At 68.5% G+C, this 56302-nt stretch carries 59 protein-coding genes and 2 tRNA genes (1 of these 61 cut by a window edge); 39 read left to right on the plus strand and 22 right to left on the minus strand.

Annotation, left to right across the window (positions count from 1 at the left end; genetic code table 11):
• Positions 1–412 precede the first annotated feature (412 nt).
• Positions 413–2458 carry a diguanylate cyclase domain-containing protein gene (locus ACFWV3_RS38855; RefSeq protein ID WP_382418936.1) on the plus strand — a complete coding sequence of 682 codons (2046 nt, stop codon included), beginning with the start codon at positions 413–415 and terminating at the stop codon, positions 2456–2458.
• On the opposite strand, the gene ACFWV3_RS38860 is transcribed toward ACFWV3_RS38855, so the two are convergent.
• From ACFWV3_RS38860 to ACFWV3_RS38870, 3 genes are all read right to left on the minus strand, one after another.
• The gene (locus tag ACFWV3_RS38860; protein ID WP_382418937.1) at positions 2433–2930 is read right to left on the minus strand and encodes a DUF2165 domain-containing protein; all 498 of its coding nucleotides are present in this window, start codon (positions 2928–2930) and stop codon (positions 2433–2435) included. The two genes, ACFWV3_RS38855 and ACFWV3_RS38860, sit on opposite strands and share 26 nt — an antisense overlap.
• A 57-nt stretch (positions 2931–2987) precedes the next feature.
• Entirely contained in the window at positions 2988–6800 is a 3813-nt protein-coding gene (locus ACFWV3_RS38865; RefSeq protein WP_382418938.1) for a WD40 repeat domain-containing protein, read from the minus strand.
• Positions 6801–7051: 251 nt separating this feature from the next.
• Positions 7052–8074, minus strand: coding sequence for an LCP family protein (locus ACFWV3_RS38870; RefSeq protein ID WP_382418939.1), 1023 nt, complete (start codon positions 8072–8074; stop codon positions 7052–7054).
• Between the two features lie 12 nt (positions 8075–8086).
• Here ACFWV3_RS38870 and ACFWV3_RS38875 point away from each other — a divergent pair, with 12 nt between their 5' ends.
• The 3 genes from ACFWV3_RS38875 to ACFWV3_RS38885 all read left to right on the plus strand — a co-directional run bounded on the left by ACFWV3_RS38875 (position 8087) and on the right by ACFWV3_RS38885 (position 10219).
• Positions 8087–8563 (plus strand): hypothetical protein, encoded by a 477-nt coding sequence (locus ACFWV3_RS38875; protein ID WP_382418940.1) that lies wholly within the window; start codon positions 8087–8089, stop codon positions 8561–8563.
• A 279-nt stretch (positions 8564–8842) separates the two neighbouring features.
• Positions 8843–9550, plus strand: coding sequence for a hypothetical protein (locus tag ACFWV3_RS38880; protein ID WP_382418941.1), 708 nt, complete (start codon positions 8843–8845; stop codon positions 9548–9550).
• Between the two features lie 159 nt (positions 9551–9709).
• Positions 9710–10219 (plus strand): hypothetical protein, encoded by a 510-nt coding sequence (locus ACFWV3_RS38885; protein ID WP_382418942.1) that lies wholly within the window; start codon positions 9710–9712, stop codon positions 10217–10219.
• Between the two features lie 520 nt (positions 10220–10739).
• On the opposite strand, the gene ACFWV3_RS38890 is transcribed toward ACFWV3_RS38885, so the two are convergent.
• The 3 genes from ACFWV3_RS38890 to ACFWV3_RS38900 form a co-directional block, all read right to left on the minus strand.
• The gene (locus ACFWV3_RS38890) at positions 10740–11594 is read right to left on the minus strand and encodes a hypothetical protein (RefSeq protein WP_382418943.1); all 855 of its coding nucleotides are present in this window, start codon (positions 11592–11594) and stop codon (positions 10740–10742) included.
• The gene (locus tag ACFWV3_RS38895) at positions 11587–12396 is read right to left on the minus strand and encodes a hypothetical protein (RefSeq protein ID WP_382418944.1); all 810 of its coding nucleotides are present in this window, start codon (positions 12394–12396) and stop codon (positions 11587–11589) included. Before ACFWV3_RS38895 ends, ACFWV3_RS38890 begins: the two co-directional genes overlap by 8 nt.
• 349 nt (positions 12397–12745) lie before the next feature.
• A tRNA-Arg gene (locus ACFWV3_RS38900) sits at positions 12746–12821 on the minus strand.
• A gap of 253 nt (positions 12822–13074) precedes the next feature.
• On the opposite strand from ACFWV3_RS38900, the gene ACFWV3_RS38905 reads away from it, so the two are divergent.
• Both ACFWV3_RS38905 and ACFWV3_RS38910 read left to right on the plus strand, forming a co-directional pair.
• Positions 13075–13857 carry a hypothetical protein gene (locus ACFWV3_RS38905; protein ID WP_382418945.1) on the plus strand — a complete coding sequence of 261 codons (783 nt, stop codon included), beginning with the start codon at positions 13075–13077 and terminating at the stop codon, positions 13855–13857.
• 10 nt (positions 13858–13867) lie between these two features.
• A complete protein-coding gene (locus ACFWV3_RS38910) occupies positions 13868–14605 on the plus strand; it encodes an FkbM family methyltransferase (RefSeq protein WP_382418946.1) in 738 nt (245 codons plus the stop codon).
• Between the two features lie 54 nt (positions 14606–14659).
• Here the strand turns inward: ACFWV3_RS38910 and ACFWV3_RS38915 are convergent, their stop codons facing one another.
• The gene (locus ACFWV3_RS38915) at positions 14660–17860 is read right to left on the minus strand and encodes a penicillin acylase family protein (RefSeq protein WP_382418947.1); all 3201 of its coding nucleotides are present in this window, start codon (positions 17858–17860) and stop codon (positions 14660–14662) included.
• A 439-nt stretch (positions 17861–18299) separates the two neighbouring features.
• Here ACFWV3_RS38915 and ACFWV3_RS38920 point away from each other — a divergent pair, with 439 nt between their 5' ends.
• On the plus strand, positions 18300–18947 hold the full coding sequence (locus ACFWV3_RS38920; protein ID WP_030467690.1) for a response regulator transcription factor: 648 nt from the start codon (positions 18300–18302) through the stop codon (positions 18945–18947).
• A 6-nt stretch (positions 18948–18953) separates the two neighbouring features.
• On the opposite strand, the gene ACFWV3_RS38925 is transcribed toward ACFWV3_RS38920, so the two are convergent.
• The 3 genes from ACFWV3_RS38925 to bluB form a co-directional block, all read right to left on the minus strand.
• Positions 18954–20453 carry a diguanylate cyclase gene (locus tag ACFWV3_RS38925; protein WP_382418948.1) on the minus strand — a complete coding sequence of 500 codons (1500 nt, stop codon included), beginning with the start codon at positions 20451–20453 and terminating at the stop codon, positions 18954–18956.
• A gap of 87 nt (positions 20454–20540) precedes the next feature.
• Complete coding sequence (locus ACFWV3_RS38930; protein WP_382418949.1) at positions 20541–21275, minus strand: glycosyltransferase; 735 nt, start codon at positions 21273–21275, stop codon at positions 20541–20543.
• 27 nt (positions 21276–21302) lie between these two features.
• Positions 21303–21929, minus strand: a complete 627-nt coding sequence (bluB, locus tag ACFWV3_RS38935) for a 5,6-dimethylbenzimidazole synthase (RefSeq protein WP_382418950.1) — start codon at positions 21927–21929, stop codon at positions 21303–21305.
• 93 nt (positions 21930–22022) lie between these two features.
• Here bluB and ACFWV3_RS38940 point away from each other — a divergent pair, with 93 nt between their 5' ends.
• Positions 22023–22370: a hypothetical protein gene (locus ACFWV3_RS38940; RefSeq protein WP_382418951.1), complete on the plus strand. Its 348-nt coding sequence runs from the start codon at positions 22023–22025 to the stop codon at positions 22368–22370.
• Here the strand turns inward: ACFWV3_RS38940 and rpsR are convergent.
• The 4 genes from rpsR to rpmB are packed head-to-tail and all read right to left on the minus strand — an operon-like array spanning position 22318 to position 23153.
• Positions 22318–22548 carry a 30S ribosomal protein S18 gene (gene rpsR, locus ACFWV3_RS38945; RefSeq protein WP_382418952.1) on the minus strand — a complete coding sequence of 77 codons (231 nt, stop codon included), beginning with the start codon at positions 22546–22548 and terminating at the stop codon, positions 22318–22320. The two genes, ACFWV3_RS38940 and rpsR, sit on opposite strands and share 53 nt — an antisense overlap.
• Entirely contained in the window at positions 22548–22754 is a 207-nt protein-coding gene (locus ACFWV3_RS38950) for a hypothetical protein (RefSeq protein ID WP_382418953.1), read from the minus strand. Before ACFWV3_RS38950 ends, rpsR begins: the two co-directional genes overlap by 1 nt.
• A 1-nt stretch (position 22755) precedes the next feature.
• Entirely contained in the window at positions 22756–22923 is a 168-nt protein-coding gene (gene rpmG / locus ACFWV3_RS38955; RefSeq protein WP_382418954.1) for a 50S ribosomal protein L33, read from the minus strand.
• A complete protein-coding gene (gene rpmB, locus ACFWV3_RS38960) occupies positions 22923–23153 on the minus strand; it encodes a 50S ribosomal protein L28 (RefSeq protein WP_382418955.1) in 231 nt (76 codons plus the stop codon). The genes rpmG and rpmB overlap by 1 nt, the downstream gene beginning before the upstream one ends.
• A gap of 49 nt (positions 23154–23202) precedes the next feature.
• On the opposite strand from rpmB, the gene ACFWV3_RS38965 reads away from it, so the two are divergent.
• From ACFWV3_RS38965 to rpmF, 3 genes are read left to right on the plus strand one after another with little or no spacing between them, the layout of a single operon-like run.
• A complete protein-coding gene (locus ACFWV3_RS38965) occupies positions 23203–24087 on the plus strand; it encodes a GTP-binding protein (protein ID WP_382418956.1) in 885 nt (294 codons plus the stop codon).
• On the plus strand, positions 24084–24335 hold the full coding sequence (locus tag ACFWV3_RS38970; RefSeq protein WP_382418957.1) for a type B 50S ribosomal protein L31: 252 nt from the start codon (positions 24084–24086) through the stop codon (positions 24333–24335). The genes ACFWV3_RS38965 and ACFWV3_RS38970 overlap by 4 nt, the downstream gene beginning before the upstream one ends.
• On the plus strand, positions 24335–24496 hold the full coding sequence (gene rpmF / locus ACFWV3_RS38975; RefSeq protein ID WP_382418958.1) for a 50S ribosomal protein L32: 162 nt from the start codon (positions 24335–24337) through the stop codon (positions 24494–24496). The genes ACFWV3_RS38970 and rpmF overlap by 1 nt, the downstream gene beginning before the upstream one ends.
• On the opposite strand, the gene ACFWV3_RS38980 is transcribed toward rpmF, so the two are convergent.
• The gene (locus tag ACFWV3_RS38980) at positions 24493–25140 is read right to left on the minus strand and encodes a histidine phosphatase family protein (protein WP_382418959.1); all 648 of its coding nucleotides are present in this window, start codon (positions 25138–25140) and stop codon (positions 24493–24495) included. The two genes, rpmF and ACFWV3_RS38980, sit on opposite strands and share 4 nt — an antisense overlap.
• Before the next feature lie 74 nt (positions 25141–25214).
• Here ACFWV3_RS38980 and ACFWV3_RS38985 point away from each other — a divergent pair, with 74 nt between their 5' ends.
• From ACFWV3_RS38985 to lepB, 8 genes are all read left to right on the plus strand, one after another.
• Positions 25215–25550: an EthD family reductase gene (locus tag ACFWV3_RS38985; protein ID WP_382418960.1), complete on the plus strand. Its 336-nt coding sequence runs from the start codon at positions 25215–25217 to the stop codon at positions 25548–25550.
• On the plus strand, positions 25547–26362 hold the full coding sequence (locus tag ACFWV3_RS38990) for a 3-hydroxyacyl-CoA dehydrogenase family protein (RefSeq protein WP_382418961.1): 816 nt from the start codon (positions 25547–25549) through the stop codon (positions 26360–26362). Before ACFWV3_RS38985 ends, ACFWV3_RS38990 begins: the two co-directional genes overlap by 4 nt.
• 10 nt (positions 26363–26372) lie before the next feature.
• Entirely contained in the window at positions 26373–27530 is a 1158-nt protein-coding gene (gene eis / locus ACFWV3_RS38995; protein ID WP_382418962.1) for an enhanced intracellular survival protein Eis, read from the plus strand.
• 48 nt (positions 27531–27578) lie between these two features.
• Positions 27579–28562, plus strand: a complete 984-nt coding sequence (locus tag ACFWV3_RS39000; protein WP_382418963.1) for a nucleotidyltransferase domain-containing protein — start codon at positions 27579–27581, stop codon at positions 28560–28562.
• A gap of 19 nt (positions 28563–28581) precedes the next feature.
• Positions 28582–29193 (plus strand): trimeric intracellular cation channel family protein, encoded by a 612-nt coding sequence (locus tag ACFWV3_RS39005; protein WP_382418964.1) that lies wholly within the window; start codon positions 28582–28584, stop codon positions 29191–29193.
• 80 nt (positions 29194–29273) lie between these two features.
• The gene (locus tag ACFWV3_RS39010; protein WP_382418965.1) at positions 29274–29969 is read left to right on the plus strand and encodes a response regulator transcription factor; all 696 of its coding nucleotides are present in this window, start codon (positions 29274–29276) and stop codon (positions 29967–29969) included.
• Positions 29966–31354 (plus strand): sensor histidine kinase, encoded by a 1389-nt coding sequence (locus ACFWV3_RS39015; protein ID WP_382418966.1) that lies wholly within the window; start codon positions 29966–29968, stop codon positions 31352–31354. Before ACFWV3_RS39010 ends, ACFWV3_RS39015 begins: the two co-directional genes overlap by 4 nt.
• 10 nt (positions 31355–31364) lie before the next feature.
• Positions 31365–32210, plus strand: a complete 846-nt coding sequence (lepB, locus tag ACFWV3_RS39020) for a signal peptidase I (RefSeq protein ID WP_382418967.1) — start codon at positions 31365–31367, stop codon at positions 32208–32210.
• Between the two features lie 405 nt (positions 32211–32615).
• Here lepB and ACFWV3_RS39025 read toward each other — a convergent pair whose 3' ends face one another.
• From ACFWV3_RS39025 to ACFWV3_RS39035, 3 genes are read right to left on the minus strand one after another with little or no spacing between them, the layout of a single operon-like run.
• A complete protein-coding gene (locus ACFWV3_RS39025) occupies positions 32616–33518 on the minus strand; it encodes a carbohydrate ABC transporter permease (protein ID WP_382418968.1) in 903 nt (300 codons plus the stop codon).
• The gene (locus ACFWV3_RS39030) at positions 33515–34468 is read right to left on the minus strand and encodes a carbohydrate ABC transporter permease (RefSeq protein WP_382418969.1); all 954 of its coding nucleotides are present in this window, start codon (positions 34466–34468) and stop codon (positions 33515–33517) included. The genes ACFWV3_RS39025 and ACFWV3_RS39030 overlap by 4 nt, the downstream gene beginning before the upstream one ends.
• On the minus strand, positions 34465–35778 hold the full coding sequence (locus ACFWV3_RS39035; protein ID WP_382418970.1) for an ABC transporter substrate-binding protein: 1314 nt from the start codon (positions 35776–35778) through the stop codon (positions 34465–34467). Before ACFWV3_RS39035 ends, ACFWV3_RS39030 begins: the two co-directional genes overlap by 4 nt.
• 238 nt (positions 35779–36016) lie before the next feature.
• On the opposite strand from ACFWV3_RS39035, the gene ACFWV3_RS39040 reads away from it, so the two are divergent.
• From ACFWV3_RS39040 to ACFWV3_RS39075, 8 genes are all read left to right on the plus strand, one after another.
• Positions 36017–37999, plus strand: a complete 1983-nt coding sequence (locus tag ACFWV3_RS39040; protein WP_382418971.1) for a beta-galactosidase — start codon at positions 36017–36019, stop codon at positions 37997–37999.
• 1 nt (position 38000) lies between these two features.
• Positions 38001–38798 (plus strand): DeoR/GlpR family DNA-binding transcription regulator, encoded by a 798-nt coding sequence (locus ACFWV3_RS39045; RefSeq protein WP_330854225.1) that lies wholly within the window; start codon positions 38001–38003, stop codon positions 38796–38798.
• Positions 38795–39883, plus strand: a complete 1089-nt coding sequence (gene galT, locus ACFWV3_RS39050) for a galactose-1-phosphate uridylyltransferase (RefSeq protein ID WP_382418972.1) — start codon at positions 38795–38797, stop codon at positions 39881–39883. The genes ACFWV3_RS39045 and galT overlap by 4 nt, the downstream gene beginning before the upstream one ends.
• 51 nt (positions 39884–39934) lie before the next feature.
• Complete coding sequence (locus tag ACFWV3_RS39055; RefSeq protein ID WP_382418973.1) at positions 39935–41458, plus strand: trypsin-like peptidase domain-containing protein; 1524 nt, start codon at positions 39935–39937, stop codon at positions 41456–41458.
• Positions 41459–41610: 152 nt separating this feature from the next.
• The gene (locus ACFWV3_RS39060) at positions 41611–42297 is read left to right on the plus strand and encodes a response regulator transcription factor (RefSeq protein ID WP_382418974.1); all 687 of its coding nucleotides are present in this window, start codon (positions 41611–41613) and stop codon (positions 42295–42297) included.
• Positions 42298–42320: 23 nt separating this feature from the next.
• A complete protein-coding gene (locus tag ACFWV3_RS39065) occupies positions 42321–43181 on the plus strand; it encodes a HAMP domain-containing sensor histidine kinase (RefSeq protein ID WP_382419015.1) in 861 nt (286 codons plus the stop codon).
• Positions 43182–43185: 4 nt separating this feature from the next.
• Positions 43186–43686, plus strand: a complete 501-nt coding sequence (locus ACFWV3_RS39070) for a molybdenum cofactor biosynthesis protein B (RefSeq protein ID WP_089909148.1) — start codon at positions 43186–43188, stop codon at positions 43684–43686.
• A complete protein-coding gene (locus ACFWV3_RS39075; protein WP_382419016.1) occupies positions 43673–43876 on the plus strand; it encodes a hypothetical protein in 204 nt (67 codons plus the stop codon). The genes ACFWV3_RS39070 and ACFWV3_RS39075 overlap by 14 nt, the downstream gene beginning before the upstream one ends.
• 733 nt (positions 43877–44609) lie before the next feature.
• On the opposite strand, the gene mscL is transcribed toward ACFWV3_RS39075, so the two are convergent.
• The 4 genes from mscL to ACFWV3_RS39095 form a co-directional block, all read right to left on the minus strand.
• Positions 44610–45053, minus strand: coding sequence for a large-conductance mechanosensitive channel protein MscL (gene mscL / locus ACFWV3_RS39080; protein ID WP_382418975.1), 444 nt, complete (start codon positions 45051–45053; stop codon positions 44610–44612).
• Complete coding sequence (locus ACFWV3_RS39085; protein ID WP_382418976.1) at positions 45053–45607, minus strand: SAF domain-containing protein; 555 nt, start codon at positions 45605–45607, stop codon at positions 45053–45055. Before ACFWV3_RS39085 ends, mscL begins: the two co-directional genes overlap by 1 nt.
• Before the next feature lie 71 nt (positions 45608–45678).
• Positions 45679–46005, minus strand: a complete 327-nt coding sequence (locus ACFWV3_RS39090; protein WP_382418977.1) for an FmdB family zinc ribbon protein — start codon at positions 46003–46005, stop codon at positions 45679–45681.
• A gap of 94 nt (positions 46006–46099) precedes the next feature.
• Complete coding sequence (locus tag ACFWV3_RS39095; protein ID WP_382418978.1) at positions 46100–46666, minus strand: 5-formyltetrahydrofolate cyclo-ligase; 567 nt, start codon at positions 46664–46666, stop codon at positions 46100–46102.
• A gap of 38 nt (positions 46667–46704) precedes the next feature.
• Between ACFWV3_RS39095 and ACFWV3_RS39100 the strand changes: the two genes are divergently transcribed.
• From ACFWV3_RS39100 to ACFWV3_RS39155, 12 genes are all read left to right on the plus strand, one after another.
• Positions 46705–47589: a UTP--glucose-1-phosphate uridylyltransferase gene (locus ACFWV3_RS39100; protein WP_382418979.1), complete on the plus strand. Its 885-nt coding sequence runs from the start codon at positions 46705–46707 to the stop codon at positions 47587–47589.
• 32 nt (positions 47590–47621) lie between these two features.
• A complete protein-coding gene (gene glp / locus ACFWV3_RS39105) occupies positions 47622–48845 on the plus strand; it encodes a gephyrin-like molybdotransferase Glp (RefSeq protein ID WP_382418980.1) in 1224 nt (407 codons plus the stop codon).
• A gap of 13 nt (positions 48846–48858) precedes the next feature.
• Positions 48859–49512 (plus strand): GNAT family N-acetyltransferase, encoded by a 654-nt coding sequence (locus ACFWV3_RS39110; protein ID WP_382418981.1) that lies wholly within the window; start codon positions 48859–48861, stop codon positions 49510–49512.
• 156 nt (positions 49513–49668) lie between these two features.
• Positions 49669–50385: a gephyrin-like molybdotransferase receptor GlpR gene (glpR, locus tag ACFWV3_RS39115; RefSeq protein ID WP_382418982.1), complete on the plus strand. Its 717-nt coding sequence runs from the start codon at positions 49669–49671 to the stop codon at positions 50383–50385.
• 59 nt (positions 50386–50444) lie between these two features.
• Positions 50445–50517: transfer RNA gene (locus tag ACFWV3_RS39120), tRNA-Ala, on the plus strand.
• A gap of 429 nt (positions 50518–50946) precedes the next feature.
• Positions 50947–51537 (plus strand): excalibur calcium-binding domain-containing protein, encoded by a 591-nt coding sequence (locus tag ACFWV3_RS39125; RefSeq protein WP_382418983.1) that lies wholly within the window; start codon positions 50947–50949, stop codon positions 51535–51537.
• A 101-nt stretch (positions 51538–51638) separates the two neighbouring features.
• Positions 51639–52016 (plus strand): cupin domain-containing protein, encoded by a 378-nt coding sequence (locus tag ACFWV3_RS39130; RefSeq protein WP_382418984.1) that lies wholly within the window; start codon positions 51639–51641, stop codon positions 52014–52016.
• A gap of 103 nt (positions 52017–52119) precedes the next feature.
• The gene (locus ACFWV3_RS39135; RefSeq protein WP_382418985.1) at positions 52120–52647 is read left to right on the plus strand and encodes a hypothetical protein; all 528 of its coding nucleotides are present in this window, start codon (positions 52120–52122) and stop codon (positions 52645–52647) included.
• A gap of 27 nt (positions 52648–52674) precedes the next feature.
• Positions 52675–53502, plus strand: a complete 828-nt coding sequence (locus tag ACFWV3_RS39140; RefSeq protein WP_382418986.1) for a hypothetical protein — start codon at positions 52675–52677, stop codon at positions 53500–53502.
• A gap of 47 nt (positions 53503–53549) precedes the next feature.
• Complete coding sequence (locus ACFWV3_RS39145; RefSeq protein WP_382418987.1) at positions 53550–53813, plus strand: hypothetical protein; 264 nt, start codon at positions 53550–53552, stop codon at positions 53811–53813.
• Complete coding sequence (locus tag ACFWV3_RS39150) at positions 53810–54400, plus strand: putative T7SS-secreted protein (protein WP_382418988.1); 591 nt, start codon at positions 53810–53812, stop codon at positions 54398–54400. The genes ACFWV3_RS39145 and ACFWV3_RS39150 overlap by 4 nt, the downstream gene beginning before the upstream one ends.
• 126 nt (positions 54401–54526) lie before the next feature.
• Positions 54527–56302: the 5' portion of a protein kinase gene (locus ACFWV3_RS39155; RefSeq protein ID WP_382418989.1), read on the plus strand. The gene runs 192 nt beyond the window's last position; 1776 of the gene's 1968 nt are visible here — the first part of the coding sequence; the start codon lies at positions 54527–54529; its stop codon lies off the right edge, out of view.

Here is a 56302-nt window from a genome sequence, read left to right on the forward strand (position 1 = left end):
GGTGTCAAGCGGGCGAAAAGCGTGCCCGCTTGACACCCCTCCTAGCGTGCAGCGAGAGCTGTGGTGCGACTCGTGACGGGACCCCACCGCCGGCGCTCTTGGCTCAAAGCGGCTCGCCTTCGGCTTCGCTACTGCTCGCCTTCGGCCTCGCGAGGCTCGGCTTCGCCATCGCGGTGTCCTCCTCCCCGCCGTCGTTGCCCCGCCTGTGATCCATTTCTCCTGTCCCCCGAAAGAGGGTCGGTGCGTTGCACCTTTTCCAGGGAAAATTGCTCCGATCGAGCGAGTAAAGGTTGTGACCCCCAGAGATTCCTGTACGCCCGATGGGGGGAACGTCCCCGTGCATTGGGACGGTGTGGTTTGCTGGCTGTAGGCTTCCGCACCGTTGTTCGCCGAGCAGGTCAGGTGGATCGATTTGCCGAGCCAGGACGACGTCCCACCGTCACGCCCCAGGGGTCGTGACGAGCTGGCGCGCGACTGGGCGGCCAAGGTCGGGCGTACTTCCTACATTCCGTTGTCGGCTGCCAAGCTCACTGAAGAGCTGCACGAGCTGCTGAACGTCGTGGCCGAGGCGGTGGCGGAGGATCCCGCTGTTGCGGCGGTGGTGGGCACGCGGTTGGTGGAGATCCACTGCGTTGGCGCCGAGAGCTTGAACGAGTCCGTCGAGGTGCTGGCCGAGTTCATCGTGCAGGAGGGGGCCGACGCGCGCACGGCTGCTGTTGTGGTCGGGGCCGTGTCGGCTGCTTATACGGCTGCTATTCAGGCGTTTGTGTTGGAGCAGCAGGAAAGCGTCAGTCAGGCGTTGCTGCGGGCCAACCGGGCTGTGCAGCTCGATCTGCAGGCGAGCGAGGAGCGGTTCGAGGACATCTTCACGCACTCGTCGACTGGAATCGCGATGGTGAGTCTCGACGGGGAGCTGGAGCGGGCCAACGAGGCGTTGTGCACGATCCTGCGGCGTGAGGACGTCGACGGGATGACGCTCACGGACCTGATCGCGCCTGCTGACCTGCCGTTGGTCAACGACGCGCTGGCCGGCTTGCGGTACGGGCGGATGCGGCGGGTCGAGGAGCGGCCTCGGTTGATCGACCGCGACGGAGAGCACTTCCGGGTGTTGCTCGCGGCCACCATGCAAAAGGACACCGAGGACAACCCTCGGCATTACGTGTTGATGATCGACGACGACAGCCAGCTCACGTTGCTCGGCGGGCGGTTGCAGTACCAGTCGTTGCACGACGCGTTGACCGGGCTGCCGAACCGGCAGTACCTCACGACTCGGCTGGAGTCGTTGCTGCACAGCGACATCGAGCACGGGGTGACGCTGTACCACCTCGACCTCGACGCGTTCGCCGTCATCACGGACGGGCTCGGGCGCGAGATCGGTGACAAGGTGCTCAGGCTCGTCTCCGAGCGGTTGAGTGCCGTGTTCTCCAACGAGAAGGCGATGGTCGCGCGGCTCGAAGGCGACGAGTTCGCCGTGCTCGTGGAGAACGGGCCCGAGACGCCGGACGTGGACACGACGATCCGGATGATCGAGCACGAGCTGTCCGAGCCCGTCTACTTCGGTGAGCACGGGGTGGCGGTGTCGGCGACGATCGGCGTGTTGCCGCGGCTGCACTGCGGTGACCGGCCGGCCGAGGTGTTGCGGGCGTCGGACATGACGTTGCGGCGGGCCAAGCGCAGTGGGCGGCGGCAGTGGGGGCTGCACGACGCCATGCAGGACAAGAAGGAGCAGGACCAGTTCGCGCTCGCCGCCGTCATGCCCGGTGCCTGGGAGAGCGGCGAGATCGAGGTCGTGTTCAACCCCGTCATGCGGCTCGACGGGTCGGCGCGGGTGTGCGTCGAGGCCGAGCTGAACTGGCGGCACCGGGACGCCGGGCTGATCGAGCACGAGAAGTGCGTGTCGATGGCCGAGCACACCGGGTTGATGCTGCCGCTCGGCGAGTGGATGCTGCGGCGGGCCGCGGAGACCGCGTGCGCGTTCGAGGAGATGCTCGCGGTGTGCCTGACCGAGAGCATGGCGAAGAGCCCGGACCTGGTGCGCGACGTGCGGAGGGTGTTGGCGGACACCGGGTTGTGCGCTTCGAGGCTGCTGCTCGGGTTCCCGGTGCACGTGCTCGCGGACGAGGAGAGCGAAGCCGCCGACAACCTGGACGTGTTGTCGGACATGGGGATTCACATCGGCGCCCGTGACTTCTCCGGCTCCACCGCGGAGATCGAGCTCGTCCGCTCGCTCGGTGTGGCGGCCGTGCGGGTGAAGGGGCGTTCGCAGAAGCCGGACGAGCTGGTCTCGCACGTGCTCAGCGACCTCGTCGGGTTCGTGCACGAGGCCGGTGGTCTCGTGGTGGTCGATCCGGTCGAGGACGCTGAGCAACGTGACTGGTGGACGGAGCTCGGCGCCGACGCTGGGGTCGGGCCGGCGTTCTGCGTGGAGCCGACTACGGAGTGGCCCGCCGCGGGCTGAGGTGCACGAGGACCAGCGCGAAGCCCGCGATGGTCACCATGCGCAGCGCGGCCGTGATGCCGTTCCAGTCCTTCGACTGCCACATCGCGAACCACTCGCCGCCGATCGTGATGAACCCGCCGAGGAACAGCGCCACCACCATCAGCAGACCGGCGGACGCGAGCCTGCGCGCGCTGTCCTCCCGGTCGCGGACGTAGGCGACGGTGCCGGCGGTCAGCAACGCCGCCGAGATCGCCTCCCACACGATGATCGCGACGTAGACCGCCGTCACGATCGCGGGACTGGTGATCGCCCGCCATTTGAGACCCTCGCCGAACGTCGTGTCCATGGCGAGGACGTGCTGCACGAACGCCTCGTTGGTGCCGTAGTCCGTGACGTTGCCGAGCACCACGAGGAGCATGTTGAGAGCGATGAACCCGACGGTCACCGCGACGATCGCGCGCAAGCTGCCGACCCGAGCAAGAAGACGCATGGCGCGGACAGTAACCGATGCGCTGCTGCCGGTGAGGCCTGATCGCACGCCCGCCGGCTAGCCGCAGGGGTCCTCGAACTCCAGCTGCGGCAGGCGTTCCTGCCACATCGCCGGGGTGAGCGCGCCCCGCGTGGTCGTGCAGATCCGGGTGATCTCGTGCTCGACGTCGAGGTCCCACAGCCGCACGACGCCGTCCGCGCTGCCGGTGGCGAGCAGCCTGCCCTGCGGCGCGAACTGGACGAGCGGCTCGGCCGCCCAGTCGCCGGTGATCTGCTGGCCGAGGTAGGACGGCTCGGCGGGGTTCGTGATGTCCCACAACCGGAACGTCCGGTCCGCGCTGCTGCTGGCGAGCAGCTTGCCGTCCGCGCTGATCGACACCGAGCTGATGGTGCCGGTGTGGCCGTGGAGCTCGGCGATCCGCTTCGGGTGCTCGCGGTCGCGCACGTCGTAGAGGCTGATCACCTTGCTCTGCCCGGAGACGACCAGGGTGCCGCCGTCGGCCGTGAAGAGCGCCTGCAGCACGACCTGGGAGTCCTCGATCGGCCGGCCCAGCTGCCGGGCCCGTTCCGGATCGCTCACGTCCCAGAGCCGCACCGTCCTGTCGCTGCTCGCCGTGGCGAGGGTGCGGCCGTCCGGGCTGAACGCGGCCTCGTTGACGTACCCGTCGTGGCCGGTCAGCGGCTCGCCCAGCGGCACGGGCCTGGCCGGGTCGCGCACGTCCCACAGCCGCACGGACTCGTCGGTGTGGTTGGTCAGCATCACCGCGCCGTCCGGGCGGAACGCCAGCTGCGCCGAGAACCGGTTCTCCAGCACGAGCGGGTCGCCGAGCTCCTTGACGTGCAGGGGATCGGCGACGTCCCACAGGCGCACCGTCCGGTCGCCGGCCGCGGTGACGAGCACCTTGCCGTCCGGCCGGAACACCGGGTGGTTCACGCTGCGCTCGTGGGCCGTCAGCGGCGGCCCGAGCTGCTTGGGGTGGTGCGAGTCGGAGACGTCCCACAGCCGCACGGTCTTGTCACCGGAGCCGGTCGCGGCGACCCGTCCGTCCGCGCGGAACACCGGTGCGGCCACCTGGGAGGTGTGGCCGACCAACATCGACTGCGGCAGTGACCACAGTTGCACGGCGTTCTCCTGCGCCCCGGTCGCGAGCGCCTCGCCGTCCGGGCTGAAGCCGATCGCGAACAGGTTGCCGCCGGGCGCGGAGAGCGGCTTGCCGAGCGTGGTGGGCGTGGCGGGGTCGGCCAGGTTCCACAGCCGGACGGTGGCGTCGGACGAGCCGCTGGCGAGCACGTGGCCGTCCGGGCTGAACTTCACCGACCACACCGAACCGGTGTGGCCCACCAGCGGCTGGCCCACCGGTTCCTGCGTCCTCGGGTCCCACAGCCGCACGGTCTTGTCGTCGCCGCCGCTCGCGAGCAGCGTGCCGTCGCCGCTGAACGCCACCGTGTGGATGCCGAGGGCGTGGCCGGTCATCGGCTTGCCGATCCTGGTCCTCGTCGCGACGTTCCAGAGCCGCACGGTCTCGTCGTCGCCGGCGGTGGCGAGCGTCCTGCCGTCCGGGCTGAACGCCAGCGAGCGGACGGCGGCGGTGTGGTCGCGCAGCGGGTCGCCCACCGGCTTGGTGTTCGCCGGGTCGCGGACGTCCCACAGGCGCGCCGACCCGTCCTCGTTCGCTGCCGCGAGCAACGTGCCGTCGGGGCTGAACTCCAGCAGGTAGGTGGGGCCGTTGCCGGTCTGGATGGTCTTGAGGGCCTTCGGTTCCTCGGGCTTCGTGACGTCCCAGAGCCGGATCGTCGCGTCCTGGCCGGTGGTCGCGAGCACCTTGCCGTTGGGGGAGAAGACGGCCGAGCTGAGCCAGTCGGCGTGCCCGGTGATGACCGCGAGCTGCCTGGGGTTGCTCCGGTCGCGGACGTCCCACAGCCGGGCCGTGCGGTCGTAGCTCGCGGTGGCGAGGAGCTTGCCGTCCGGGCTGAACGTCGTGAGGTAGACCGCGCCGGTGTGCCCGGCGAGCGGCACGGCGAGCGGGACCTGCTGGGTGGCGAGCAGCTTGGCGTTGACGGCCTGGTCGTCCGGGCGCATCCGGTGCGCGACCAGCCAGAGCCGTGCCGACAGCGACGGGTCGGACGCCGAGACCCGATCGGCCTCCGCCACGACCTGGCGGAACTGCGCATCGTTGCGCTGCTGCACGGCCAGGACCGCGGCACCGGCAGCGATCAGCGCGAAGACCGACACGAGCGCGACGGCCGACCTGCGCAGCCAGACGCTCTTGCGGTGCTGGCGTTCGGACGTCCGCACGAACTCCTTCGCGACCGTGGTGACGTCCTGCTGCTGCCGCACGCCCTCGAGCCGTGCGCCGCGGTAGAGCAACGACGAGTCGCGGCCCTGCGTGGACCACGTCGCCGCGTCCTCCTCCAGGCGTTGCCGTGTGAGGTTGCCGGCGCGGTCCTCGTCGATCCAGCCGCGCAGCCGTGGCCACGCCTGCAGCAACGCCTCGTGGGTGATCTCCACGGTCGCGGCGTCGAGCGTGATGAGGCGGGCGCGGGTGAGGACCTCGAGCGCGCGTTCGGTGGCGGCGAGATTGGTGCTGGCCTCCAGCAACCGGTGGCGGGTCGACCGGCGGCGGGTGTCCTGGGTGTCGTCGCCGACCCTGACCAGCTGCAGGAGCAGCTGCCGGGCGGCGGCCTTCGCCGGTTCGTCGAGGTCGAACCAGGCGCGTTCGGCCGTGGCGGCGACGGCGCCCTGGATGCCGCCCGCCGCGCGGTAGCCGGCGATCGTGAGACGGCCGGCCTGACGACGTTGCCATGTGACCAGCAGGGCGTGGCTGAGCAGCGGCAACGCGCCGGCGTCGTAGGCGTCCTTGCCCCGCCGGTCGTGCGCGCCGAGGTCGCGCAGCACGAGGTCGACGAGACCGGGTTCGAGCTGCAGGCCGGCGGCCTTGGCCGGGTTCGTGACGGCGTCGCGCACCTCGGCGGCCGACATCGCGCCGAGCACCATCTGCCGGTTCTGCAACGCCTCGGCGAGCTCGGGGAAGTCCAGGCAGCGTGCGTAGAAATCGGCCCGCACGCCGAGCACGACCGCGGTCTTCTCCGCCGCCGCGTGCAGGGCGTGCACGAAGATCCGCAGCCGGTTCTCGTCGCCGCCGAGCGTGAACGCCTCCTCGAACTGGTCGACGACCACCACCCGGTCGGCCACGGCGACCTGCACCTCGTGCGCGAACTCGGTGAACACCTCGCAGCCGGCCGCCGCCTCGAGCGTGGGAATCAGTTCAGGGACCTGGAGCGCGAGCTCTTTCAACGGATCGGTGCCGGGAGAAATGATGATGGCGTCTTTGCCGATCCGCGGCAGCACGCCTGCTTTCACCAAACTCGACTTGCCGGCACCGGAAGCGCCGACGAGCATCGTCATCCCGTTTTCGGTCACCCGGTCCAGAAGCGCGTTCGTCGCCCTTTCCCGCCCGAAGAACCAGTTCGCGTCCTGCGGCCCGAAAGCACTCAGCCCCATGTACGGGCAAACGGCACTGTCTTCCTGCGGAGGCGTTTCCGAATCCGTGACGGGACTGGCGAGCGCTTCTTCCCAGAGCGAGCGCCACGAGTCCAGTTCGTAAAGTCCGTCGATCGCCGGCTGGGGCTTCCGCTTGCGCGCCTCGCCGACGAGGATCTCCAGGACGGCGCTCAGCCCGCTGAACCGAGCGGGCACATTGCGCCCGCGCCGCCAGTCGCTGACGCGCTGGGCCGGCACCCGGACCGGCCGCCCGCGCTCGTCCGTCCGGCGGGCACGGCTCACCGACTCCGTGACCCGTTTCAGGGGCGGGTCGCCTGCCTCCGCGTAGAGCAGCGCGAAGCGCTCCGCGAAGACGCCACGGGGTCCCAAGCCGCCTCCACCTCGTCCGGACCGGAAAACGTGGACCGCCCGCCTGAGCTGCGACGCACACACCCGACAGACCGTCAGCACCCCACCCTAACGAGGTGGTCTGACAACCTCGACTCCACGTCCATCACGAGAACGGGAGACCGTCGCAGTGAGAGTGGCCAACTGGGGAATCGTGTCCACGGCTGAGGAGCGCTGGGGGTCTCCTCAGCCGTGGCCTCGGCCGTCCGAGTGGCAGGGAGCGGCCTGCTAGGTCAGGCGGCTTTCCACATCGCGTCGGCGTCAGGTTGTTTGGGCTGGACCCGGTTCGGATCGGGGACGTACGTCTCGGTCGGCAGCGTCACGTAGGTGATGGCCTCCGGTTTCAACGCGGTGAGCTTTCCCGCGAGATCCGCCAGTTTCGGAATGGACCCGATCTCGGTGTCCGTGACGACGGACCTGGTGAGGATGTTGGCGAGTTCCAGCGTTTTCTGCGGACTGGCGAGCCAATTCTCGCCGGCGAGTTTTTCGCTCAACGTCCGCATGAAGAGCTGCTGGTTCTTGATGCGGTTGAGGTCGCTGCCGTCCCCGATGCTGTACCGGGTCCTGACAAATGCGAGGGCCTGGGTCCCGTCGAGCTTGGTGGGCCCGGCCGGCACGTGCAGCCCGCTCTTCTCGTCGTCGATCGGCTCGGGCACGTTGATGTCGATACCGCCGAGCCGGTCGATGACATCGCGGAACCCGTTGAAGTCGATCTGCACGAAGTGGTCGATCCGAACCCTGCTCATCTGCTCGACCGTCGCCACCGAACACGCAGCACCACCCGTGCTGAACGCGCTGTTGAACATGGCGACGGCAGCAGGCGGGTTCTCCCCGCACTGAGGCCGCGGCACCATCGTGTCGCGCGGGATGCTGACCACCCGCGCCTGATCGCCCTTGGCGTTCAGTTGGACGACCATGGCGGTGTCCGACCGCCCGTCGTCCTTGCCGAGCAAGAGGATGTTGAGCGGCCGGCCAGGCGTCGACGGCGGCCTGGGGTGGGTGATCTCCCTGGAGAGATCGACGGTCTCGAGATTGCTCTCGAGCCGCCAGTACGAACCCCCGACCACGACGCCCGCGGCGATGACGACAGCGGCCCCCGAGACCGTGAGCCATCGTTTCAAGTGGACGTTCATACCTTTCAACGGTCCCGGTCGTTTGTCCGGATCGCGTAGGCGCTTTGTCAGGGTTGTGTCACAGCCCGCTCTGACAGCCTCTGGCGCACGGACCCGGGCCCGGCAATCCTTGGTTCCGAGCAACCGGGAGGCGCCGTGTTCCGAGCATCGTTCCGCCGCAACCTGGAGTCCCGCGAAGCCGAGATCGCCCGCCAGGTCTTCGGCGACGCCCTGGACGTCAGCGCCCTGCACCTGGCCGAGGGAGGCCTGCTGGGCAGCTTCGGCGTGGCCCGCACCCTGCCCCGCCTGGTCACCTTCCCGCGCGGCGTCCTGACCACGCCGCAGCACCAGGCCCGGTACGAGCGCTGGCTGGTGCACGAGCTGACCCACGCCTACCAGTACCAGCACGGTCGGAGTGTGTGGAGCTTGCTGCCGACCGCTATCGCCGGGTTCTTCCGGAAGGGGCTCTACGACTACGGCGGAGTCGAGGGGTTGCGCGGGAAGTCGTTCTCGGACTTCAACTCTGAGCAGCAGGCGAACATCGTCGCGGATTACTACTACTTGTCGACCTATGAGCCTGGGCGTGATCTGTCGGCTTATGAGCCGTACATCAGCCACGTGCGATCTGGGTGACCCCTGGAAAAGATCAAGCTCCGACCGCGTTGCCGCTGGTCAGAGCTTGATTTCACCCGGCGAAAGGTGGTGCCCCAGGCAGGATTCGAACCTGCGACACACGGTTTAGGAAGGCACGTGGGCTGCTCGGCTGCTCATGCCTGTTGACCTGTGGGTTCGCCCGCATCTGTTGGGGCGCTTGGCATAACCAGTCCGTGAGCAGTCCGTGGTCCGCGTTAGGGACCTCAACCAGGGAGTGTCGTCCCACGCGCTCAGGTTGCACGGGTGCAAAATCATGACATGCCGTCGACAGAGCAGATTCTGGCCTATGCGCGTAACCATGCTGCTGAGCTTCGAGCTGACATGAGGTGGGAGCAGAGCGGGTTTGGTAACGGCGGCTGGTGGACGGCAACCGATAAGGAGCTCAAGTCCCGCATCGCAGCAAGAGCTGCTGCGGCTATCGAGTTCTTGCGGCAGTACGCCGGCGAGGACAGTCACTGGACGGCTCAAGCGAGTGCCATCTACCTGAACAAGGGTGACGGTCAGTCCGCTGAGACAGGAGCACGCGCCGTTGGTGACATGCTGGAGGAGTGGGCTCGCCAGGTCGAAGCCGGAATCCTGGAGATTGCTGGTGCGAGGGCCTGGCAAGAAGTTGCGGTAGTCAGCACCGACGTGATGGGGCAGGTGCAGGCCTTGGTGTCTGACCGGAACTCGCATCCCGCCGCCCCCATCGTCTTGTGTGGCGCCGCGCTTGAGATTGCGCTTCGTGCGGTTGTGGATGCTCGCCAGCTTCAGCTTGATGAGCGGCCGTCACTTGGTGCCTATACGCGGTTGTTGAGGCGAGAACGCCTGATTACGGCTCAGGACGTTAAGGATCTTGAGCAGTGCGCCGGACTTCGCAACTCCGCTGCACATGGTGACTTCGACAGCTTGAGTCGCGAGCGCGCGGGGTTGATGGAACAGCAGACTAATCTGCTTTTGCGGCGTCTGGCTGATCTGCATCCGTAGCGCGGTGGGCGTCACTGCGTCACTGATCGGTGGTAAGGCGGCGAAGCCGTCGCGGCAGTCGAGCGCCGGTGCCAGCACCGTTGAGGCGCTGGCCACTGCTGGAGCTTCGTTCGTGAAGGACGGGGCTGGGCGGCCCGAGGTGACCGAGTTGCGCGGGTTTTGATTCGGGACCTGTTGCCGCCGGCCACTCGTGAATATGAGCTGAGTGAGGAGGAGAAGGAGGAGGTTGCGGCCTGGCTCGTTCGGCACTCGCGGCCGCTCTATGACGTGACGGATGCTTCGGCGGTTCGTGGGCTGCTGGACGCGCTGGCGACGAAGCTCGACGGGAAGTCCGCGGCTGCTTCTGTGTATCAGCGGAAGCGGGCGGTGCTGTTCAACATGCTGTCGTACGTGGTTGAGAAGGAGCTGATTCCGGACAACCCGTTGACGCAGATCAAGCGCAAGGTGGCGAAGGTTGTTGAGCAGGTTGGTCCTCGGGTGGTCGCCAGCCCTCAGCAGGTTGAGCAACTGCTGACTGCGGTGACTATGTCGGACGTCGGAATGCTGATCGAGGTGCGCATCTGGCGGCGTTCTTCGCCGTGGGCTACTCCGCAGCGGCGCGGCCTGCTGAAGGTCTGGCGTTGCGAGAGGACGACTGCACGCTTCCTGAGGAGGGTTGGGGTGTGCTGATGCTCGGCGAGTCGCGGCCGTCTGCTGGGAAGAGGCGGACGGATTCAGGGGAGGTGCATGACCAGCGCGGCCTGAAGCATCGTGGATGCAAGGAGGTGCGGCCGGTACCGATTCCGCCTGTTTTGGTTCGCATCCTCCGCGAGCACATTGAGCGGTTCGGCGTTGCGAGAGATGGCCGGCTGTTCCGCTCAACGCGAGGTGGCGTGGTCTCGTCGTCTACCTACTATCGTGTTTGGGAAGAGGCACGTGCCTGCGCCTTCACTCCAGCGCAAGTAGTGTCACCTCTTGCTGGCAGGCCCTAAGATCTTCGGCACGAAGTAGTTTCCTTGTGGCTAAACGGTGGCGTTCCAGCTTCAGAAGTTGCAGCTCGTGGAGGATATTCGGTAGAGGTCCCGCTGAAAGTATATGCGAAATGTATAGATGGCCAGCGGCAGCATGTGAATGAAGCTATCGGCAGGCTCTTTGGGTCGTAATGTCAAACCTACGTTCGCTTAGGGTGAAGTGAAGTAACCGATCTGCTCTAGGGTGAGTTGGTCGCGCTGTCTCGTTCCTTCCAGATTTTGTTCAGCCTCACTTGGTTTTCTTTGTAAACTTTAGAGGGAACGGGGGCGACCTTGGAGGTAGCAACCGTGTACTCGGAAAGGATGGCCATGATCTGGCCGTTCCTGTTTAGCAGGGAGGTTTCGTCAAGGTTTTTGAATGAATCTAGCTGGCGATCCAGTCTTTCGATCGCGTTGGCTGCAGACTGCCACGCGATTACATCAATAAGAAAGGTGTACGCCAAAAGAAAGGTAACCACGACGACGAAGACGCGCATCACATTTACTGTCGCATCTTGAGGTGCTAGATAGAATGCCAGTAGAAAGACAACGATAGACGCGGTGGCTGTGATCCACAATATTCGTTTTCCGAGTCTGGACGCTTCGGAATACAAGCTCCTGTTCCAGAAAGAATTCTCCCGGAGATGGTCGCAGAGTCGAATAATGCCTACGGGTGCCTTACTTGCGAAGTAGTCCGACTTTATTCTAGCCTTTGCATGCTCTCTGACCTCGTCGCTGACTTTCCCCAACAATTCAGCTAGGTCAAACGCCTGGTCAAACTGCCCCAGTGCGTCCGACAGAAGTGCGCGTCGGCGAATTTCATCGCCTACGGCTTGCTTCTGCTGTGCAGTCTGTCGCGTGTACCAGATGGCGCCCTGGATTATTAGCGCGGCTACGGCGCCAAGGTAGGCAATTTTTGGGAAGAACATAACTAGTACGCCTACCGCTAGTGCTGCGCCTGGCAGATAGCGCCCGAAGCGATAGAGCCTGTAGGCGTCGCCTAGTTGCGAGTGGGCGATCGCGTGAAGTTCGGCAGGGCCGGTTGGTTCAGACACCGAAGATCTCCCTAAAAGAACTCTGGGTCTCTGAGGCGTCTTCAGACTTTAGTGTCAATGCACGTCCTTCTGCGGTGATAGCGAGAGTTCGATCTATCGACTCACTCCTGCATCTTCTGCCGATAGCCTCTATGCTTTCGCTAGAATCAATAGCCCAGTCGAGAATAAAGTCAAACACCTCTGACACGGCAGCCATGTACTCAGGTATGGCTCGATGTCTTAGTAGAATTATGCAGACGATCTCTTCGATGTCCGAAGAGATTAGGCCAACATTCTTGTTTTGGTTCCAATATTTTAGAAGTCGGATAATTGTCCGGACTTCTGGGCCGAGCTGGACTGTTAGGGTGTTGACAATGTGGTCCAGCTTGGATGGCTCAAATTCTTGCCAGTGATTTCCATATTCTGGGATAAGGTAATGGCCAGCCGGTTTGATACTTAGGGCGGGAAGGATGTCCACGGAGGGGTTCTTTGGATACCTCACCGTGACTGCGATATTGCCGCGTTCGACTTGCCTTCCGCGTGCTTCGACCGTATCTGCGATCTTGGAGAGAACAGATGCAGGGGGTGGCGTGGAGTCGCTACTTCTCGTTGTTGTGACGGCCAATAGATCGACATCAGAGAGCTCACGTAGTGCGGTCTTGCGAGTGAAGGATCCAATTATGGAGCATTCAGTTATGAAGTTGGCCCCGGCGAGGATTTTCATCACTTCGTTTGCTCGCAGCTCGAAGCGTGCGCGGTCTTCTTCGGTCAATTGGATTTGTTCGTCCAGCTGGCTGAACATGGCGTCCAGAAAACTGGGCATGCTGCTCCTGTTCGATGCTGGTAAATATGAAGACGCAATGGCAGCGAAACTCTATCTGATGCGTTGCTTCTGAGCGCGACGCCGCGCGGTGGCCCTGTTGCCTGTAGCGAGCACAGGGTCGACGTGGGAAGAACGGCGAGCCAGCGAAGAGGTGCGTGCTGCTTGGTGGAACGTGGCGCACCGCAGTCACGGCAAGGCGCAGGTGACGCAGCAGCGGACAGTTCGAGGCCGTGGTCAGTCCGTAGATGGCGGCAAACAGGGGCAGATTCCCGCTGACGGTGACTGATCAAAAAGATCAAGCTCCGACCGCGTTGCCGCTGGTCAGAGCTTGATTTCACCCGGCGAAAGGTGGTGCCCCAGGCAGGATTCGAACCTGCGACACACGGTTTAGGAAACCGATGCTCTATCCCCTGAGCTACTAGGGCTGGCGACAGCAGTCTAGCGGGGTGCCGCCACCGAGTTGACCAGCGCCCCCACCAAGCGCCGCTGACCCACGAGCAGCAACCGGGCTCACGCACCGTGAGGGGCCGAACGACGTGCGTGCGGCCGTTGGAGGGAAGTGAGCGAGACCACCTTCTGTTGTGAAGAATCGTCAGGTACGCAGGTGGCGTGAGCAGACCGTGGCCCGACTTCCGTCCTGGCCCCGTTGGTGCCGTCAAGGCTTGGTGGCGGCGGCGGGTGCCGAAGAGTGCTGACGACTTCACGTTCGTGCCGCCGAAAAGCAGTCATCAGCACGATTTCGAGACGCCGTTGGTCAGTGCTGTCTACGGGTTGGACTTCCAGCTCAAGATGACCGTGGTGTGGCGGCTTGATCTGGCCACCGGGCTGAGGCACAACTCGCCCAAGAGCGCGGCCATCCACCACGTGCTGCAGCGGGCCAAGGAGATCAGCGGCAAGGCCATGCTGGTCCACCACGCGGCGACGCAGGTGCAGCTGGGGGACGAGCTCGCCGTTGAACGGCAGGTGCCCGGCACGCACATCTGGGCTCGGGCCGAGAGCGTCAAGATCGAGGTCGAGGACGGCGACCTTGAGATGGCTCGCAAGCACGTGGAGCTGCTCAGGAACTCGACGTTCAAGCTGGCCGAGCGGGATGTCGAACGGGCGGAGATCCGGTACCTGCGCGACGAGGTGCTGACGGACGTCGGCACCGCCACGATCTGGTGGTTGCAGCGCAACGGGTACCAGGTCGAGGAGGCCGTCAAGCTGTCCGGTCATCTGGCCGAGCTGGTGCAGATCGCTCAACGGCAGCCGTCTACGCACTGGGCCGAGTCGCTGGTCAGCAGTGTCGAACGGGCGTTGCCCGAGCTGGGGGACTCGCACCGGGCCGATCTGCGGCAGCACCTGGCCAAGGCCCTCAGCGTGTTCGGGGGATCGCGGGTGGCTGCCGAGTTCGCCGATCAGGTGGGGCTGCCGGCCGGGGAACAGCACGTGAACGGGCACCAGGCGAACGGGCACCACTAGGCTGGCTCGGGTGTTGAGCGAACTTCGCAGTGCCGCGGTGGTTGCCGGGTTGCAGGCCCTTGCCCGGCTCACGCCCTATGCCGAGGCGGAGCTCCTCGGGCTCCGCAAGGTCGTCAAGCCCGGTGACGTGTGCGTCGACGTGGGGGCCGCGCTGGGGCTCTACACGGTCACGCTGTCCAGACTTGTCGGTCCACATGGGACTGTGCACAGCGTCGAGCCGCTGGTGTTCGCGCACCCGACGCTGTCGTTCCTCTTGCGGCCACGGGAAGGGCGCAACATCCGCCGGCACTCCGTGGCGCTCGGCACCGAGGAGTCGGGGCGGGAGGTCATGAGCGTTCCGGTGCGGCACGGGAGTCCTGTCACCGGGCGGTCGTTCCTCACCGCGGGGGCGGACGGGCTGGGGTCCAACGAGGAGTTCGACCAGCATCTGGACGTCGTGGTCAAGACGGACACCCTGGACCACTTCGTCGAGGTCAACGGGATCGGCCGGCTCGACTTCGTCAAGGCGGACGTCGAGGGGGCCGAGCTGCGGGTGCTCGAGGGTGCCAAGGGGACCATCGAGCGGCTCAAGCCGGCGTTCCTGCTGGAGATCGAGGAACGGCACGTCGAGCGCTTCGGGTACCAGGCGAAGGACGTCGCGGACTTCCTCACCGAGCGCGGCTACCGGATGAGCACCTGGCACGGCGGTGAGTGGGTGCCGACGCGGACCATCGGCGACGAGGTCAGGAACTACCTGTTCCAGGGCTGAAAAAGTAGAGGACGCCGACCCCTGGGGGTGGATCGGCGTCCTCATCTCGAAGGCCTACGAACCGTAGACCTCAAGCTCGTACAGGGAGTATCCGTATCCGGTGGCCCGGTGGGTACCGGTCATCCGGAGGTATCTCGCGTCCTGTGGCGTGAACGCTACGACATCATCGCCGCCATCGCCACTACTTGTCGCGAAAACGTTGCGCCAGCTCGCGCCGTCATTGGAAAGTTCGATGCGGTAACCGTCTCCGTAGGCCGACTCCCAGCGCAACACAGCGCGACCGATCCGTTGCACAGAGCCGAGATCGACCTGGATCCACTGGTTGTCGCTCCAGTCGCTGGCCCACCGCGACAATGGATTCGCATCCAATGCGTGTGACGGTGGAAGGGAGTTCCACCCCGTCTCAAATGATGACGCGGTGGCCGTTTTCGACTGGGCCAGGTTGCCGATGTTCTGGCCGCGGCGCGACGGGAACTGGACGACCTGCTGGAACGTCGGGCGGTTCTGCCAGTGGATCTTGTCCTGGGTGACGCCGCCCATGGCGCGGTGGATGATCGTGTCGGCGCACCACTGGTCGCCCGCGGTGCAGTCGGCGTCGCCGGGGTAGACCTGGTCGGCCGGCTTGGCCGCGGCGGCCTGCAGTGAGCTCACCAGGGCCGTGCGGCAGCCGGCCAGGGTGCCGCCGCCGCAGTAGGTCTGCGGGAACGCGCCCTGCACCGGGTCGCCGAGGACCTGGCGCAGGTCCTTGTCCACGTAGCCCCACCAGCCGTACTGGAACGAGGAACCCTTGTGCGGCGCGGCACCGTGCGTGTCGGACGGAGCCTCGTCGACCTGCTCGGCGCTCACGATCGCGTTGTACAACCCATCACCCAGCGATGGTTTGAACTGCGCCTCGACGAGCAGCGGCCACCAGGCATCCAGAATCCGAATCGCGTCGGCGTGCGCGTAGGACTTGCTGCCCTTCGCCGTCTCCTTTCGCAACGAACCCGAGCGCTGCCAGTCCTTCAGCTTCTGCACGACCGGCGCCAGCGACGCGTCGACGGGCGCGGACTCCACCACCCGCAGCAGTTCGGGCAGCACCTCCTGGGCGCGCAGGTCGGCCAGGGCGGCCTCGGCCATCGCACGGGTCAGCGACGCACGCGTGACCTTTTGCCCGGAGTTGACCAAAGCCCGCACGCGAACGTCCAGAAGGTCGCCGCGGTGCACCGAGCTGTGTCCGAAGCCGCCGAACGTGAAGTCCTTCGCCTGCTTGTTGTTCCACGAGACGTAGTAGTCCTGGTTGATCGAGTTCGGGTGACCGGCGAACGGCATCACGGCCGAGGTGTTCTCGTCGCCGTTCCAGTCGACCCACTCGTACTCCGCCCGGCCCCACGTCGGCAGGTTCGGATCCACAGTGGACCGGCGGACGGGGTTCAGGCCCGAGTTGAAGTACGCGATGTCGCGGGAGTCGGCGTAGAACCAGTTGAACGCGTACCCGATCTTGTCGGCCGCCCGCTGGAAGTCGGCGGCCGAACGGATCGCGCCGGGGTCGTTGAGCTCCTGGAACCCGATGATCGAGTCGACCTCGTGCATGTACGTCGAGCGCAACGTCGTGTACGCCACGGTCTTGCCGCCAACGGTGGCACGGCTCGTGACGAGCCCGTACTTGGTCCGCCACATCACCAGCGTGTACGAACCCGCGGGCGTGCCATCGGCAACGGTCGGCTTCCACGCGTTCTTGCGCTCCAGCCGCTCCATCGGCAGGCACGCGCCGTGGAACACGTACGACGTCGAAGCCTTCGTGGCCGGGGAACCATCGGCGTTGCACAGCTCGACGGCGTAGGTGTCGATGATGTCCTGCGCGGACGACGTCGCGCTCCACGAGTAGTCGACACCACGGCCGAGCTGCACGTACATCGAGACGCCCGCGAACGAGACGCCGCGCGACCGCACGCCGGGACCGTTGAGCTCCTGCAGCATCAGCAGCTGCGGCGCGAAGTACCCGGTCTGCGGGCCCCACACGGCGATCGGGTTCCCGCTGTCCGTGTACGCGCCGGACACCGCCAGCGCGTTGGACATGCCGTGCTTCTTGTTCAGCAGGTCGGCGGGCAGGACACCGTCCTCGAAGATCCCGCGCGCACGGGCCACGTCCGCCGGGGCCGCCACGGAGACGGCGGCACCAGTCCCGCCCACCTCGTCGTAGACCATCCGCTCCGGCGTGATGCTGCCGGAGTCGGGCAGCGCCACGCCCTGCGGCGACGCGGGGGAGGCCGAGTACGGGAACGACTGTCCGTTGTGGAGGGTCAGGACGGCCTCCGGGTCGTTCTGCGCCCGGAACGCCTGCCAGACCTGCTCGCCGACGGCGGCGCCGTACTTGTTCTGCGCGGCCAGCTTCACCAGCGCCGACTGCACCTCGCCGCCACCACCGGCGCCGAACAGGCCGCCGACCACGGACGCGATCGCCACCATGTCGGTCGCCTTGAACGGCTGGATGTCGTTCCAGTTCGTGATCGCGTCGGCGTGCCCGGTCAGCACGTACTCGCCGGGGAAGTTCCGCGCCGAGACGGACTGGGTGATGTACGCGTTGATGCCGGAGATGTAGTCGTTGACGTCGGCCACCGCCTGCTGACCACGCGCACCACCGCGCACGGCCGCGGTCTCGATCTGCTTCTGCAGGTCCGCCTCGGTGTACGGGATCTGGTTGTAGAAGCTCTGCTCCAGCACGCGGTTCGACGGCGCCCCGCCCGCGAAGCCGGAGAGCTGTCCGCGGCCGAGGTGGCGGAACAGGTCCATCAGCCACAGCCGGTCCTGCGCGGCCGCGAACCCGGCGCCGAACATCGTCCCGGACCGCGTGGTGCCGGTGATGTGCGGCATGCCGATCTTCTTGTCGCGCACGATCGTCACGTCCGAGCGCGGCTTCACCGTGCTCTCGACCTGGTCGGACGGCACGCCGAACGACGCGTCGTTGAAGAAGTTCGTCAGCTGGTCGTTGGTGAGGCCGCTGTAGCCGGCGACCAGGGCGTCGTACTTGCCCAGCTGGTCGGCGGAATGCGCGGGCCTCGTCCCGAACGCCTTGTGCGTGAGGATCTCGGCCAGGGTCGCGTTGCCGTTGTTGCCGGGCGGCACGATGTCGCCGCACTGGCCGAGGCAGTAGTCGTCGGCGGCGAACGCGGCCGCGCGCGGCTCGTCGGCCTGGGCGGCGGCGGGGACGATCAGAAGGGAGGCGGTGACGGCGGCGGTCGCCAGCAGGGACGTCACCGGATTGGCTCTCCGCATCGCGCGAAGCTCCTCTCCGTGCAGGGCAGGGCTGTTGTGACGCACGTTACTTTCCAGTACCGCTATTGCGAAAGACCTTCGCGTTTTCCCACCCGCCCGCGAGGCTCTGTATCGGTCCAGAACATCATCTGGATCAAAACGACGAATCGGCAGAACATCTGAATCGGATTACCCGGCATGCATCCGTGTTTCGGTACGACATTCCATCAAGTGAGATATCCGTGTTTGGTCACGGAGAGTTCCGTCAGTCACCCTCAAGTCCTGGTGGCATGCCTACGCAGCGAAGTCGGCGGCCAATTCCGGTAACTGTGAACGTCGCCGTCGATCTCGAAAACCCGTTACCACATGATGAGATAACTGAGAATTAACGTGACCTTCGGCGTCTGTACGCGAAGATCACGAACATGTGGGAGCGCGGAACGCCAATGCGGGAGGCGTCGTGATCAAGGTTCTGCTGGCCGACGACGAGGACCTCGTCCGTTCCGGCCTTCGCATGATCCTGAGCAGCGTCGGGGACATCGAGGTCGTCGCCGAATGCGATGACGGACACCTGGTAGCCGACCTGGCACGCCAGCACCGTCCTCACGTGGTCCTGCTCGACATCCGGATGCGCACGTCGGACGGGCTCGTGGCCCTGCGGAGGCTGCGGACGCTGCCCGATCCGCCGAGGGTGTGCATCCTGACCACGTTCGACGTCGACGAGTACGTCTCGGAGGCGCTGCGGCTCGGAGCCGCGGGCTTCCTGCTCAAGGACACCGAGCCGGAACAGCTGGTCAAGGCCGTGCGCGACCTCGCGCGCGGGGGTGCGGTCCTCGACCCGGGGGTCGCGGCACGCGTCCTCGCGGCCGTGGCCGACGGGGAACGGATGGCGGAGCCGGCCAGGAGGCTCCTCCAGAGCCTGTCCGAACGCGAGCGCGAGGTGCTCGTGCTGATCGGCCAGGGCATGTCCAACGCGGAGATCGGCGGCACCCTGCACCTGTCGGAGGCGACGGTGAAGGGCTATGTCTCGTCCGTGCTCGGCAAGATCGGCGCGGTCAACCGCGTGCAGGCCGCGCTGGTGGCCTACCGCGGCGGCCTGATCGCGTAGAAGAGCTCAGCTCCCCGACACGCTCTCGGGGATCTCGTCCACCGAAGGCTCGACCTCGACCCTGTTGCGGCCGTGGCGCTTGGCGCGGTAGAGCGCCATGTCCGCGGCCGCGAACAGCTGGTCCAGCTTGGCCGGTCCCGCCGCGACGCCGATGCTCACCGTCGGGCGGCGGACCGCGCCCAGCACCATCGTCCAGTCGTGCCCGTCGACGGCCGCGCGGATCCGCTCCGCCACGTTCGGGCCGACGTCCATGTTCGGGCCGGTGTCGCCGAGCAGTACCACGAACTCGTCGCCGGCCCAGCGCGCCACCAGGTCGTCCGCCCGGCACTCGCGCCGCAGCAACGCCGCGATCTCGCGCAACGCCGCGTCGCCCGTCGCGTGCCCGGCGTCGTCGTTGACGTTCTTGAACCAGTCGACGTCGACCAGCACCAGCCACGGCACCTTGCCGCGCGCCGCCGTCGACTCCAGCAACGCCTGCGCGGCGCGTTCGAGCCCGAGCCGGTTCGCCAGGCCCGTCAACGGGTCGCGCGCCGCGGCCTCCTGAGCCGCCACCGCCACCCGTTGGGCCTGCACGGCCACGCGTCGCTGCTCCAAGGCCTGGCCGAGGCCCTCCTGCAACGTCTCCGTGGCGGTGCGCGCCGCCTGCATGGACCGCCGCAACGCCACGGCCTCGCCCACCGAGTCGTCCAGTGCGTGGCAGATGTCCGCGAGCTCCGTGGAGAACCGCAGCAGCAGCGAGACGTCGTTGATGCGTTCGGCGTTCGTCACCGCACGGGCCGCATAGGTGCGTGCCTCGTCGAGGATGCCCTGCTCGCGGTGCACGACGGCGAGCACCCAGTTGCCGACCGAGACGCCCCACAGGTCGTCGGCGTCCCGCGACAGCCGCAGGGTCTCCTCGCTGGTCTCCTCGGCCTTGTCGAGCTGCCCGACGCCGGCCAGCGACCGCGCGTAGGCACCGAGGAGCGCGCGCCGGTTCCGCTCGTCCTTGACGACGCCCAGGCCCTCCTCGAGGTACGCCAGGGCCTCCTCGAAGATCGCCGGCGCGGCGGCGGGGTGCCCGGCGCAGGCGCGGAAGTTGAGCGACCCGCCGAGGCGCTGCAGGCACAGCGCCAGCGTGTCGCTGTGGCCGGAGCGGCGGGCGACCTGGACGGACACGCGCAGCATGTCGAGTGCGGCCCTGCGGTTGCCGATGCCCTCCAGCAGGTAGCCGAGCGAGCCCATCGACTGGGCCACCGCGGGGCTGTCGGACCGGTCGGCGTCGAGGTCGGTCCAGCCCTCCGCGGCCAGTTCCAGGGCGAGCGGGATGCGCCCGAGGCGCCACGCCAGCATGGCCCTGTTGACGAGCATGGCCGAACGAACCCAGCGGTCGACGCCGGGGGACACCTTGGTGACCACCTCGTCGAAAAGACTGTTCGCCTCCGTCAGGCGACCGGCGTTGAGCAACGCGCGGACCTCTTGGTCCAGCCGCGGTACCTCGCCCGCCACCAGCGGGTCACGCTGCTCCACTCGTTCATCGACTCCGTTCCGACTCGCCGAGCGGCTTGCACAGGCTACCGGGATGGTCGCGCCCCGTACCGATGGTGGTGCAGGACGTCACCGAGGGGTAGTCGGTTGCGCCAACAGGTTGCGCAGCGCCTGGGCTCGATCGACGATCATTCCGTAGCGCAGCTTCTTGTCAACGGGGTCGTTGTGAACTTCCCGTGCGGTTTGCTGCACCCCGTGCTTGCGGTAAAGCATGCTCGGTGCCGCGATGAAGTACCCGCGCGACACGGTTTGAAGCGCCATCAACAGGCCCGTGTCCTCGGAAGACGGCAGCGCCATCCACCCGCCGAGTGCCAAAAGAAGATCCCTGCGGACGCACAAGGAGCCCGGAACGACCGGCAGACGCCATTCATCGGAGATGAATGCATCGAGCAGCCGGCCGGGTTCGAGAACGCCTTCGGCGGGATCGTCGAACTCCCACGAGATGACGTCCCCGTTGGAAAGAAGGTCACGCGCGGACGACGTCACCCACCCTATGTCCCCATGTCTTTCCAGCACCTCGACGTCCCTGGTCAGGGCTCCTTCGAGGAACAGGTCGTCCGCGTCCAGGTTCCGGACGAGCCGGCCGGAGGACCGGGCGAGCGCCATGTTCCTGGCACCCGCCGGTCCCGATGGGGAAGACGACGAGAAAGCGACCCTGGAGTCGTCTGAGAACAGTTCCGACTCCGCTTCTCCGTCGTGCTGGATCAGCCACTCCCAACTCCATCCGCGCGGAAGTTCTTGCGCGCGCAAAGATTCATACGCCTCCGGCAGGAAACGCATGTGCGGCGGATGGACGGGTGTCACGACGGAGATAGTGGGCATCTCACCGCATCAGTTTCGTCGGCCGAACGTGTCGTAATGAACAACGTCCTCGAGTGGCATCCGGTTGCGCCAGCCGTGACGTTCCAGATCAGGGGTGTCGGGAAGAGAACGAACGGGTCCCATGCACAGCCACGCCACCGGACGGACCCTCGTGGGGATGTCCAGCAGCCGGCGCAGCACATCCTCCCGGTAGAAGCTCACCCAGCCCACGCCGAGGCCCTCCTCGGTCGCCGCGAGCCACAGGTTCTGGATGGCGAGGCACACCGAGTACAGGCCCGCGTCGGCGATCGCGTGCCGGCCGAGCACCGCCGGCGACCCGCGGTCGGGGTCGTAGGTGACGACGACCCCGAGGGACGACTCCAGCACGCCCTCGACCTTGATCCGGGAGAACACCTCCGCGCGTTCGGAGTCGAGCTGCGCGGAGAAGACGCTGCGTTCGGCATGGACGTGGTCCCGGAATGCACGTCGAATCGATTCATCACGCACCAGCACGAAGTCCCACGGCTGCGAAAGACCGACGCTCGGCGCCGCATGGGCCGCGGTCAGCACCCGGCGGAGCACCTCTGGCGGGATTTCCGCCCCGGTGAACTCGGCGCGGGTGTCCCGGCGGCGGTGTACCACGTCGTACAGGCTCATTCGATCGATCGTGCCTCACTCGAAAGCACCAACTTGGCGGTCGGGAGGTGGCGCTGATCTCACCTGAGGCGATAGACCGATCGGATGCGAAGAATGAGAGGTGGTTACGGCTCCGCGCTCGGGTTCGGCTGCGGAGTCGGCGTGACCACGTTCACCGGCGCCTGGCCGCTGCTCGCGCTGTTGTTGTTGGCGGCCGTCGTCGTGGTCGTGTCGTTGCGCACGACGATCGTCGGCGCCGGCCTGGCCGCGCTGCAGTGCTGGGGCCTCTACGCGACCTTCTTGGTCGGTGTTCGTGGTGACCTGACGGTCGACGAACACACGACCTGGGTGCTCGCGTTGCTGGTGCAGCTCGCCGTGCTGGCGTTCGTGGCCAGCACGGCGATCCGCGTCATCGCCCTTGCGACGGGTACGGCAACAAAGCCATCTCCCGTGCGTTTTTGATCGCCGTGGCGACCTGGCGCTGCTGCTGCGGCGTCAGGCCGGTCACGCGGCGGGACCGGATCTTGCCCCGGTCCGAGATGAACTTGCGCAGCAGCGTGACGTCCTTCCAGTCGACGACGGTCACGCCCTCCTTCGCGAGGAGGTTCTGCCTGCGTTTGAGCGGCTTGCGGTCGCGCATCACCAGCTCGCCTTCGAGACGCCGGGCAGCTCGCCGCGGTGCGACGCCGTCCGCTCGCGTTCGTCGAAGCGGGATGAGGTGAGCACGTGCTGCGCCAAAGGTGAAGTTCGGCTCGTGCGTGCGTCGACGGTCTTCAGTTGCCGCACCGCCTTCGAGTCCGCGCTCCACCCGAGGTGACTTGCGGCGATCTTCGACTTCTTCGCCACGTCAGCGCTCCTCCTTGAACTCGACGTGCCTGCGCGCCACCGGGTCGTACTTGCGCAGCACCAGCCGGTCCGGGTCGTTGCGGCGGTTCTTGCGGGTCACGTAGGTGAAACCGGTGCCGGCCGTCGACCTCATCTTGATGATCGGCCGCACGTCGTTGCCCTTGGCCATCAGACCTTCTCCCCTCGAGCGCGCAGCCGGGCCACGACGGCCTCGACGCCCAGCTTGTCGACGGTCTTGATGCCCTTGGCGGACAACGTGAGCGTGACGAACCTGTTCAGCGACGGCACCCAGTACCGCTTGCGCTGGACGTTCGGGTTCCACCGGCGGCGCGTCTTGCGTTGTGAGTGCGAGACGCGGTTGCCGAAGCCGGGCTCGCGGCCCGTCAGCTGGCAGCGCACTGGTACCTCCAGATTGAAACGACATTCGTTTTCATCTACGGTACCTCACATGGAAACCGTTGTCGTCATGGTGGCGGGGCTGGTGGACCACGACGTCGCCGTGCGGGTGTGGCGGGACCGGCCCGGTTCGGTGCTGGTCAGGCACATCGCCGCGGAGACGTGCGTGCGTCGGTGGGTGGACGGCGTCGTGACCGACGTCGAGCTGCTGCACGGGTGCGTGTCCTGCACCGTGCGGGAGGACCTGCGCGGGCTGCTCGGGACCTTCCGGGGCCACACCGTCGTGCTGCACCTCGACCCGTTGCTGGAGCCGGACGCGGTGCGCCGCAACCTCGGCGTCGACGTCGAGTGCGTGATCACCGTGCTCGACGCGGCGAGCTGGCTGGACGACGCGCTCGGTGACGCGTCCATGGTCAGCGACCAGCGGACGGTGGCGCAGGTCGTCGTCGCCCAGGCCGAGGCCGCCGATGTGCTGGTGCTGCAAGGGGATGCGGACGAACGGACGCTCGCCGTGCTCGACCGGCTCGCGCCCGGTGCGCACCTCTGCACGCCGGACGCCGTTGTGGTGCAACGGTCCGCGCGGCCGCGGATGGTGCCCCTCACGCCGGAGTGCGGTGTCTCGACGGCGGTGTTCACGGCCGACCGGCCGTTCCACCCCGCGCGGCTCGACGAGGCGCTCGACTCGTTGCTCGACGGCACGGTGGTGCGCTCACGCGGACGGCTGTGGGTCGCCGACGAGCCGGATCTCGCGCTGCATCTGGAGTCCGCGGGAGGCGGGCTGCACGTCGGTGCCGGCGGACCGCGTGACGGCAGGGCCACCCGGATCGTGGCGATCACGCTGGGGGAACCGGACGACATAACCGCGGCGTTCGCCAAGGCGCTGCTGACCGACGACGAACTGTCCTTCGTGGACTCGATCAGAGAGCTGGAGCTGTGAAGCCAGGAATCCACCCCGACTACCACCCCGTCGTCTTCCAGGACGCGTCCACCGGCAGGACGTTCCTGACCCGGTCGACGGCCACGTCGAGCAGGACGGTCGAGTGGGAGGACGGCAACTCCTACCCGCTGCTGGTCGTCGACATCACCGCCGACTCGCACCCGTTCTGGACGGGCACGCAACGGCTGGTCGACACCGCCGGCCGGGTCGAGAAGTTCAACCGCCGCTACGGGAAGCGAGAGCGCTGATGGCCGTTCCGAAGCGCAAGACCTCGCGATCCAACACGCGACACCGCCGGTCGCAGTGGAAGGCCGCCGTGCCGGACCTCGTGCGCGTGCGGACGTTGGACGGCAAGGAGCTCCTCGTGCCCCGGCGGCTCGTCGCGGCCTACAAGCGGGGGCTGCTCTAACGGGCCAGCTGGACCGTTCCGTCCGGTGAGTCGCGCCACTGGTCGAAGGGGCGGTCCAGCTTCCAGCCGGTGCCGTCGTGGTCGAGGACGCGGTGCTCGCACGTGTCCGGGTTGGACAGCGACTCGAACAGGTCGATGCTCCAGTCGAAGAACCTGCGGCACAGCAACCTGATCGTCAGGCCGTGCGACACCACGAGCACCGTCTTCGGGTGCCCCTCGTCCTTGTGCATGCGCACCGTCAGGCCGTCGAGGAACGCCGCGACCCGGTCGTCCACGTCGGCGCCGGACTCCCCGTTGGGCAGCCGGAAGAAGAAGTGGCCGAACGCGTGCCGCTGGTGCTTGAGCACCTCCTGCTGCACCGGGTCCTGCAGGTTGCCCCAGTCCTGCTCGCGCACCCGCGGCTCGGTGACGACCCGCTCGGCGTCGAGGCCCAGCAGCTCGAACGTCCGCTTCGTCCTCTTGTACGGCGAGATGTAGGCCGCGACCGGGTCGTCGCCGACCAGCGACCTGATCGTCGGGCCGGCCGCGCGGGCCTGCCGTTCGCCGGTCTCGGTCAGCGGGAGGGCGTGGTCGGGGATGCGGCAGTAGGCGAGCTCGTCGACGTTGCCGAGGCTCTGTCCGTGGCGCAGCAGGATGATCCGCACCTCACCATCGTGCCCCAGCTCCTCGGGTACCCCAGCCGTTACAGTGCTCGGCGAGTCGAGGAGGATGGTGTCACATGATCAAGTACATCGCGCTGTACAAGAAGCCCGCGGATGCCGAGGTGTTCGACAAGGCGTACTTCGAGTCGCACCTGCCGATCGTGAGCTCGGTTCCCGGACTCGTGCGCGCCGAGGTCGCCAGGGTGCAGCGGGTGTTCTTCGCGGGGTTCCTCGGTGAGACCGAACCGCACCTCGTCGCCGAGATGTACTTCGAGTCGGAGGCGTCGTTCAAGGCCGCCCTCCAGTCGCCGGAGTGGGCCACGTCTGGTGCCAACCTCGCCGAGATCGGCGGGATGGAGCTGGTCGCGATGTTCAGCGCCGACGTGCTCGACGCGTCCGGGGCCGTCGCGTGAAGGCTGTCGTCATCGGCGGCGGCACGATGGGCGCGGGCATCGTCCACGTGCTGCTCGCGGGCGGCCACGAGGTCACGCTCGCGGAGGCCGACGCGGACCGCGCCGAACAGGGCAGGCTCGCCGTCCGGCGGTCGCTCGACAAGGCGCAGGAGAAGGGCAAGCTCGCCGACGCCGCAGCGGTGTTCGCGAACCTGAGCACCGGTGAGCTGCCGGAGGACGCGGCGCTGGTCGTCGAGGCCGTGCCGGAGAACGTGCCGCTCAAGCAGAAGGTGCTGGGCGACGCGGCGGCGAGGTGCCCGCAGGCCGTGCTCGCGTCGAACACGTCGTCGCTCTCGATCGCCGAGATCGCCGCCGGACTGCCCGGCGACCGCGTGCTGGGCATGCACTTCTTCAACCCCGTGCCGGTGCAGCAACTGGTCGAGCTCGTCCACCACGAGGGCGTCGACCCGGCGAACGTCGCCAAGGCGCGGGCGTGGGCCGAGGAGCTGGGCAAGACCGTCATCGAGGTCCGCGACTCGCCGGGCTTCGCGACGTCCCGGCTGGGCGTCGCCGTCGGCGTGGAGGCGATCCGCATGCTGGAGGAGGGTGTGGCCTCCGCCGCGGACATCGACACCGGCATGAAGCTCGGGTACCGCTGGCCGATGGGGCCGTTGGAGCTCACGGACCTGGTCGGGCTCGACGTCCGGCTCGCGATCGCCGAGCACCTCGCCGCTGAGCTGGGACCGCGCTTCGAACCGCCGGCGCTGCTGCGGGACAAGGTGGCCCGCGGTGAGCTTGGCAAGAAGTCGGGTCAGGGCTTCTTCACCTGGTAAGCAGGGGTTCGTGAAGATCCGCGAGTACACCGAGGACGACCTCGACGCCGTGTTCCGGCTGCGCAAGGTCGCGTTCAACTCGACCGAGCGGCCGGAGCGGCTGACGAGGCCGGGCACGCACGGGCTGGTCGCGGAGCTCGACGGCCAGGTCGCCGGGGTGCTCGGCATTGGTGAGTACGCGCAGTTCTACGGCGGCGCCGCGGTCCCGATGGGCGGGATCGGTGGCGTCGCCGTCGACGGTGCGATGCGCGGCCGTGGGGTCGCGAACGCGTTGCTCGACGCTTCGCTGAACGTCATGCGGGAGCACGGACAGGCGCTCTCGGTCCTCTACGCGACCGTGCCGACGTTGTACCGGGGCCGCGGCTGGGAACGCTCCGGCGTCCTGGAGTGGGTCGAGCTGCCCATGGACCGGCTGCTGGCGGTTCCGAAGCCCTCCGAACGGATCCCGTCCCGCCCGGCCCGTGAGAGCGATCTCAGCGCCCTGCACGAGTGCTACCTGGAGGTGGCGCGCACCGTCGACGGCCTGGCCGACCGCCGTCCGCCCCGGATCGAGCTCGCGAAGGTGCTCGAGATGGACCTGGTGAGCGTGCTGCCCGGTCCGAACGGCCTGCGCGGGTACCTGACGGCGCAGCGCGAGCCCGGTGGCGACATGGGACGGCTCAAGGTGTTCGACCTCGTGGCGCTCGACGCCGAGGCGCAGCTGACACTGCTGTCGTCGCTGGCGTCCTGGGCGGGCACGCTCGAGGCGGTGGACCTGCGGGTCACCGATCCGGCGACGGTGAACCTGCTGGCCGGCACCCCGCTGCGGCACTCGGTGTGGACCGCGACGTGGATGCTGCGCGTCGTCGACCTGCCCGCCGCGGTGGCCGCCCGCGGCTGGCCGGATCCGGCCGACGCTGCCGTGGACCTGGAGATCGTCGACCCGCACGCGCCGTGGCACGCGGGCCCGTGGCGTCTCGTCGCCGAGGGCGGATCCGTGCGCATCGAGCCTGGTGGAACGGGTGCCGTCCGGCTGCACGCGCGGGCGCTCGGGCCGTGGTTCGCGGGTGCGCAGAACACGCACGCGTTGCGGCGCGCGGGTTTGCTGGAGGGCGACCCGGCGGACGCGGCGGCGCTGGACCGGCTCGTCGGCGGGGCCGGCATTCCCCGGCTCGCGGATTTCTTTTGACGCGCGTCGATGTTCACCCGAACGGCGCTCTCAAGTAACAATGAGGGCGTGGCGGGGGACCAGGACGAGGTCAGGCATGCCTACGGCGACAACATCGGTTGGCGCCTGAAGGGCTATGCGAGGCGCGGCAGCGGGCCACCGGTCAGCGTGCGGGAGCTCTCGCGCGAGGAGTTCCTGCAGATCCGGCCGTTCTTCGACGCCGAGGACAACCCGTGGCTCGTCGACCTGCACCAGGTCGTGCCGGAGTCCCGGGACGACGTCGAGCGGGTGCTCGGGCCGCTGGACCCCGACCAGGACTACTACGTCACCGGACAGCCCCTGGACTGGGACAAGGATCCCGTCCAGGCCGCCCGCGACGTGCTCGACGAGCGCTATCCGCTGGCGAGGGCGGCGTTCCTCGGCGGCAGCGTCGCGGCCGGCACCTACACGGCGAACTCGGACCTCGACATGGTCGTGATCGTCAACGACCTGCCCGGCGCGTTCCGGGAGACGCTGGAACACCGCGGCTGGCCGGTCGAGCTGTTCTGCCACACCGTCGAGTCGTTCTACGACTTCGTCGCCCGTGACACGAAGGACCGGCGCCCTCCGTTGCTGCACATGTGCGCCGAGGGTTTTCTCATGCTCGACGCCGATGGCACCGGTGCGCGGATGCGGGCCGAGGCGCGCGCTCTGCTCGATGCCGGCCCTCCACTCGCGACCGTGACCGAGCTGGAAGACCGCCGCTACGGCACGACGGACCTGCTCGAAGACCTGCTCGGGGCACGGGACGACGACGAGCGGCTGTTCGTCGCGGCACGGCTGCTGACCTGCGCGGGGGAGCTGGCGCTGGTCGTGCAGAACCGGTGGCTGGGGCACGGGAAGTGGTTGCTGCGCCGTCTCCGCGACGCCAAGGAGGACGAGCTGGTGGACTCGTACCGGGCGCTGGTGCGGGGCGAGGGCGCCGAGCGGTTCATCGCGGTCGTGGAGCACGTCCTGGCGTCCGCCGGCGGGCGGATGGAGGTCGGTTACCGCCGGAATGCGTCGCAGCGGTGAGCAGCTAGCCTTTCCATTCGTGCTGCTCATCGTCCTGGAGCTGATCGGGATCGCCGTGTTCGCCGCCTCCGGTGCGGTGGCCGCGGTCCGTGCCAGGTTGGACGTGTTCGGCGTGATCATCCTGGCGCTCACCACGGCGCTGGGCGGCGGCATCATCCGCGACGTCCTGCTGGGGGTGCACCCGCCGACGAGCCTGCGCAGCTGGCCGTACCTGCTGGTCGCGGGCGTCACCGGCCTGGTCGTCTTCTGGTACCACCCGCAGGTCGCCAAGCACCGCCGGTCCGTGCTGCTGCTCGACGCCGTGGGGCTCGGCCTGTTCGTCACGTCGGGCACCACCACCGCGTTGTCGCTCGGCGCGCCTCCGTACGCGGCATGCCTGATCGGAATGACGACCGGCATCGGTGGCGGCGCACTCCGCGACCTTCTTCTTCGTGAGATCCCATTGGTCCTGAGGAAGGAGATCTACGCCGTGGCGGCGCTGTGCGGAGCGGTCGTCGTCGTGCTGGGCGAGTGGGCCCGGTTGCCGAAAGGCCTGGTCGCGCTGACTGGTGCGTCAATAATCATCACCATTCGGCTGATCGCGCTCTGGCGGAAGTGGAACGCGCCCGTCGCCAGGGGCCTCGAGGGCTAGCAAGAACTAACGCAGTACTCACACCCGCAGTTAGGGCCCTTCTCAGGCGGCTCTCAGATCCCTCGGCAAGACTTGCCCCCATGCGCATCCTCGTTGTGGACGACGATCGGGCGGTCAGGGAGTCACTCCGCCGTTCGCTCCAGTTCAACGGCTACCAGGTCGAGACGGCCGGAGACGGCATGCAGGCCCTGGAGTCGGTGACCTCCGCACGGCCGGACGCGATGGTGCTCGACGTGATGATGCCCCGCCTCGACGGCCTCGAGGTCTGCCGCAGGCTGCGCAGCACCGGGGACGACCTGCCGATCCTCGTGCTGACCGCGCGCGACGCCGTGAGCGACCGGGTGTCCGGTCTGGACGCCGGTGCCGACGACTACCTGCCCAAGCCGTTCGCGCTGGAGGAGCTGCTGGCGAGGCTGCGCGCGCTGCTGCGCAGGGCCGCCCACGACGACGCCGCCGCGACGCAGTCCGCCGCCGTGCTCAAGTTCGCCGACCTGGAGCTGGACCCGTCCACCAGGGACGTCCGCCGCGGCGACCGCCCGATCAGCCTCACCCGCACCGAGTTCGCGCTGCTCGAGCTCCTGCTGGCCCACCCGCGCCAGGTGCTCACCCGCAGCCGCATCCTGGAGGACGTGTGGGGATACGACTTCCCGACCTCGGGCAACGCTCTCGAGGTCTACGTGGGCTACCTGCGCCGCAAGACGGAGGCGGAGGGCGAGCCGAGGCTGATCCACACGGTGCGTGGGGTGGGGTACGTCCTGCGGGAGACCCCTCCGTGATCTTCGAACCCCAGGGGCGCCTGCAGAAGGCGTCGCTGCGGGCCCGGGTCACCTGGCTGGCGGCGTTCTGCGTCGCCGGCGCCGTCGCGCTGGTCTCGTTCGGCGCGTACATGATCGTGCGCAAGAGCGTGTACGACGCCCTGAACGAGAGCCTGCGCACCCGCGCGGTGGCCGTGGCGGCCGGCGAGAAGATCAACACGCCGGACTTCGTCGGCAAGTACCCGGCGGCGTTCCTGGCCGCGGGCGACGTGAAGATGGGCGTGCTGCTCGCCGACAGCGGCCAGCTGCTCTACCCGCAGGGCTCCGACCGTCCGCCGACGGTCGAGGAGGCGTGGGACGTCGCCCAGGGCGAGCGCGACGAGTTCATCTGGACCGACAACAGGACCGAGTCGCGGGTCATCGCCGTCAAGTACCAGCCCGGCCAGGCGATCATCATCGCCCAGTCGATGACGCCGCAGCGCACGACGCTGGCCAAGCTCAGCGTGGTCCTGCTGCTCATCGGCGGCGCCGGCGTGCTGCTCGCGGCCATCGCGGGCACAGCCGTCGCACGCACGGGTCTGCGTCCCGTGCAACGACTGACGGAGGCCACCGAACGCGTCGCGAACACGGGTGACCTCAGACCGATCCCGGTGTCGGGCGACGACGAGCTGGCGCGGCTGACGCACAGCTTCAACGCGATGCTCGGCGCCGTGGCGGAGTCGCAGGAACGACAACGCCGGCTGGTCGCCGACGCGGGCCACGAGCTGCGCACGCCGTTGACGTCCATGCGCACCAACCTGGAGCTGTTGCTGGCCTCCGAACGCCCGGATTCCCCCACACTGTCCCAAGAGGACAAAACGGAGATCCAGTCGGACGTCCGCGGTCAGCTCGACGAGCTGACGACGTTGATCGGTGACCTGGTCGAACTGGCCCGCGAGGACGCCCCGCAGGTCATCCACGAGCCCGTCGACCTCGTCGAGGTGGTAGAACGGTCGCTGGACCGCGCACGCCGCCGCGCCTCGAACGCAGTCACGTTCGACGTGCAGCTGCAACCGTGGACACTTCTGGGTGATTCAAGTGCTCTCGAACGCGCGGTGCTGAACCTCCTCGACAACGCGGTGAAGTTCAGTCCCTCGGGTTCATCGGTGCGGCTGAACGTCCGCCAGGTGGGCGACGGCAGCGCCGTGGTGGAAGTGGCGGACGCGGGCCCCGGCATCGCGGACGCCGATCTACCTCACGTTTTCGAGCGGTTCTACCGCTCGTCCGAGGCGAGGACCCTGCCCGGTTCCGGCCTGGGACTGGCCATCGTCAAGCAGGTGGCGCAACGGCACGGCGGCACGGCCACGGCGGGCAGAGCGCCCGAGGGCGGTGCCCTGTTCACGTTGCGCCTACCCGGACGTCCGTAAGGTGGGGCGTGTGAGTCATCGCGTGAACGACGGTTCTTCGTCGAGCTGGGAGACGACACCTCCCGCTGGGGACGGCCCGGAGCGCACCACGCGCTTCTCCACGTCCAGGTCGTCCGCTTCGTCCTACTCCTCCCCTTCTCCCGAGGAGGATCCGGCACCCCGGTTCTCCAGGAAGAAGACGAGGAAGAAGCAGCCGTTCTGGAGGGAACTGCTGGTCATCTTCAGCGTCGCGCTGGTGCTGACCGTCGTCATCCAGACGTTCGTCGCGCGCGTGTTCGTCATCCCGTCGGCCTCGATGGAGACGACCCTGCACGGCTGCACGGGCTGCGTGAACGACAAGGTGCTGGTCGAGAAGATCACGTACCTGTTCAGCGACCCCCGCCCCGGCGACGTGGTCGTCTTCCGCGGCCCGCCGAACTGGACGGGCGGCAAGGAGCCCCCGAACTTCGTGGTCGGCACGCTCCAGGACCTCGGCTCGATGGTGAACCTCTCCGAGCCCAGCGGCACGGACTTCATCAAGCGCGTCATCGCCGTCGGCGGCCAGACCGTCGAGTGCTGCGACGACCAGGGCCGCGTGATGGTCGACGGCAATCCGCTGGACGAGCCGTACCTGAACTTCGGCGGCGGCCCGCGCCAGCAGGACTCGTTCGAGAAGGTCACCGTCCCCGCGGGCAAGCTGTGGGTGATGGGCGACAACCGCAACAACTCGTCGGACTCGCGCAAGCACGGCGACCCGACCCCCGCGGACGGCGCGATCCCGATCGCCAACGTGGTGGGCAAGGCTCGGGTGATCGTGATCCCCGTCGGGCGGTGGGGCAGCATTTCGGACTACAACCCGCAGACGGGCGGGAAGTAGCCGCAAGTACGCGGAAGGGGCGAGGGCCGGACGGCTCTCGCCCCTTCCGCGTACTTGCGGTGCGAAGGGGAATCGACGCGATGCCGAAGGCGAGCAGTCCTGCGCGCGCACGATGCCGAAGGCGAGCCGTCTTCCCCTACGCCGCTGGGCAGCGGTGATGACGCAACCACCCGCCTGCGATTGGGGCTTGACTTTGGGTGCGAGGCGCTACCCTGCCGGGTTCGGGCGGGTGCGGAGCATCCGACCTTTTCCCGCCCGTCGCAGCGCCTCGCAAGGGCCCCGAAGTCAAGCCCCAATCGCCTCGCGACGAAGTCGCGACAAGCAACCACGCCCGTCCGAGGTGCACGCCCACGCTGGAACAGGCACCGGCCCAACGCACCGCAACCACGCTGGAACGAGACCGCTTCAGCCCTTCGTCGACCCCAGCGTCAACCCGCCCACGAACTGCCGCTGCAACACGAAGAACACCACCAACGTCGGCAGCGCCACCAACAACGATCCGGCGGCGATCAGGTTGTTGTCGGTGAAGAACGTCCCCTTCAAGTTCTGCAAAGCAGACGTAACAGGCATCTTGTCACCGTTCTGGATCAACACCAACGCCCACAGGAAGTCGTTGTAGATCCAGGTGAACTCCAGCGTCGCCAACGCCGCCAGCACCGGACGGCACAGCGGCAACGTCAACTGCCAGTACTGCCGGAAAACCGAAGCCCCGTCCACCCGAGCCGCTTCAGTCAGCTCATACGGGATCGTCTTCATGTAGTTCGACAGCACGAACGTGCAGAACCCCATCTGGAACGCGACGTGGATCAGGATCACGCCGAGCTGCGAGTCGATCAGCGACTCGCTGTCCGACACCCACGCCGGCACCTCGATCAGCCGGTACAACCGCCACAACGGCGTCACGATCACCTGCTGCGGCAGCAGGTTGCCCGCGGTGAACAGCATCAGCAGCGCGATGTTGAACTTGAAGCTGAAGCGGGACACGCCGAACGCGACCATCGAGCTCAGGCCGAGGGTCAGCACCAGGGCCGGGATCGTGATCACCAGCGTGTTCCAGTAGAAGTGCGGCAGGTTGCCGATCTCCCACGCCTTCGCGAAGTTCTCGAACGTCAGCGACTTGGCGACCGAGAAGTAGCCGTTCACCGACGTGTCGTCGTAGGTCCGCAGCGACGCGTAGACGGCCCACAGCAGCGGTGCCAGCGTCATCAGGCACGTCAGGACCAGGAACGCGTGCAGTGCCACGCGCGGGACGGTCAGGGGCCGCTTCTTCGCGACTGGGGCAGCGGGGCGTTCCAAGGTCGCCGTCACGTCCGGTTCTCCTTGCTGAACACCTGGTACAGGTACGTGATGATGAAGCCGAGCGAGATGGTCAGCAGCACCACGGCCACCGCGGAGCCGCGGCCGATGCGCGACGCCTCGCCGATGATGTTGTCGGTCACCAGCACCGACAGCAGCTCCAGGCCGTTGCGGCCCTTGTTGATGACGTACACGATGTCGAACGCGCGCAGCGCCTCGATCACCGTCACCACGAGCACGACTACGTTGACCGGCTTCATCACGGGGAACGTGACGCGGAAGAACGTCTGCGCGGCGGACGCGCCGTCCAGGGCCGCCGCTTCCTTCAGGGCCGGGTCCACCGACTTCAGGCCCGCCAAGTACAGCAGCATGATGTAACCGGTGTGGCGCCACGCGGCCGCGACGAGCACCGCGTAGAGGTTGATGTCCGAGTCGCCGATCCAGTCGACCGGTTTGTCGAGCCCCAGCACCGAGTTCAGCAGGCCGCCGTCGGGCGTGTAGATCAGCTGCCAGATGAAGCCCACCAGCGCGAGCGACAGGACCATCGGCAGGTACAGCGCGCTCTGGTAGATGCGGCTGAACTTGATCTCGCGGTCCAGCAGCACGGCGAGCAGCAGGCCGGCCGAGGTCGGCACGACCAGCAGGAACACCAGCCAGATCAGGTTGTGCTGCACCGCCGGCCAGAAGCGCGGGTACTCGGTGAAGATCTCGACGTAGTTGCCGACGCCGATCCACTCGATGTCCTCGAGGCCGCCGATGCCGTTCCAGCGGCTGAACGACAGCGCGACCGAGCCCAGCGCCGGGATCCACACGAACAGCAGGTGCACGACCGTGGGGATGCCGAGCATGAGCCCGAGCACCAGCTTGTCCGTGCCCGCGAGGGCGGTGGCACGTTTTCCACGCCGACGAGGCGGCGGCCCGTCGGGGGCCACCGCCTTCGGCTTCTCCTGCACCGCGGTCACTTGAAGATGTTCTTCGCCTGGTCAGCCATGCCCTTGAGCACGGAGTCGACGCTGTTCGGGTCCTTGATGAACGCGATGAGGCCGTTGGTGGCCGCCTCGCTCGCGAAGCCGGGGTCGGTGTCGCGGTCGAGGAACTGCGTGATGTGCTTCGCGTTCTTGATGACCTCGGCCGCCTTCTTCTGCAGCGAGTTGTAGCCCGAGGTGTCCGCCTTCTGGTTCGTCGCGACCACGGACGCGTCGGACTTCAGGTAGGTGAGCTGCGGCTCGGCCGTCGACAGGTACTCGAGCAGCTTGAGCGCGCCCTCGGAGTTGCCCGGCTTCTTGGCCATCATGTAGCCGTCGATCGGCGCCTCGACCGTGTCGATGCCGTGCGTCGGGTTGATCTCCGGGAACGGGAAGAAGTCGAGGTCGTCCTTCTCGGCGTCGGGGAACTGCTGGCCGAGGAACGAGCCCAGCAGGTACATGCCGGACTTCTTCTGCTGCAACGACTGCGCGGCTTCCTGCCACTCGCGGCCGAGCGCGTTCTCCTGGTGGAACGGCAGCAGGCGCTTCCAGGTGTCGAAGACGTCCTTGACCTTCTTGTCCTGCCAGTCTTCCTTGCCCGCCAGCAGGTCCACGTGGAACTGGTAGCCGTTGATGCGGAAGTTCAGCTGGTCGAACGTGCCCATGCCCGGCCAGCCCTGCTTCTGCGCGAAGGCGATCGGGACCAGGCCGTCGGACTGCATCTTCGTGGCGAGCGCGACGAGCTCGTCCAGGTTCTTCGGCACCGCGTAGCCGCGTTCCTGCCACAGGCTCTTGCGGTAGAACATGCCCCACGGGTACTGCGTGAACGGGACGAAGTACTGCTTGCCGTCGGTGGCCGTCGACGCCTGCTTGAGCGCGTCGGAGTAGTTGCCGCCGATCTTGCCCCACAGGTCGCTGAGGTCGCCGGTGAGGCCCTGGTCGGCGAAGAACCGCATGCGGTAGCCGGCGAACCACGCGAGCACGTCGTCCGGCTTGCCCTGCAGGTAGTTGTTGATCTGCTCCTGGTACTGCTCGTGCTGCTTGGTGTTGATCGTGACGGACAGGCCGCCCGACTGGCCTTCGAAGCCCTTCAGCGCGGCCGTGATCGCGTCCTTCGGCACCTGGTCGGACAGGTTGTTGCCGAACGTGACCACTTTGGAGTCGCCGCCGGAGCTCGAGCCGCCGCCGCACGCCGAGAGCAGACCACCGGTCGCCGCGACGCCCGCGCCCGCCATCATGGCCCGCAGCATCGTGCGCCGCCCGAATTGCGGCAACGGAGTGGAACCAGGCGTGTACCGAACCATCATCGCTCCTACAGGTGACACCCGCTCGTGCGAACCGAACAGGGACTCAAACAAAGTTGCGCACAATGTGGTCCCAGTCATACATCCTGTCAAGTACTGTTACGGAGCTGTTAAACCCGTGCACAGCGCGCTTCCTGCGGCTGTCGCGGCGCTGATCAAGGTCAACCGCTGAACAGACCCAAACGTGAAGTTGTGTTTGCTTGTGTTGACGTTGGGAGCGTTGTCGTCCACGCTTGCGGCCGTGACGACTTGGCCAACCGACCTGCCAGGCCTCGGCTGGGGGGCGGACTACAACCCCGAACAGTGGCCCGAACACGTGTGGGCCGAGGACGTCCAGCTGATGCGGCGGGCGGGCGTGACCATCGTGAGCCTGGGCATCTTCAGCTGGGGCCGGATCGAGGTCAGCAAGGGCGAGTACCGGTTCGACTGGCTCGACCGCGTGATGGACCTGCTGCACGCCGGCGGCGTCCGCGTCGACCTCGCGACCGCGACCGCCGCGCCCCCGCCGTGGCTCACCGCGGAGTACCCCGAGATGTTGCCCGTCCGCGCGGACGGTGTGCGGCTCTCGCACGGCTCACGGCAGGCCTACTGCCCGTCGTCGCCCATCTACCGCGACCGCGCGACGGCCCTCGCGTCCGAGATGGCCTCGCACTACAAGGACCACCCCGCGCTCGCCGCGTGGCACGTCGGCAACGAGTACGCGTGCCACGTGAAGCGGTGCTACTGCGACACGTGCGCGGAGTCGTTCCGCGAGTGGCTGTCGAGCCGCTACACGCTCGACCAGCTCAACGAGGCCTGGTCCACCGCGTTCTGGAGCCAGGGCTACACCGACTTCGCGCAGGTCCTGCCGCCGCGCGTCACGCCGACGTTCTCGAACCCGGCGCACGTGCTCGACTTCGACCGGTTCACCGACGACGCGATCCTCGAGCTGTACAAGTCCGAGCGCGACGTGCTGCGCATGATCACGCCGGACGTGCCGATCACCACGAACTTCATGGTGAACTGGACCTTCGGCGACCTCGACTACTGGAAGTGGGCCCGCGAGGTCGACTTCGTCTCCAACGACCACTACACGCTGTCCGAGTCGCCCGACCGGCACGTCGAGCTGGCGATGTCCGCCGACCTGGTGCGCGGCCTCGCGGGCGGCAAGCCGTGGCTGCTCATGGAGAACTCGACGTCCGCGGTGAACTGGCAGCACCGCAACATCGCCAAGCAGCCGGGCGAGATGCGGCGCCACTCGTACCAGAACATCGCCCGCGGCGCGGACGGCACGCTGTTCTTCCAGTGGCGGCAGTCGCGCGGCGGCAGCGAGCGCTACCACTCGGCGATGGTGCCCCACGCCGGCACGGACACCAAGGTGTACCGCGAGGTCTGCGAGGTCGGCGCCGAGTACGCGAAGATCAGCGACGTCGTCGGCTCCACTGTGGACGCCTCGGTCGCGGTCCTCTACGACTTCCAGTCCAACTGGGCACTGCGCCAGGAGGCCCACCCGACGGCGGACTTCGACTACTACCGGCACGTCCTCGGGTACTACAAAGCGTTGTGGCAGGCGGGTGTCACCGTCGACTTCGTGGCTCCCGGCACGAACCTGTCGGCCTACTCGCTGGTGGTCGTGCCGGCGTTCTACGCGGTGTCCGACGCGCACGCCGCCGTGATCGCGGACTACGTGGCGGGCGGCGGTCACGTGGTCGTCACCTACCTGTCCGGTGTCGCCGACCAGTACACGCGAGTGCGACTGGGCGGCTACCCCGGAGCGTTCCGGGACGTGCTGGGCGTGTGGTCGGAGGAGTTCTTCCCGCTGCGCCAGGGCGAAACCGCCACGCTGACCGACTCCTCGACCGCCTCGCTGTGGACGGAGCACCTCCACGTGCGCAGCGCCGAGGTCGTCGCCTCGTACACCGACGGACCCCTGCCGGGAGTGCCCGCCGTCACGCGCAACGCTTTCGGCAACGGCGTCGCCTGGTACGTGGCGTGCGATCTCGACGAGAGCGGTCTCGGCCGAACGGTGGAAAAAGCGCTTTCCGGTGCGGGCGTCGCGGTGTCGCCCACCGGGATCGAGCTCGTCCGGCGCAAGGGCGACGTATCGTGGCTCTTCGCCGTCAACCACTCCGACACCGACGCGCAGATCGAGGCGTCCGGTGTCGACGTGTTGTCCGGCACGCAGGTCTCCGGACGCCTCACCGTGCGAGCCGGGGACGTCGTCGTCCTCAGGGAAGAGGTGTGAGGTGCTGGCACGTCAGCGGCAAGCGGTGATCATCGAGGAGGTCCGCCGGACCGGCGCTGTGCGCGTGAGCGACCTGGTGGTCCGCCTCGGCGTCTCGGACATGACCGTGCGCCGCGACCTCGACGTGCTCGCCTCCCGCGGGCTGGTGGAGAAGGTCTACGGCGGTGCGACGTCCGTCGTCGGGCGCTCGACCGACGAACCCGGCTTCGAGGCCAAGTCCGTCCGGCAGCTGCCCGAGAAGGAGGCCATCGCCGCGCTGGCCGCGGGCCTCGTCCGTCCCGGTACGGCCATCGGCCTGTCCGCCGGCACCACGACGTGGACGCTGGCCAGGTTCCTCGACGACATCCCGGACCTGACCGTCGTCACGAACTCGATCCGCGTCGCCGACGTGCTGCAGCAGAGCGGGCGCACCGACCGCACGGTGGTGCTGACCGGCGGCGTGCGCACCCCGTCCGACGCCCTCGTCGGTCCCGTCGCCGTCAACGCGCTGCGGTCGCTGCACCTGGACGTGGTGTTCCTGGGCGTGCACGGCATGGCCGAGCGCTCCGGCTTCACCACCCCGAACCTGAACGAGAGCGAGACGGACCGCGCGCTCGTGGACGCGGCCGGCCGCGTGGTCGTGGTCGCGGACCACACGAAGTGGGGGACCGTGGGCATCTCCACGATCGCCGACCTCGACGAGGCGCACGTCCTGGTGACGGACGAAGGTTTGCCGGACGACGCACGGGCGATCCTCACCGAGCAGGTCGGCGAGTTGGTGTTGGCGCATGTACCGGGAAGTGGCGAGGAGCTGGCGTGAGGCGTACCGCGGGAAAACTGGCGGACGGCCGGGAGATCATCTACTTCGACGACAGCGCCGAGGCGCCACCGCGGGTCGCGGTGGACACGCGGGACCTCCCCGCGACGCAGCCGATGTCCGAGGTGCGGCTGGACCCGTTGACCCGTGAGTGGGTCGCGATGGCGGCGCACCGGCAGACGCGCACCTACAAGCCGCCGGCGGACCTCTGCCCGCTGTGCCCGTCGACGCCGGGCCGTCCGACCGAGATCCCCGAGTCCGAGTACGACGTCGTGGTGTTCGAGAACCGGTTCCCGTCGCTGGCGCAGAACGTGCCCGACGTGCCGTCCACTGTGGACGGCGAGGAGCTGTTCGTGCGCGCGCCCGGCCGCGGGCGCTGCGAGGTCGTGTGCTTCACGTCCGACCACAACAAGTCGTTCGGCGAGCTGTCCGAGTCGCGCGTGCGCACCGTCGTGGACGCGTGGGCGGACCGCGTGGCCTTCTTGTCAACGTTGCCAGGGGTCGAGCAGGTCTTCCCGTTCGAGAACCGCGGTGAAGAGATCGGCGTGACGCTCTCGCACCCGCACGGCCAGATCTACGCCTACCCGTTCGTGACGCCCCGGACCGAGCGCATGCTGTCGGCCGCGCTGGACTACTACGCCGAGCACGGCCGGCCGCTGTTCGGCGACGTGCTGGAGGCCGAGCTCCGCGCGGGCGCGCGGGTGGTGGAGGAGTCGGAGCACTGGGTGGCGTTCGTGCCCGCCGCCGCGCGCTGGCCCGTCGAGGTCGTGCTGGCGCCGCGCCGTCAGGTGCCGGACCTCGCCGCACTGTCCTCTGTGGAGCGAGATGACTTCAGCTCGCTCTACCTGAAGGTGCTGCACCGGCTGGACGCGTTGTACGACCGCCCGTTGCCGTACATCGCCGCGTGGCACCAGGCGCCGGTCAACGCCGGCCGCGAGGAGATGTGGCTGCACCTGCAGGTCTTCTCGGTGCTCAGGACCAAGGACAAGCTGAAGTACCTCGCGGGCTCGGAGTCCGGCGAGGCCGTGTGGATCAACGACGTGACGCCCGAGCAGATCGCCGAGCGGCTCCGGGGAACACACAAGTAGCTCCCAGGCTGGTTTAAGGCTGCTCTCAGGACCGCACCCGAGACTATGGGCATGACCGAGAGCAACCAGCCAGCGCAGCAGCCGGAACAGCCCCACTCCGTGCCGACGAGCGCCGGTCAGACAGACTCCGGCGCTCGGGAGCAGGGCCCGTCGTCGCCGGAACCCGGCCAGCCGGATCCTTTGCAGGGGGGATCCGGCCAGGCTGGGGCCTACGGCGCTCCCGCGGGCAGCGCTCCCGCCGGCCTGGGCGACCCGCCCGCCTCCTTCACCTCGGCCCACCAGGTGCCCTCACCTGACGCGGGTCAGACGCAGCTCGGCGGGCCCGGACCCGGCCAGCAGCTTCCTCATCCAGGGTCCGGCCAACCTCACCCGCTCGGCCCCGGTGCCACCGCGCAGTTCGGCGCCGAACCGCACGCCGGACCGCCCTCCGGTCCGTTCGCGGGTCCCCAGACGGGTCAGTTCTACCTCCCTCCCGGCTACCAGTCGTCCGTTCCTCCGCGTCCCAAGGGCCGCGGCAAGGTCGTGGCGGGTGTCGCGGCCCTCGTGCTGCTCGTCGGCGGTCTCTCCGGTGGCCTCGGCGGCTACCTGGGCTACAACTTCGCCAACGACTCGTCGGCCGTGAGCTCGCTCGACGCGCCGCGGGCCGCGTCCCAGACCGGCAACGCCCCGGCGGGCTCGGTCGAGGAGGTGGCGAACAAGCTGCTGCCGTCCGTCGTGCAGATCCAGGTCGTGACGCGGACCGGCGCCGGCGAGGGATCGGGCTTCGTGATCTCCAGCAACGGCCAGATCGTGACGAACAACCACGTCATCGAGGGTGCGGCGAGCGGCGGCAACATCAAGGTCGTCTTCCAGGACGGCAAGACCGCCGCCGCGAAGATCCTCGGCCGCGACCCGACCTCCGACATCGCCGTCATCCAGGCCGACGGGATCTCCGGCGCGCCGGTCGTGCAGCTGGGCAACTCCGGTGACCTGAAGATCGGCCAGGGCGTCGTCGCGATCGGCTCGCCGTTCGAGCTGTCCGGCACGGTCACCTCCGGCATCGTCAGCTCGCTGAACCGCCCGGTCTCCGCCGGCAGCGACGCCCGCAACTCGCAGGCGACCGTCCTCAACGCCATCCAGACCGACGCGGCCATCAACCCCGGCAACTCGGGCGGACCGCTCGTGAACATGCAGGGGCAGGTCGTCGGCATCAACTCGGCGATCTACAGCCCGAGCTCGGCCAACGGCCAGGCCGGGTCCGTGGGCATCGGCTTCTCGATCCCGATGGACCAGGCGCGCCGCACGGTCGACGAGATCGTGAAGACCGGCAAGCCCAAGCAGACCGTGCTCGGCGTGAAGGTCGAGTCCACCGACCAGGGCGCCAGGATCTCCGAGATCACCCCCGGTGGTGCCGCGGAGAAGGCCGGGCTCAAGGCCGGTGACGTGATCACCAAGTTTGGCGACCGCCGCATCGACGAGTCGGACACGCTGGTCGCCGCCGTCCGGTCCAAGGCCCCCGGTGACAAGATCACGATCACGCTGGCCGACAACCGCACCGTGGACGCCACGCTCGACGGCGTCGACGTGCCGTCGTAGACCGGGGGGTCGCCGGGTTCCCGCCGGAACCCGGCGCGACAACCCCGTCAGGGCCGTACCTGTGGGCACCTGCCCCGCACACAGGTACGGCCCTTCTTACGTGCTTGTGACAAGTCCGGGCCTCGCCCGCGTTCTTGGCTTAGCGTGGTGGTGTGGTGGAAAGGGTTCTGGTCGTCGACGACGACACGACGGTGCGGGACGTGGTGCGCCGGTACCTCGAACACGCCGGGTACGAGGTGGAGCTCGCCGGTGACGGGGAGCAGGCGCTGCGGTCCGTCTCGGCGCACGAGCCGGACATCGTGGTGCTCGACCTGATGCTGCCCGGCATCGACGGGCTGGAGGTGTGCCGGCGGATCCGCGAGCGCGCCAGCACGCCCGTCGTGATGCTGACGGCGCTGGGCGAGGAGGAGGACCGCATCGCCGGGCTGCAGATCGGCGCGGACGACTACGTCACGAAGCCCTTCAGCCCGCGCGAGCTCGCGTTGCGCGTCTCGTCGGTGCTGCGGCGGGCTCATCGGGCCTACGAGCCGCGCGTGGTGCGGGACGGCAACCTGGTCCTGGACGTGGCCGCGCACACCGCCACGCTGGACGACCGGCCGTTGCAGCTCACCACCCGCGAGTTCGACCTGCTGGCGTTCTTCATCGGCAACGCCGGCAAGGCGTTCGGCCGGGCGGAGCTGCTGGAACGCGTGTGGGGCTGGCAGTTCGGCGACCAGTCGACCGTGACCGTCCACGTGCGACGGTTGCGCGAGAAGATCGAGCAGGACCCCGCGAAGCCCCGCCGCCTCAGCACGGTGTGGGGCGTCGGCTACCGGTACGACCCGTGTTCGACAGGCTGAGCCGCGTCTCGCTGACCACCGCGATGACCGTCATGGTCATCGTGCCGGTGGTGGCGACCATCGCGGGCGTGCTGGTGGTCAGCGGGTTCATGTTCACGCCGATGCTGAACGCCGCGCTGATGGCGTGCGCGCTGGTGGGCCTGATCACCGTGCCGTTCTCGATCATGCTCGGCCGCGCGATCGCCCGGCGCACCATGTGGGAGCGCGAGGCCGAGGCGGCGCGGCGGCAGCTGGTGGCGTGGATCAGCCACGACCTGCGCACGCCGTTGGCCGGCATCAGGGCGATGACCGAGGCGTTGGAGGACGGCGTCGTCTCCGACCCCGGCGAGGTCGCCGTCTACGCCAAGCAGATCGCCCTGGAAGCTGACCACCTGTCGAAGCTCGTGGACGACCTGTTCCAGCTCTCGCGGATCACCGCGGGCGCGCTGAACCTGTCGATGCACGACGTCGCGCTTGCCGACGTGGTGAGCGACGTGGTCGCCGCGTCCCGCCCGGTGGCATCGCGCCAGGGCGTCCGACTGCGCGCCGACGCTCGCGAGTGGCCGGTCGTGCGCGGTTCCGATCCGGAACTGATGCGTGTCGTGCGCAACCTTGTGTCCAACGCCATCCGCCACACCCCGGAGGGCGGAACCGTCGCCGTCCAGGTCGATGTGGACGGACCCGAAGCGGTGGTGCGAGTGGACGACGCGTGCGGCGGCATACCCGATGACGTGCTGCCGCACGTGTTCGACGTGGGCTTCCGCGGCTCGTCGGCGCGCAATCCCTCCGGCGCCGGGCTGGGCCTTTCCATCGCACGCGGCCTGGTCGACGCCCACCACGGCGCGATCGCCGTCCAGAACCACGGTCCTGGCTGCCGCTTCGAAGTCCGACTCCCGCTACGGTGATCGCATGGAACGCAGCGCGCAGCGCCTTGGCCGCGCTTTGGTCGTGATCGTGGACGACCGGGTGGCGCACGGCGAGCAGGACGACAACTCCGGGCCTCTCGTCACCGAACTCCTCGAAGAAGTCGGCTTCATCGTCGACGGCACCGTCGCGGTCGAGGGCGAGGTGGTCGACATCCGGGCCGCCCTCAACACGGCCGTCATCGGTGGCGTCGACCTCGTGGTCACCGTGGGCGGCACAGGCGTGTCCCCGCGCGACGTCACCCCCGACGCCACGCAGGGCGTGCTCGACCGCCCGATCCACGGCATCGCCGAGGCACTCCGAGCCTCCGGCCTCGCCGCGGGCGCGGTCGACGCGGGCATCTCGCGCGGCCTCGCCGGCGTCTCCGGCAGCACGCTGGTCGTGAACCTCGCGGGCTCGCGCTCCGCGGTCCGCGACGGCATGGCGACGCTGTCGGCGCTGGTGCCCTACGTCATCGAGCAGCTGAGCGGTCTTGACGAGGAGTGACCCACCTCGGCCCGAGCCCGAGCCGGTCGGCGACGACGCTGCTGCCGTGCAGCGCCGTCGCCGGTTGGCGGAGGTGTTCGGGGACGTGCTGCCGGAGACGACTTCGGACGAGCGCGGGGGTGGGGCTTCCGGGTCGGAGGACCGGGAAGCCTGGTACCGGGAGAACAGGCCGCCGCACCACGGCGGGTGAGCGCGCCGGGGCGTGCCTGGTGGTCGGGGCGTGCTGGGCCGGTTCGGGACGTGCGGCGTGGCGAAGGGCTGCGGGCGCGGGTGGGCCGGGTGACGACGCGTGGCATGGCCGGTGGGGCACGTCTGGGCGTGACACTGACTGAGCGCGCGGCGGACTGGTTCGGAACGCGCGGTGTGGCCTGTGGTGGGCGACGTGCGGTGCGGCCCGGTAGCTGATGGCGTGCGCTATCGGCTGTGAAGCGCGGGGGAGTCTTTGCCGCACGCTCCTTGGGCGGGGCAGCCGCGTGCTTTGCGCCGTGGCGAAGGGCTGCGGGGCGCGGCGGACCGGTGCGGGACGCGCGAAGGCCTGTGATCGCGACGTGCGGTGTGACTCGCGGGCGAGCTGGTAGCCACCGTTCGGCGTCCGACGCTCGGTGCCCGCTGAGGGGCCGAACAGGGCCTGCTGACCGCGAGACCGCGTGCCGTGCGTGCGAACCAGAGCCTGAGGGCCGTGCCTGAAGGGCCATGCCTGAGCGGCACCGCTTCGGCACGGCTGACCGCGTGCCTGCACCCCAGCAGCAAGCCTTCGCCCCAGCGGCGAGCTTCGCTCTGCGGCGACCTTCAACCCAGCGGCGAGCTTTCACCCAGCGGTGACCTTCGCCCAGCGGCGGGCCCTCACCTCAGCGGCGAGCCCTTGCTCCTCGCGCGGCTTGGGTCCGGCCGCCGCCCGTTGCCGAGCGACGGCCGGGCGGGGGTCAGACCTTCGGGGCTCGCACGTCCGTCGTCGGCTGGACGACGGTCTGGTGGTTGCCCTGCTGGGCCGCGAGCAGGTCGCGGATCTCGATGAGCAGCTCGACGTTCGTCGGCTCGGCCGGGCCGGGCTCCTCGCCCCTCTTGCGGCGCTCCTGGATCTTCTTGATCGGCAGCACCAGGACGAAGTACACGACGGCGGCCACGATCACGAAGTTGATCGCCGCGTTGATGACGTTGCTGAAGTCGAGGTACGTGTCCTCCTTGCCTTCGCGCAGTTGAACGCCGAGGCCCTTGGTCTCCGCGCTGCCCAGCGCGGCGATGAGCGGCTTGATGAGGCTCGTGGTGAATGCGGTGACGATCGCGGTGAACGCGGTGCCGATGACCACGGCCACGGCCAGGTCGACGACGTTCCCGCGCATCAGGAAGTCCTTGAAACCCTTCAGCATCAGCGGAGGGTAACCGCTAAAGCATGATCCAGTGACATCGCGGCGACTCGATTTGCATTAAGTCTCGGCAACGTGAGGACGACGACCTTGCCGCGGGTCTCGCGCACCGACGCGTTCTCGGCCAGCACCTCGCCGGTCGACGTCACCACGTCGACGCGGTTGCCCGGCCGCACCACGTCGGCCAGGCCCTGGTCGGCCACCTCGACGGCCACCGAGGCCGAGTCGGACGTGGTGGAGGCGAGGGCCAGGTCTGTCAGCGGGACGCCCGCTCTCGTGGCGTCGTTCAGCGTCCTGCCCACCAGAGCGGAGGCGCCGGAGAACGAACCGGACACCGGCGACGCGAACGACACCAGCCGGAGGTCTGCATCGGACAGCGGGACGCCGGGCGGCAGGTCACGCGCGGCGACCACGGCGGGATGACCCACGTCGGGCCAGAAGGCCGTCAACGCGGCCAGCAGCGCCAGGCCGAGTGCCAGGAGCCGGCGCCGCACGGCGGAGGGGCGGCGGCGCAGCAGGGCGCGGACTCGGTCGGGGAACGTGGTGGAAAGGGTCATGCCCTCGACGCTAGGGGCGGCGAGGGCATGGCGAGCGGGGTCAGCGGCAAGTTGTGGACAACTCGCGATCTTCAGGACGCCGCGGCCGCCGGAGCGCTCTTCGAGGTCGACGAAGACGACGACGAAGTGGACGACGACGTGGACGAAGACGACGACGTGGACGGCTTCGAGTCCGAGGAGGACGTCGACGAAGAAGACGAGGTCGTGGACTTCGACGAGCCCGAACGGCTGTCGGTCCGGTAGAAACCGCTGCCCTTGAACACGACACCGACGGCGCCGAAGAGCTTGCGCAGCTTGCCCGAGCACTCCGGGCACTCGGTGAGGGAGGCGTCGCTGAACGACTGCACAGCCTCGAACCGGTGCTCACACGCGGTGCAGGCGTACTGGTACGTAGGCACTGGGTTCGCTCCTAGATCTGGCACTCGACCGTTGTGAGTGCCAACACGATTTTCGCTCAGATCCTTCCCCGAGCGCAAACACCCCAGGTCAATCTCACAGCCAGCGCAGGCCGCCGGAGGGCGTCAACACCCCGTTCATCCGCACGTCATGATCTTCAGAAGGTACCGACGGCAGCACCTCCGAGTCCCTCACCACGCCCACCAGAGGGGCCTTGACCAGCGGCAACGACCGGTCGTAGTGCCCGCGGCCCTTCCCGAGCCGCACCCCGGACACCGACACCGCCAGCGCCGGCACGAGCACCAGGGAGGCTCCAGCGATCGCCGAGGCGCCGAGCCGTGGACCGGTGGGTTCCAGCAGCCGCAGCGCCGCCGGAGCGAGCCCGTCCGGTCCGGTGTGGACCGCCCAGTCGAGCGGCGAGTCGCCCGTCACGACCGGCAGCAGCACCCGGCACCGCAGCCCGTCGAGCCACGACGCGTCGCCCGGCTCCGATCCGACCGGCAGGAAGGCGCACACCGTCTGATCAGGCCGGACCTCCAACGCCGCCACGTGCGCCCGCAGAGCGGCGGCCTCGGCGGAACGGATCTCGGGCGGCAGCGAGCGTCGCGCGGCCAGCAGCTCCGAACGGAGAGTGGCCTTCCGGTCACGAAGGTCGGACGTCATGGTGGGTATCCCTCGGCATGTCGTTAGCATCGCTGCCCATGAGCAGCGCCTTCCACACCGCTATCGTGCCCGCGGCAGGTCTGGGCACCCGTTTCCTCCCCACGACCAAGGCCGTGCCGAAGGAGTTGCTGCCGCTGGTCGACACCCCGGCCATCGAGTACGTGGCCAGGGAGGCCGCCGAGGCGGGCGCGAAGAAGCTGGTCATCGTGACCTCGCCGACCAAGGCGTCGGTCGCGGACTACTTCGACGAGAACCCCGACCTCGAGCAGTCGCTGACCGACAAGGGCAAGACCGACCTGGTCGCGAAGATCCGGCGCGCGCCGCAGCTCATCAAGGCCGAGACCGCGATCCAGGAGCAGGCGCTCGGCCTCGGCCACGCGGTCGGCTGCGCCGAGGGCAACCTGACCGGCGAGGACGAGGCCGTCGCGGTGCTGCTGCCCGACGACATCATCCTGCCGACCGGCGCGCTCAAGAAGATGGCGGAGGTCCGCGAGGAGAAGGGCGGCACCGTCCTGCTGGCGTTCGACATCCCGCGCGAGCAGATCTCCGCGTACGGCGTGTTCGACGTCCGCGACACCGGCAGCGACGACGTCAAGCAGGTCGTCGGCATGGTCGAGAAGCCCAAGCCGGAGGACGCGCCGTCGACGTTCGCCGCGGCCGGCCGCTACCTCCTCGACCGGGCGATCTTCGACGCCCTGAAGCGCATCACGCCGGGCGCCGGAGGCGAGCTGCAGCTCACCGACGCCATCGCGTTGCTGATCAACGAGGGTCACCCCGTGCACGTCGTCGTGCACCGCGGCGGACGACACGACCTCGGCAATCCCGCAGGATTCCTGCGCGCTGCGGTTGACTTCGCACTCGAGACCCCGGAGTACGGGCCCGATCTGCGCGAGTGGTTGCGGGAACGCCTCGACAACTCCTGAGTGAAACCCCTTCTGGGCGCGAGGACCAACACATGAGGTCAGTGGACGAGCAGCTCGCTCGGGTGATCGCGGCCGCGGTGCGGCCCGCACCCGTGCGGGTGGCGATCTCGGAGTCGCAGGGCCTGCTCTGCGCGGAGGAGGTCGTGGCCGAACGCGCGTTGCCCGGCTTCGACCAGGCCGCCGTGGACGGGTACGCGGTGCGCAGCGTCGACGTGTCCGGCGCGAACGCGAACCCCGTGCAGCTGCCGGTCGTCGGCGAGATCCCGGCCGGCTCGCGGCAGCCGCGCCGGCTCCAGCCGGGCCAGGCGGTGCGGATCGCGACGGGCGCGCCGCTGCCGACCCTGGCGGACGCGGTCGTGCCGCTCGGCTACACCGACGGTCACCAGGCGAAGGTGACGGTCAACCGCAGCGTGCCGTCGGCCGGGTTCGTCCGCCGCACCGGCGAGGACGTGCAGACCGGTGACGTCGCCGTCCGCAGGGGCGCGTCCATCGGCGCCGCCCAGGTGGGCCTGCTGGCCGCAGTCGGGCGCAACAAGGTGCTCGTCCACCCGCGCCCGCGGGTGTCGGTGATCTCGCTCGGCGAGGAGCTCGTCGACGTCGACCGCACGCCCGGCCAGGGCCAGGTCTACGACGTGAACTCCTACGCGCTGGCGGCCGCGGCACGCGACGCGGGTGCCGAAGTCAGCAGGGTCGGCATCATGTCCGCCGACCCGCGCCGGCTGCGCGAGGTCGTCGAGGGCCGCCTGCTGCTCTCCGAGATCGTCGTGGTCGCGGGTGGCGTGGGCGGCACGGTCGGCGACGAGGTCAAGGCCGCGCTGGCCGAGCTCGGCGACATGGACGTCGGCCGCGTCGCGATGCACCCCGGCTCCGCGCAGGGCTTCGGCAGGCTCGGCCCCGACGCCGTGCCGACGTTCCTGCTGCCGGCGAACCCGATGAGCGCGCTGGTGGTGTTCGAGGTGCTGGTCAGGCCCCTGATCAGGGCCGCGCTCGGCAAGAAGAACCCGTACCGCCGCGCGGTGTCCGCGCGCCTGCTGTCGCCGCTGCAGTCGACGAAGGGCCGCCGGGGCTTCGTGCGCGGCCAGCTGCTGCGGGACGCGGACAACGGCGAGTTCCTGGTGCAGCCGCTCGGCACGTCCGGGTCGCACCTGCTCGCGTCGCTGGCCGAGGCCAACTGCCTGGTCATGGTCGACGAGGACGTCACCGAGATCTCGGTGGGCGACGAGGTCCTGGTCAGCTTCCTCGCCCAGAAGAGCTGACGAACGGCGGGGGATGAGCGCTTTCTCCGATCTGGGACGCCACCCCGGCTGGCCGGTCCGGCTGGGGCCCGTCGAGGTGCGCGCGGGCACCGTCACGCTGCGCGGACCCCGGCTCTTCGACGGTTCGCGCTGGTCACGCCTGCGGATCCGCGACCGCGCCTACCTCGAGCAGTGGGAACCCACGGCCCTGGAGGGCTGGGACGAGCGCAACGCCACGCTGTCCTGGCCCGCCCAGTGGTCGTCGCTGCGCGCCATGGCCCGGCGCGGCAGCACCCTGCCGTTCATGATCATCGTCAACGGCGAGGTCGCCGGGCAGATCACGGTCGGCAACATCGTGCGCGGCTCGCTGCAGTCGGCGTGGATCGGCTATTGGGTAGCCGCTGATCGGGCGGGAGGGGGCGTCGCAACGGCCGCCGTGGCGTTGCTCGCCGACCACGCCTTCCGCGACGCTGGTCTGCATCGGCTCGAGGCGACCGTCCGGCCGGAGAACGGAGCCTCGATCCGGGTGCTCACGAAGTCCGGATTCCGCGAGGAAGGCCTCTTCAAGCGTTATCTGGACGTTGCAGGGCAGTGGCGTGACCACCTCTGCTTCGCCCTCACGACCGAAGAGGTCTCGGATGGCCTAGTGCGCCGTTTGGTCGCACGCGGAGAGGCCCGTCTTCCCTGATCCCTGCTTCCGTACGTCGTAATCACTTCACCCAAAAGTGGGTGATACACCACACTTTGGTACGCACCGGGTTCGGCGAGCCTCCGACACAGGTGTGACTGTTGTGACTAGCGTGGTGAACAGCACCACGCGTGGGCCGGGGGAGGTGAACGGGGAATGCCGAGTTCGCTGATCATCGTTGCGCTGGTGGTGGCGTGGCTGGTGGTCCTCGTCCCCATGATGGCCCGCAAGCGCCAGGAGAGTGCGCGCAGCGTGGGGGAGGAGTACGACGCCATGCCCGACGCCGAGTACGACGACATCCACGACATCGACGACGACTACTTCGACGAGGAGGAGTACGTCGAACGCCCGTTCCGGCGTGGCCGCGGTGGCTACGACCCGGAGACCGCCGCGCTGGTCGCGCAGGCGAAGTACGCGTTCCGCCGCAGAGTGATCGCTTTCCTGCTGGTCGCCGCCGTGGCGACGGGGATCGCGGCCGGCGTGTTCTACGCCCCGCTCTGGTACGGCCACGCCGCGCTCGACCTGGTGATCGTGGGCTACCTGACGTACCTGCGCCGCCAGGTGCGGATCGAGGAGGAGATCCGCGCCCGCCGGCTGGCCCGCCTGCAGCAGGTGCGCCGTCGCCGTGCGACGGGACCGCAGCCGCAGGAGGAGGTCTCCGCCGAGGTCGACGAGCCCTCCGTCGAGGAGGCCGAGACCACCAGGGTCGAGGTCGTGGTCGTCGACGAGAAGCCGGCGTTACCGCCGCTGCCGCGCTACGAGCACCACGTCCGGCCGGGCACGATCCCGGTCGACTCCGACGACGAGGACCCGGTCTTCGTCGAGCTGGAGGGGCTCGAGTCGCTGCGGTACCGGGGTGCGGTGGGGGCTTAGGAGGGGGTGGTGAAAACACCCCCTCCGAGACTGCTATAGTTTCTCTCGTAACACCGCAAGGGGCTGTAGCACAGTTGGTAGCGCGTCTCGTTCGCATCGAGAAGGTCAGGGGTTCGATTCCCCTCAGCTCCACGCAATAGGTGGCGAGTGCTCGTGGAGAGCACTCGCCATTTTTGCGTTCCGCGTGCCTTCTGGGGGCCGAGCCCTCAGACCCCCAGCCGGCGGGCTCCGCCCCCGGACCCCCGCCGGGGCTCCGCCCTGGACCCGCCGCTCGCCTTCGGCATTGCGGCCTCCCAAGCACTTCGTGCGGGACGTCCCTAGTGGACTTGGTAGTCCGATCGAGTGATGTGGGTAACGAGTTTCTGGCGGTGCTGCGATGTGCTGCTCGTGACCGCACCCGTGCTCTGGCAGCAAATGCCGCAGAACGTTCGCCGTGCCGTGCTCGTGATCTCGGCGGTGTTCCCGCTGGCGATCGTTGCGGGTTGCGGCCAACCGTCTCCAGGGCTGGCGACCTCCGCTGGCTCGGTTTCTTCTTCCACGACAACGACGACGACCACCGCCGTGACCACCACCACGCCGCCGCCGGTGACTGTCGAGTCCGTTGTGGACGGCCGCACCGTGGCCCTGTCGAATGGCACCAAGCTGGTGCTCCAGGGGCTGGCGGCGCCTGGTGAGTGCTGGGCCTCCTCGGCGGTCGAGTTCGCCACGAAGACGTTGGTGGGCAAGCCGGTCAAGGTTGTGGGCGCGCAGCTGCAGTTGGCCGACGGGGCCGACTACGCGGTTCTCGCGGCTGGTCAGGGTGCCGCCCGTGCGGTGGACGGTGCGGCGGCCGCCATCGCGGAGGCTGCGGCTGTCGCCAAGCAGGCGGGGCTCGGGTTCTGGGGTGCGCCGTGCGGCGGACTCGACGTGAAGCCGGCACCGCAACCCGTTGCGCCCCAACCGCAGCCCGCTGTGCCGCAGCCGCGAACCGTTGCGCCGCAACCACAGCCGCAACCCCAGCCGCAACCCCAGCCGCAGCCGGCGCCTGCTCCCGCCGCCTACTACGCGAACTGCGACGCGGCCCGCGCGGCCGGTGCCGCCCCGCTCTACGCGGGACAGCCGGGCTACCGGGCGGCGCTCGACCGCGACAAGGACGGCGTCGCGTGCGAGTGATCTCCCAGCTTGAAACGGGTTCGGGCGAAGGCACCTGATTCCCCACAGGCCCAGGTAGCCTTCCCCGCGTCCCGCAGGCCAGTTGAGAGGCAGCTCACCCGATGACAGAGCCGTTGCCCGACACAGTCACCGTCATCCCGCCGGACGTCCTGGCGCAGATGAGGTCGTTCCCGCTGCACGGTGACGAGCGGCTGCAGAACAAGCTCCTGTGGAAGTCCCCCGGCGGCGACACGATCGTCGGCCTGATCCAGATGGCACCGGGCGCCCGCGACGTCGGGCACAACCACCCCTCGGCGACGCAGCACACGTGGGTCGTCGACGGCAAGGTGACCATCGGGGGCGTCGAGGCGAGCGCGGGGTCGTACGCGTTCGTGCCGCCCGGCGTGGACCACGAGACGGTCGCGGGCGACGAGCCGGTCACGATGTTCTACATCTACCAGCCGTTCGCGCCCGAGCACGACCACGATCACGACCACTGATCCTGAACGGCCACGGGCCTTGACCTACAAGGTCTTCCGCGCTCACCCATCTGTGGGGTGAAGTTCGGCCGGAAGCGCGGTGACCGCAAATAGGTTGTCCCGCATGAGGTCCGTGGTCGCCGCGTTATTACTCGTGGCCGTCACCTCCGGGGGAGCAACGGCGTCGGCCGCCGCACCCGCCGCGAGGTGCGCGGCCGCCCGTCCCGTCGTCTCCGTCGCGGAGACAGCTGTCGAAGCACGCGTTCTCACCGGCTGCACGGCCGGTGAGCTCGGCGTCTTCCGGGCCTCGCTGGAGGCGCGCGTCCACGGCTCCTCCTGCTCCGCGGTCGCCTCCGAGGTCGAGGCGGACCCCGTCTTCCCGCCGCAGTGGGTCCGTGCCCGGCTGGAGGCAGTCTGCGGGCCCGGTGAGGACGGCCTGCTCGGTTCGAAGATCACCGTGCGGACGCGGGAGCACACCCGCGGTCTCGCTGACGAGTTCGAGGACACCAACCCCGCGGCCCGGCACCGGTGGACCGTCGAGTTCGTGGCGGGTCTGGGCGACCTGCCTCCCGCACCCGCCGAGGCGGTGGAGCACTTCGACGGTCCCGGCGGTTCGTGGCTGCGGGCCGACCACGAGGTCTGCGACGGCTGATCGACCGCTTTGGGGCATGATGCGCCGATGCGTCCCGAAGTGTTCGTGGTCTGGGCACATACGAGTCCTGGATGGGACGCCGCGCGCACCAGAGCGTGGCGGGACACCCTGCACCGGTTCGCCGGGCTGCTGCACCGGATCGGCGCGAAGCCCGAGATCGACCTCTACCACCAGCACGAACCCGTCGACTGGTCGACGTTCTGCCTGCAGCACATGGAGGACGCGGACCGGATCGCCGTCGCCGTGTCGCCGGGGTGGGCTCTCGCGTTCAGCGGCCGCAACCCGGACAGCCGCGGGGTGGAGTACGAGCTCAAGCACCTGCGCGGGCTGCTCATGCGGCAGCCGGAGCTGTTCCAGCGCAAGGTGATCGTCGTCGTGCTGCCCGGCGCGAGCCTCGACGACATCCCGCCGTCGCTGCACTGCGTCCCGCACTACGTGGTCGACCCGGACGACCCCGCGTCCGCTGTGGACCTCGAACACCAGCTGTCGAGGCGGCCGATGTACGAGACACCGGTGCCGCGGCTGCGCGAGCTGGCCCGCGCCGGTGACCCCGAGGTCGTCGCCGAGCTGCTCAACACCACCGTCTACCTGCCGGATCCCGGCCGCCCCGGCCTGGTCGCCGCCGACGTCACCGGGCACGAACGCGCGGTGCTCGCGTTCACCGGCCTCGACCGGCTCGTCGCCTACCGCCGTCTCAAGGGCTTCTCGTGGGACGACCGGTGGCTGGAGGTCGAGGGCGCGGAGCTGCTGCCGTTGGTCGCACCGCTCGGCGTCGGGGTCGTGGTCGACGCGGGCGCGGCGCGCGAGGAGATGGTGTTCGTCTCAGCTGCCGACATCCGGGAGCTCATCGGCTGAGGAGCGGATATCGTTCCACACCAAACTTTTCCGCCGGGAGGTGCCGTGTGAACGGGTTCAGCGTCGACCCGGCCGAGGTGCGGGCACTCGCCCGGCCGCTGTCGCAGGCCGCCGAGAGCGTCACCTCCCTCGCCCGCCACCGGGACGGCTGCCCGGACGCCTCCCGCGGCGAGCTGTTCGCCGCACTGGCCCGGTTCCGAGATGCCTCCGACCACGCGACGGCGGAGCTGGTGCGCGACGTTGAAGGCACAGCAGACCGCCTCCTCGACACAGCCCGCCATTACGAACAGGTGGACGTCTTTCCCGCGTGAGCCTCTCCAGCGACTTCCACTCCCTCCTGAGCGTCCAGGAGTGGTTGAAGCGGATGCGCGACGAGTGCGCATCCGTGGCGTTCGCACACGCCAAGGCGACGGCCGGCGGGTGGACCGGCGTCGCGAGCACGAGGTTCGACGAGTACCGCTACCGGGCCAGAAAACGTTGGCTCGACGTGTCGGACGCGTTCGAGATCGCTCATGACGCCGTGGAGACCTACCTCTACACGCACATCGAGGTGAGCAGACTCGTCGAGTACGCCGACCCGGAGCAGGCGGACCGGCTCTGGCGGCAGCTCGCCGAGGAGGAGCACCTCGCGGTGCGTGCGGTGGGCAACGCGACCGACGAGCTGAGACACGTGCGGTCCGAGCTGCGCGATCCCGACCGCACCCCGGAACGGGACTCGCGCAACGGTGTCCTCACGAGACGGGCGGAGGTCGAGCCGGCACCCGCCCCCGTGCCGTCGCGCGCGGAGGACTTCCTGGCGAAGCCGCACGTCGAGACGGTCGTGACGACGCTCGCGATCACCGCGCGCTACCCGCGGTGGCGGAGGTGGTCAACGGAGCAAGGCTCTGCCGCGTTGTAGAGGTGGAGGGCCGTCCAGGACTACGGCGAACGGGTGGGTGCGACGCGGCGATCGGCGAAAGGGTTGCTGTGGCGTCAACCGCAGACCAATCACGCACCGTAGGCTGTCAGGACGCCTAGGCTGGGGGTGATCGCGGAAGGGGTGGTGTGGGTCGTGGGGCTCGCGGAGTCCTTGCTCACGTGGCTGCACGGCTTCGTGGGCGGGAATGTCTGCCCCGGTGACTGGGTGTGGACCACCACGGCGCTCGGTGCGGTGCTCGGGTTGTTCCCCACGGTCGGGGCGCTGCTGTCCATCGCGGTGCGCAGAGTCGTCGGCAACTCCTACGGTCCGGTGACCGGCGGGATCTTCGCCGTGCTCGGCGTCGTGAGCTGCCTGGTGCTGCCGTGGCTGATCATGCGCGGCACCGTGCAGGGACTGGGCAGGCGCACCGTCGCGGGGTCGGGTTCGCTGGACGACCTGACGTGCTTCAACCAGTTCTCGCAGGGGCGCTACCTCGTCGACAACACGCCGTCGATCATCGGCGTGGCCCAGCGGCCCGGTGAGGCTCCCGTCTTCCTGATCGCCGCCGCCGTGACCGTCGTGCTGGCGCTGCTCTGCCTGCTCTTCGTGATGCTGCAGGCCGGCTCCGCGTTCCGGCTCGGGCCGAGCTGGCCGAAGCGGGTGTTCTGGCTGCCGTTCCTGGTGCTCCTCGCAGCGACGTCGGCACTCCCCGTGACCCTGGTGGGCCATGTGCTCCTGGGCTTTCTGCCGATTGCGGTAATCGGCTCAATCGTCGTGCGGATTTTCGGGTTGACTACCGCCATGCTCAACCGCCCCGGCCGCGACCGGTCTGCCGACCGGAACTCGCAGAACCCGCCGCCACCGCAGCCGGTGGCGCGCACACCGCAGCCCCAGCTTCCGCAGAACCCGCAGAAGAAGGCGCCGACGAAGCCCATCAACGCGTCCCAGCACCAGCCCCCGCCGCACCAGCCGTCGCAGCACCAGCCGACCCAGAACCCGCCGCCGTACCAGCCGGCGCAGGTGCCGAAGTACCAGCCGGCACCGATGAACCGGCCGATGCGCCCGGTGAACCAGCCGCCGCCGCAGTACCCGCCGACCCGCGTCGCCCAGCCGCCGCAGCCGTCCCAGCCCGCAGTCCTGGCCGACACGCCGGGCCCGCTGCCGTTCGGTCCTGGCGCCGCGAACGCCGACGCGCCGTCGCCGGTGCAGAAGTCGGGCAAGGTCTGGAACCCGGGCAACGGCAGGTTCCGCCGGGTCCGCCAGCTCGGTTCCGGCGGCTTCGGCACGGTCTGGCTGGCCGTCGACGAGCAGCTCGACCGCACGGTCGCCGTGAAGCTCGCGCACGCCCCGGACAACGAGACCGAGGCCCGCATGCTCCGCGAGGCCCGTGCCCTGGCCGCCGTCCGGCACCCCAACTGCGTGCGGGTGTTCGACATCGTCCAGGACCCGGACGGCCTGGCGCTGGTGATGGAGTACATCGAGGGCGCCTCGCTGTCCGAGACGGTGCTGAAGAACGGCCTGATCGACGACAAGCTGGCCGCCCGCCTGTGGCTGAACATGGCCGACGCACTGGCCGCCGCCCACGACCGGGGCGTCCTGCACCGCGACGTGAAGCCGTCCAACGTGATCGTCGACGGCCAGGGCACCGCGCACCTGATCGACTTCGGCATCGCCCGCTCCAAGGGCGACAGCACGCTGACCGCCACCGGCATGATGGTCGGCACGCCGGACTTCCTGGCCCCCGAGACCGCACGGGGCGACGCGGCCTCCCCGGCGTCCGACTCGTGGCAGCTCGCCGCCACCGTGTCGTACGCCCTGACCGGCCACCCGCCCCGCGGCTCCCGCGAGAACCCCATCTCCTCGCTGATGGCCGCTGCGCAGGGTGAGCCGATCACGAAGCTG

This window comes from Lentzea sp. NPDC059081, assembly GCF_042738015.1.
Classification (GTDB): Bacteria; Actinomycetota; Actinomycetes; order Mycobacteriales; family Pseudonocardiaceae; genus Lentzea.

Excerpts from the sequence above, each read along its gene's own strand:
- ACFWV3_RS38860 (WP_382418937.1), bottom strand. The coding sequence starts at position 2,930 with ATGCGTCTTCTTGCTCGGGTCGGCAGCTTGCGCGCGATCGTCGCGGTG.
- rpmF (WP_382418958.1), top strand. The coding sequence starts at position 24,335 with ATGGCCGTTCCGAAGCGCAAGACCTCGCGATCCAACACGCGACACCGC.
- ACFWV3_RS38895 (WP_382418944.1), bottom strand. The coding sequence starts at position 12,396 with ATGCCCAGTTTTCTGGACGCCATGTTCAGCCAGCTGGACGAACAAATC.
- ACFWV3_RS39130 (WP_382418984.1), top strand. The coding sequence starts at position 51,639 with ATGACAGAGCCGTTGCCCGACACAGTCACCGTCATCCCGCCGGACGTC.
- rpmG (WP_382418954.1), bottom strand. The coding sequence starts at position 22,923 with ATGGCCAAGGGCAACGACGTGCGGCCGATCATCAAGATGAGGTCGACG.
- ACFWV3_RS38940 (WP_382418951.1), top strand. The coding sequence starts at position 22,023 with ATGAGAGGTGGTTACGGCTCCGCGCTCGGGTTCGGCTGCGGAGTCGGC.
- ACFWV3_RS38915 (WP_382418947.1), bottom strand. The coding sequence starts at position 17,860 with ATGCGGAGAGCCAATCCGGTGACGTCCCTGCTGGCGACCGCCGCCGTC.
- ACFWV3_RS39140 (WP_382418986.1), top strand. The coding sequence starts at position 52,675 with ATGCGTCCCGAAGTGTTCGTGGTCTGGGCACATACGAGTCCTGGATGG.
- ACFWV3_RS38985 (WP_382418960.1), top strand. The coding sequence starts at position 25,215 with ATGATCAAGTACATCGCGCTGTACAAGAAGCCCGCGGATGCCGAGGTG.
- ACFWV3_RS39110 (WP_382418981.1), top strand. The coding sequence starts at position 48,859 with ATGAGCGCTTTCTCCGATCTGGGACGCCACCCCGGCTGGCCGGTCCGG.
- ACFWV3_RS38965 (WP_382418956.1), top strand. The coding sequence starts at position 23,203 with ATGGAAACCGTTGTCGTCATGGTGGCGGGGCTGGTGGACCACGACGTC.
- ACFWV3_RS39100 (WP_382418979.1), top strand. The coding sequence starts at position 46,705 with ATGAGCAGCGCCTTCCACACCGCTATCGTGCCCGCGGCAGGTCTGGGC.
- ACFWV3_RS39055 (WP_382418973.1), top strand. The coding sequence starts at position 39,935 with ATGACCGAGAGCAACCAGCCAGCGCAGCAGCCGGAACAGCCCCACTCC.
- ACFWV3_RS39095 (WP_382418978.1), bottom strand. The coding sequence starts at position 46,666 with ATGACGTCCGACCTTCGTGACCGGAAGGCCACTCTCCGTTCGGAGCTG.
- ACFWV3_RS39065 (WP_382419015.1), top strand. The coding sequence starts at position 42,321 with ATGACCGTCATGGTCATCGTGCCGGTGGTGGCGACCATCGCGGGCGTG.
- rpsR (WP_382418952.1), bottom strand. The coding sequence starts at position 22,548 with ATGCGCGACCGCAAGCCGCTCAAACGCAGGCAGAACCTCCTCGCGAAG.
- ACFWV3_RS39010 (WP_382418965.1), top strand. The coding sequence starts at position 29,274 with ATGCGCATCCTCGTTGTGGACGACGATCGGGCGGTCAGGGAGTCACTC.
- ACFWV3_RS39035 (WP_382418970.1), bottom strand. The coding sequence starts at position 35,778 with ATGATGGTTCGGTACACGCCTGGTTCCACTCCGTTGCCGCAATTCGGG.
- ACFWV3_RS39135 (WP_382418985.1), top strand. The coding sequence starts at position 52,120 with ATGAGGTCCGTGGTCGCCGCGTTATTACTCGTGGCCGTCACCTCCGGG.
- glp (WP_382418980.1), top strand. The coding sequence starts at position 47,622 with ATGAGGTCAGTGGACGAGCAGCTCGCTCGGGTGATCGCGGCCGCGGTG.
- ACFWV3_RS39070 (WP_089909148.1), top strand. The coding sequence starts at position 43,186 with ATGGAACGCAGCGCGCAGCGCCTTGGCCGCGCTTTGGTCGTGATCGTG.
- mscL (WP_382418975.1), bottom strand. The coding sequence starts at position 45,053 with ATGCTGAAGGGTTTCAAGGACTTCCTGATGCGCGGGAACGTCGTCGAC.
- glpR (WP_382418982.1), top strand. The coding sequence starts at position 49,669 with ATGCCGAGTTCGCTGATCATCGTTGCGCTGGTGGTGGCGTGGCTGGTG.
- ACFWV3_RS39085 (WP_382418976.1), bottom strand. The coding sequence starts at position 45,607 with ATGACCCTTTCCACCACGTTCCCCGACCGAGTCCGCGCCCTGCTGCGC.
- ACFWV3_RS38880 (WP_382418941.1), top strand. The coding sequence starts at position 8,843 with ATGCCGTCGACAGAGCAGATTCTGGCCTATGCGCGTAACCATGCTGCT.
- bluB (WP_382418950.1), bottom strand. The coding sequence starts at position 21,929 with ATGAGCCTGTACGACGTGGTACACCGCCGCCGGGACACCCGCGCCGAG.